Annotated in this window: 54 protein-coding genes (1 of these 54 running past the window's edge); 22 read left to right on the plus strand and 32 right to left on the minus strand. The window is 48.1% G+C overall.

Annotation, left to right across the window (positions count from 1 at the left end):
- Positions 1-95: 95 nt before the first annotated feature.
- Both JDW22_RS10570 and JDW22_RS10575 read left to right on the plus strand, forming a co-directional pair.
- Positions 96-368, plus strand: a complete 273-nt coding sequence (locus JDW22_RS10570) for a hypothetical protein (protein ID WP_200523048.1) — start codon at positions 96-98, stop codon at positions 366-368.
- Positions 365-1,129 (plus strand): hypothetical protein, encoded by a 765-nt coding sequence (locus JDW22_RS10575; protein ID WP_200523049.1) that lies wholly within the window; start codon positions 365-367, stop codon positions 1,127-1,129. The genes JDW22_RS10570 and JDW22_RS10575 overlap by 4 nt, the downstream gene beginning before the upstream one ends.
- A 241-nt stretch (positions 1,130-1,370) precedes the next feature.
- Here JDW22_RS10575 and JDW22_RS10580 read toward each other — a convergent pair whose 3' ends face one another.
- From JDW22_RS10580 to JDW22_RS10590, 3 genes are all read right to left on the minus strand, one after another.
- On the minus strand, positions 1,371-1,784 hold the full coding sequence (locus JDW22_RS10580) for a hypothetical protein (RefSeq protein WP_200523050.1): 414 nt from the start codon (positions 1,782-1,784) through the stop codon (positions 1,371-1,373).
- A 475-nt stretch (positions 1,785-2,259) separates the two neighbouring features.
- A complete protein-coding gene (locus tag JDW22_RS10585; RefSeq protein ID WP_200523051.1) occupies positions 2,260-2,658 on the minus strand; it encodes a DNA-binding protein in 399 nt (132 codons plus the stop codon).
- Between the two features lie 54 nt (positions 2,659-2,712).
- Positions 2,713-4,506 (minus strand): ShlB/FhaC/HecB family hemolysin secretion/activation protein, encoded by a 1,794-nt coding sequence (locus JDW22_RS10590; protein ID WP_200523052.1) that lies wholly within the window; start codon positions 4,504-4,506, stop codon positions 2,713-2,715.
- Positions 4,507-4,713: 207 nt separating this feature from the next.
- On the opposite strand from JDW22_RS10590, the gene JDW22_RS10595 reads away from it, so the two are divergent.
- The 8 genes from JDW22_RS10595 to JDW22_RS10630 all read left to right on the plus strand — a co-directional run bounded on the left by JDW22_RS10595 (position 4,714) and on the right by JDW22_RS10630 (position 17,489).
- Positions 4,714-12,555, plus strand: coding sequence for a two-partner secretion domain-containing protein (locus JDW22_RS10595; RefSeq protein WP_200523053.1), 7,842 nt, complete (start codon positions 4,714-4,716; stop codon positions 12,553-12,555).
- Positions 12,556-12,577: 22 nt separating this feature from the next.
- Entirely contained in the window at positions 12,578-13,099 is a 522-nt protein-coding gene (locus JDW22_RS10600) for a hypothetical protein (protein ID WP_200523054.1), read from the plus strand.
- 73 nt (positions 13,100-13,172) lie between these two features.
- Entirely contained in the window at positions 13,173-15,317 is a 2,145-nt protein-coding gene (locus JDW22_RS14220) for a hemagglutinin repeat-containing protein (RefSeq protein ID WP_235965490.1), read from the plus strand.
- A gap of 12 nt (positions 15,318-15,329) precedes the next feature.
- Complete coding sequence (locus JDW22_RS10610) at positions 15,330-15,725, plus strand: hypothetical protein (RefSeq protein ID WP_200523056.1); 396 nt, start codon at positions 15,330-15,332, stop codon at positions 15,723-15,725.
- Between the two features lie 63 nt (positions 15,726-15,788).
- Positions 15,789-16,187, plus strand: a complete 399-nt coding sequence (locus tag JDW22_RS13730) for a hypothetical protein (RefSeq protein WP_235965491.1) — start codon at positions 15,789-15,791, stop codon at positions 16,185-16,187.
- A gap of 1 nt (position 16,188) precedes the next feature.
- Positions 16,189-16,599 carry a hypothetical protein gene (locus JDW22_RS10620; protein ID WP_019272763.1) on the plus strand — a complete coding sequence of 137 codons (411 nt, stop codon included), beginning with the start codon at positions 16,189-16,191 and terminating at the stop codon, positions 16,597-16,599.
- A gap of 73 nt (positions 16,600-16,672) precedes the next feature.
- The gene (locus tag JDW22_RS10625; RefSeq protein WP_200523057.1) at positions 16,673-17,092 is read left to right on the plus strand and encodes a hypothetical protein; all 420 of its coding nucleotides are present in this window, start codon (positions 16,673-16,675) and stop codon (positions 17,090-17,092) included.
- A 55-nt stretch (positions 17,093-17,147) separates the two neighbouring features.
- The gene (locus JDW22_RS10630) at positions 17,148-17,489 is read left to right on the plus strand and encodes a hypothetical protein (RefSeq protein WP_003686448.1); all 342 of its coding nucleotides are present in this window, start codon (positions 17,148-17,150) and stop codon (positions 17,487-17,489) included.
- Positions 17,490-17,683: 194 nt separating this feature from the next.
- On the opposite strand, the gene JDW22_RS10635 is transcribed toward JDW22_RS10630, so the two are convergent.
- Together JDW22_RS10635 and JDW22_RS10640 are read right to left on the minus strand one after the other, a co-directional pair.
- The gene (locus JDW22_RS10635; RefSeq protein WP_200523058.1) at positions 17,684-18,634 is read right to left on the minus strand and encodes a replication initiator protein A; all 951 of its coding nucleotides are present in this window, start codon (positions 18,632-18,634) and stop codon (positions 17,684-17,686) included.
- A gap of 317 nt (positions 18,635-18,951) precedes the next feature.
- Positions 18,952-21,837, minus strand: coding sequence for a Tn3 family transposase (locus tag JDW22_RS10640; protein WP_001138082.1), 2,886 nt, complete (start codon positions 21,835-21,837; stop codon positions 18,952-18,954).
- Positions 21,838-21,962: 125 nt separating this feature from the next.
- Here JDW22_RS10640 and JDW22_RS10645 point away from each other — a divergent pair, with 125 nt between their 5' ends.
- Both JDW22_RS10645 and JDW22_RS10650 read left to right on the plus strand, forming a co-directional pair.
- Entirely contained in the window at positions 21,963-22,577 is a 615-nt protein-coding gene (locus JDW22_RS10645; protein ID WP_000904906.1) for a recombinase family protein, read from the plus strand.
- A 135-nt stretch (positions 22,578-22,712) separates the two neighbouring features.
- Entirely contained in the window at positions 22,713-23,921 is a 1,209-nt protein-coding gene (locus JDW22_RS10650; protein ID WP_001352368.1) for an IS4-like element ISVsa5 family transposase, read from the plus strand.
- A 9-nt stretch (positions 23,922-23,930) separates the two neighbouring features.
- On the opposite strand, the gene JDW22_RS14190 is transcribed toward JDW22_RS10650, so the two are convergent.
- Positions 23,931-24,056, minus strand: a complete 126-nt coding sequence (locus JDW22_RS14190; RefSeq protein WP_001303004.1) for a LysR family transcriptional regulator — start codon at positions 24,054-24,056, stop codon at positions 23,931-23,933.
- A 230-nt stretch (positions 24,057-24,286) separates the two neighbouring features.
- Entirely contained in the window at positions 24,287-25,492 is a 1,206-nt protein-coding gene (gene gltS, locus JDW22_RS10660) for a sodium/glutamate symporter (RefSeq protein WP_000599533.1), read from the minus strand.
- 443 nt (positions 25,493-25,935) lie between these two features.
- Here gltS and JDW22_RS10665 point away from each other — a divergent pair, with 443 nt between their 5' ends.
- The 3 genes from JDW22_RS10665 (at position 25,936) to JDW22_RS10675 (ending at position 27,329) form a co-directional block, all read left to right on the plus strand.
- Positions 25,936-26,256: an antibiotic biosynthesis monooxygenase family protein gene (locus JDW22_RS10665; protein ID WP_000562370.1), complete on the plus strand. Its 321-nt coding sequence runs from the start codon at positions 25,936-25,938 to the stop codon at positions 26,254-26,256.
- On the plus strand, positions 26,249-26,635 hold the full coding sequence (locus tag JDW22_RS10670; protein WP_000460651.1) for a hypothetical protein: 387 nt from the start codon (positions 26,249-26,251) through the stop codon (positions 26,633-26,635). Before JDW22_RS10665 ends, JDW22_RS10670 begins: the two co-directional genes overlap by 8 nt.
- A 70-nt stretch (positions 26,636-26,705) precedes the next feature.
- The gene (locus tag JDW22_RS10675; RefSeq protein WP_001280391.1) at positions 26,706-27,329 is read left to right on the plus strand and encodes an ArsR/SmtB family transcription factor; all 624 of its coding nucleotides are present in this window, start codon (positions 26,706-26,708) and stop codon (positions 27,327-27,329) included.
- Here the strand turns inward: JDW22_RS10675 and tetR(B) are convergent.
- Positions 27,307-27,930 (minus strand): tetracycline resistance transcriptional repressor TetR(B), encoded by a 624-nt coding sequence (gene tetR(B) / locus JDW22_RS10680; RefSeq protein ID WP_000088605.1) that lies wholly within the window; start codon positions 27,928-27,930, stop codon positions 27,307-27,309. The genes JDW22_RS10675 and tetR(B) overlap by 23 nt on opposite strands.
- Positions 27,931-28,011: 81 nt before the next feature.
- Between tetR(B) and tet(B) the strand changes: the two genes are divergently transcribed.
- A complete protein-coding gene (gene tet(B) / locus JDW22_RS10685; RefSeq protein ID WP_001089072.1) occupies positions 28,012-29,217 on the plus strand; it encodes a tetracycline efflux MFS transporter Tet(B) in 1,206 nt (401 codons plus the stop codon).
- Positions 29,218-29,329: 112 nt separating this feature from the next.
- Here the strand turns inward: tet(B) and tetC are convergent, their stop codons facing one another.
- A complete protein-coding gene (gene tetC, locus JDW22_RS10690; protein ID WP_000428546.1) occupies positions 29,330-29,923 on the minus strand; it encodes a tetracyline resistance-associated transcriptional repressor TetC in 594 nt (197 codons plus the stop codon).
- Between the two features lie 87 nt (positions 29,924-30,010).
- On the opposite strand from tetC, the gene JDW22_RS10695 reads away from it, so the two are divergent.
- Positions 30,011-30,427: a helix-turn-helix domain-containing protein gene (locus tag JDW22_RS10695; protein WP_000275180.1), complete on the plus strand. Its 417-nt coding sequence runs from the start codon at positions 30,011-30,013 to the stop codon at positions 30,425-30,427.
- 9 nt (positions 30,428-30,436) lie between these two features.
- On the opposite strand, the gene JDW22_RS10700 is transcribed toward JDW22_RS10695, so the two are convergent.
- Positions 30,437-31,645, minus strand: a complete 1,209-nt coding sequence (locus JDW22_RS10700) for an IS4-like element ISVsa5 family transposase (protein ID WP_001339197.1) — start codon at positions 31,643-31,645, stop codon at positions 30,437-30,439.
- A 153-nt stretch (positions 31,646-31,798) separates the two neighbouring features.
- On the opposite strand from JDW22_RS10700, the gene aph(3'')-Ib reads away from it, so the two are divergent.
- Positions 31,799-32,602 (plus strand): aminoglycoside O-phosphotransferase APH(3'')-Ib, encoded by an 804-nt coding sequence (aph(3'')-Ib, locus tag JDW22_RS10705; protein ID WP_001082319.1) that lies wholly within the window; start codon positions 31,799-31,801, stop codon positions 32,600-32,602.
- A complete protein-coding gene (locus tag JDW22_RS10710; RefSeq protein WP_000480968.1) occupies positions 32,602-33,438 on the plus strand; it encodes an aminoglycoside O-phosphotransferase APH(6)-Id in 837 nt (278 codons plus the stop codon). Before aph(3'')-Ib ends, JDW22_RS10710 begins: the two co-directional genes overlap by 1 nt.
- 110 nt (positions 33,439-33,548) lie before the next feature.
- Here the strand turns inward: JDW22_RS10710 and JDW22_RS10715 are convergent, their stop codons facing one another.
- From JDW22_RS10715 to JDW22_RS10765, 11 genes are all read right to left on the minus strand, one after another.
- Complete coding sequence (locus JDW22_RS10715) at positions 33,549-34,646, minus strand: relaxase/mobilization nuclease domain-containing protein (protein WP_200523059.1); 1,098 nt, start codon at positions 34,644-34,646, stop codon at positions 33,549-33,551.
- A 75-nt stretch (positions 34,647-34,721) separates the two neighbouring features.
- Positions 34,722-35,249, minus strand: a complete 528-nt coding sequence (gene mobC / locus JDW22_RS10720; RefSeq protein WP_200523060.1) for a plasmid mobilization relaxosome protein MobC — start codon at positions 35,247-35,249, stop codon at positions 34,722-34,724.
- Between the two features lie 82 nt (positions 35,250-35,331).
- The gene (locus JDW22_RS10725) at positions 35,332-39,666 is read right to left on the minus strand and encodes a MuF-C-terminal domain-containing protein (protein ID WP_200523061.1); all 4,335 of its coding nucleotides are present in this window, start codon (positions 39,664-39,666) and stop codon (positions 35,332-35,334) included.
- An 86-nt stretch (positions 39,667-39,752) separates the two neighbouring features.
- Positions 39,753-42,095 carry a type IV secretory system conjugative DNA transfer family protein gene (locus tag JDW22_RS10730; protein ID WP_003793609.1) on the minus strand — a complete coding sequence of 781 codons (2,343 nt, stop codon included), beginning with the start codon at positions 42,093-42,095 and terminating at the stop codon, positions 39,753-39,755.
- Between the two features lie 29 nt (positions 42,096-42,124).
- Positions 42,125-42,553: a single-stranded DNA-binding protein gene (locus JDW22_RS10735; RefSeq protein ID WP_003793606.1), complete on the minus strand. Its 429-nt coding sequence runs from the start codon at positions 42,551-42,553 to the stop codon at positions 42,125-42,127.
- Positions 42,554-42,642: 89 nt separating this feature from the next.
- Positions 42,643-43,215, minus strand: a complete 573-nt coding sequence (locus JDW22_RS10740; RefSeq protein WP_003793604.1) for an HNH endonuclease — start codon at positions 43,213-43,215, stop codon at positions 42,643-42,645.
- 81 nt (positions 43,216-43,296) lie between these two features.
- Positions 43,297-43,824, minus strand: coding sequence for a thermonuclease family protein (locus tag JDW22_RS10745; protein ID WP_003793602.1), 528 nt, complete (start codon positions 43,822-43,824; stop codon positions 43,297-43,299).
- 74 nt (positions 43,825-43,898) lie between these two features.
- The gene (locus tag JDW22_RS10750; RefSeq protein WP_200523062.1) at positions 43,899-45,065 is read right to left on the minus strand and encodes an ATPase, T2SS/T4P/T4SS family; all 1,167 of its coding nucleotides are present in this window, start codon (positions 45,063-45,065) and stop codon (positions 43,899-43,901) included.
- A 64-nt stretch (positions 45,066-45,129) separates the two neighbouring features.
- Positions 45,130-46,482 (minus strand): type IV secretion system protein VirB10, encoded by a 1,353-nt coding sequence (gene virB10 / locus JDW22_RS10755; RefSeq protein ID WP_003793598.1) that lies wholly within the window; start codon positions 46,480-46,482, stop codon positions 45,130-45,132.
- A gap of 23 nt (positions 46,483-46,505) precedes the next feature.
- Entirely contained in the window at positions 46,506-47,393 is an 888-nt protein-coding gene (locus JDW22_RS10760) for a TrbG/VirB9 family P-type conjugative transfer protein (RefSeq protein WP_200523063.1), read from the minus strand.
- Complete coding sequence (locus tag JDW22_RS10765) at positions 47,390-48,094, minus strand: virB8 family protein (protein WP_003793594.1); 705 nt, start codon at positions 48,092-48,094, stop codon at positions 47,390-47,392. The genes JDW22_RS10760 and JDW22_RS10765 overlap by 4 nt, the downstream gene beginning before the upstream one ends.
- Before the next feature lie 57 nt (positions 48,095-48,151).
- Here JDW22_RS10765 and JDW22_RS10770 point away from each other — a divergent pair, with 57 nt between their 5' ends.
- Complete coding sequence (locus JDW22_RS10770; RefSeq protein WP_003793592.1) at positions 48,152-48,343, plus strand: hypothetical protein; 192 nt, start codon at positions 48,152-48,154, stop codon at positions 48,341-48,343.
- Here the strand turns inward: JDW22_RS10770 and JDW22_RS10775 are convergent.
- The 11 genes from JDW22_RS10775 to rpsU all read right to left on the minus strand — a co-directional run bounded on the left by JDW22_RS10775 (position 48,326) and on the right by rpsU (position 56,727).
- Positions 48,326-48,736, minus strand: coding sequence for a hypothetical protein (locus tag JDW22_RS10775; protein ID WP_003793590.1), 411 nt, complete (start codon positions 48,734-48,736; stop codon positions 48,326-48,328). The genes JDW22_RS10770 and JDW22_RS10775 overlap by 18 nt on opposite strands.
- A 39-nt stretch (positions 48,737-48,775) precedes the next feature.
- Positions 48,776-49,753, minus strand: a complete 978-nt coding sequence (locus JDW22_RS10780; RefSeq protein ID WP_200523064.1) for a type IV secretion system protein — start codon at positions 49,751-49,753, stop codon at positions 48,776-48,778.
- A 47-nt stretch (positions 49,754-49,800) separates the two neighbouring features.
- Positions 49,801-50,445 carry a type IV secretion system protein gene (locus JDW22_RS10785; protein WP_081446071.1) on the minus strand — a complete coding sequence of 215 codons (645 nt, stop codon included), beginning with the start codon at positions 50,443-50,445 and terminating at the stop codon, positions 49,801-49,803.
- Between the two features lie 83 nt (positions 50,446-50,528).
- Positions 50,529-51,005 carry a hypothetical protein gene (locus JDW22_RS10790; protein ID WP_003793585.1) on the minus strand — a complete coding sequence of 159 codons (477 nt, stop codon included), beginning with the start codon at positions 51,003-51,005 and terminating at the stop codon, positions 50,529-50,531.
- Positions 51,006-51,107: 102 nt separating this feature from the next.
- On the minus strand, positions 51,108-53,504 hold the full coding sequence (locus JDW22_RS10795) for a VirB4 family type IV secretion/conjugal transfer ATPase (RefSeq protein ID WP_235965492.1): 2,397 nt from the start codon (positions 53,502-53,504) through the stop codon (positions 51,108-51,110).
- Positions 53,410-53,850 carry a VirB3 family type IV secretion system protein gene (locus JDW22_RS10800; protein WP_040558259.1) on the minus strand — a complete coding sequence of 147 codons (441 nt, stop codon included), beginning with the start codon at positions 53,848-53,850 and terminating at the stop codon, positions 53,410-53,412. The genes JDW22_RS10795 and JDW22_RS10800 overlap by 95 nt, the downstream gene beginning before the upstream one ends.
- A 73-nt stretch (positions 53,851-53,923) precedes the next feature.
- Positions 53,924-54,292, minus strand: a complete 369-nt coding sequence (locus JDW22_RS10805) for a TrbC/VirB2 family protein (RefSeq protein ID WP_003793579.1) — start codon at positions 54,290-54,292, stop codon at positions 53,924-53,926.
- Between the two features lie 228 nt (positions 54,293-54,520).
- The gene (locus tag JDW22_RS10810; protein ID WP_200523065.1) at positions 54,521-55,375 is read right to left on the minus strand and encodes a lytic transglycosylase domain-containing protein; all 855 of its coding nucleotides are present in this window, start codon (positions 55,373-55,375) and stop codon (positions 54,521-54,523) included.
- Between the two features lie 315 nt (positions 55,376-55,690).
- Positions 55,691-55,813 (minus strand): hypothetical protein, encoded by a 123-nt coding sequence (locus JDW22_RS14010; RefSeq protein ID WP_268884242.1) that lies wholly within the window; start codon positions 55,811-55,813, stop codon positions 55,691-55,693.
- A 134-nt stretch (positions 55,814-55,947) separates the two neighbouring features.
- Positions 55,948-56,391 (minus strand): GatB/YqeY domain-containing protein, encoded by a 444-nt coding sequence (locus JDW22_RS10815; protein WP_200523066.1) that lies wholly within the window; start codon positions 56,389-56,391, stop codon positions 55,948-55,950.
- Between the two features lie 123 nt (positions 56,392-56,514).
- Positions 56,515-56,727, minus strand: a complete 213-nt coding sequence (gene rpsU / locus JDW22_RS10820; RefSeq protein WP_003794050.1) for a 30S ribosomal protein S21 — start codon at positions 56,725-56,727, stop codon at positions 56,515-56,517.
- A gap of 294 nt (positions 56,728-57,021) precedes the next feature.
- On the opposite strand from rpsU, the gene JDW22_RS10825 reads away from it, so the two are divergent.
- Both JDW22_RS10825 and JDW22_RS10830 read left to right on the plus strand, forming a co-directional pair.
- Complete coding sequence (locus JDW22_RS10825) at positions 57,022-57,243, plus strand: zinc-finger domain-containing protein (RefSeq protein WP_200523067.1); 222 nt, start codon at positions 57,022-57,024, stop codon at positions 57,241-57,243.
- A gap of 2 nt (positions 57,244-57,245) precedes the next feature.
- A protein-coding gene (locus JDW22_RS10830; protein WP_200523068.1) for an epoxyqueuosine reductase QueH crosses the window boundary here: on the plus strand, positions 57,246-57,671 show its 5' portion. Its footprint extends 267 nt past the window's final position; only the first 426 of its 693 coding nucleotides appear in the window; it begins with the start codon at positions 57,246-57,248; the stop codon falls past the right edge of the window.

The raw sequence follows: 57,671 nt of genomic DNA on the forward strand, positions 1-57,671 counted from the left end.
CACAATGTACCGTTTTCCAACCTTGCCCCAAAGCCTGCCCCTATGCGTGGAAACATAGTGGGCATTTCTTTTAAACATTGTGAAAGGCATTCGCCATGAATCTCATCTCTTTGGGCTCATCTTGCCCGCATCATCCGCGCTGTTCTGTCGCGTATCTTGTTACAAAACCTGTTACAAAACCTATTTTGAGCGTTACGAAACTTGGCTTTTCTGTGATGAAACCGCATTACGAAATCCAAAAATTTGTTACGAAACTTGTTACGAAACCTCTGTTTTTCCGCCCCACCCTATTCAAAGCGTTACGAAACCGTTACGAAACCCCGCAAAATCCCATGTTTCGTAACAAAAGAGTGGAGGGCGTAGCATGAACACGATGGATTTATTGCCCGCCATCATCGCATTAGGCAGTATGGGCGGATTGTTGTATTTGGGCATTCGCAATCTGCAAAAAGACCAATCGCGCCAAGAAGTGCATTACTGGCAACGTGAGTGTATAGAATTGGAATACGAGAACCAGTTTTTGCATGAATTGAGTAATCGGCTCGTACCGCGTCTAGTCAGCCGATTAGGCGCACCGTTTCAAGATTATTTGATTGAGCGCGAAATACTGGGGCAATTGCCCGCTGAGCCGAATGAGCCAAACGAAATGCGCCAACCGATGCAGGTTTTCTTTGGCGGCAGTGGCAAAGGGATAGACATTACCGCCAGCAATTTTGCGGCAGAGACTTGGGATGATGAAGTGGATGAATACGAAGCTCGCTACGAAGTGAACGATGATGCCGACACCGCATACAGCGAACCACCACCCATTCGCCCATGCGCGCGCCCACAACGCCACAGACGCACTACTCGTCCTTTCCCTAGCCCAACCCCTGCCTTTGCCTACAATGCCCACTGGCAATCTCCGATACGCTCCAATCGGCTTATTTCGCCAACCATGTTTAGGCAGCCTGAAAACGATGATGTGATTGAGGCGGAATACACCGAAGTTTTGCCGAGCTTGCCCAACCGTAGCCAAAGGCAGCCTGAAACGCCCAAACCGCCCGCCACACGCAAGGGTGGCAGACCCAAGAAATACGCCAGCGCAGCGGAACGGCAAGCAGCATACCGCGCGAGAATGGCAGCCTGAAATTTCAAACCGCACAGGCGTAAAAAAGCCCAAACACCGCAGCTCTACTCTGCCGTGTTTGGGCTTTTTTTGTGTGGGATGGCGTGGTGAAACCTGAAAAAGTTGTTACGAAACGCTTGTTTGGCGTGTTATGAAACCCTGTTACGAAACTCATAAAACTGTTGTAAAACAATTTATTGGAGTTTCGTAACAGGGTTTTGTAACGTTACGATTGCTTGGATTTTCTTGTTTTCAAAGCAACTCAATACAACTTACTCAAATCAACCTCATCAGCGGTTGGCCAGCGGCGAATACCTGGACGTTCAGTATGCGACGCGGCGGAGCGCATAGGTTCATCTGATTTAGCCTGCTGTTTAATATCTGATTGATTTGTATCTATTTTTTCATTTTCAGCTTGTGAATTAACTTGATTGGAAGCAGGCGTTAATTCAAAAATAGACGCATTATTTTTAGCCATTTGCTTGCGAATAAAACGGTTAAGCGATTGTTGACTAATGGTTATTTTCTTCTTTTCTAATAAAAAATCCAAAATAACACGCTCGCTGTATCCGCGCGTTTTTAATTCCAAGATTTCAGCAACATAAGGCATCAAAATGGATTGTTTCCCTGTTTTTGCTGGCTCGCGCTCTTTTAAAAAATCATCTAGGTCTTGCATTTCACGCATCCTTTACAACTAAAAAACAGCTAATTACTCAAAAAACAGCCTAATACAATATTGATTACAGCAATCATACACACAGTTGCTCATTTTACCCTACATAACGCGAAAATCACAACTAATAAACGCAAAAAACAGCAATAATACACGTATTAAACGCTTATTTACTCCAATTATTACCGTCAAATACTGTTAATTACAATACTGTTACAACATTTATTACATCATAATACAGCTAAAAACAGGTTAAAAACAATCAAGATACTATTAAAAACATACTATTACTCAAAAATACAACGGCATATTCAGTTCTCACGAAATTCTTTTTTTCAAAACACTCATATCAAACACAACAAACCCTATAAAACTATGAACGCAGGATAGGCGGTCGCCGACAGAACAGTACCGTTAGGGGTGTTTTTGGCACCTGTTGCCTATCCTGCGTCTAGGTTTAAAGTGGGGCTTATTCTGTTTAATCCGCGCTTTTTTTAAAGAACTGCCACCATTTGCGTTGTTGGGTTGTTTCGGTGCTGGTTTGCTGCTCTTTATGTTCTAAGAGCAGCATGGCTTGTTTTAGGCTACCTAAATGGTCTTTGAGGGCAGCATTTTCGGCTTCCAATGCAGCTAAACGGATGCGCATTTCTGCGACATTAGGTGGAATATTGGGGGCGACATCCTGTGTCATGTGCGCATTCTTGTCCGCGTCATTTGGCGCGTTTAAAAGTGAGCCGTAAACTCGTATAAGCTCTGATGTGTCTAGCTTCTTGCCATTGTCGCATTTGCTTAATTTACCTGCGGCAATGTCGCGCTGTATGGTGCGACGGCTTTTGCCCACCAGTCGCGCGGCTTCGCTAACGGATACAATCGCCATGTCGTTTTCCTGTTTATCAATTGTTTGCTGTTTAGTTGCTATTTGCTTGGTTGTTTAGAACGTCCAGCTAACATTAAATCCATACACTTTGTTGGCAGTCTGGAAGTATTGGGGTTTGTGGACGGGCTTGGCGGCAAAAATATCGTAGTTCAATCCTTTTTGGAATTGCCCGCGTACGCCGATGGCGGCACCCATTAGGTTTTTGCCTACAAGGTATTGCGCAGATGCACCTGCGACGTGTCCTGCATCGAGGGCGGCATAGATTTGGTGTCCTGCACGGTATTGCCATGCCAGTTCGTTACGCCAATACCAACCGCGTTCGGCAGATAGACTCATCTCACCATCAAATCCGCGTACGGTGTAGCGTCCGCCAATGGCGAGGCGGTCTAATGGGGTTAAGGGGGTTTTATTCCATTGTCCGTGCCAACGGCTGTCTAACGTCCATTTGCCTTGTTTGCCTATGGGTAGGTTTAGCCCGATGTCTGCCGTCCAAATCTTCATACGGGAAGTACCTTCGTTAAACACCTCTTCGGGGGCGGGTAGTGCATCTTGCATACCTGTACCGCGTTTGTAATTGATTTGTGCGTCTAGTGTGGCTTTACCCCAATATTCTTTGTGGCTTAACGATGCCGCCCAGCCTGCGGTTTTACGGTGTTGCACTTCAATTTCGGCATCATCTATATAGCTGCTGTTCTCTCGTTGCCAGAGCTTAAAGCCCACATGGGTTTTACGTTTGGCATCACGGTACAGTAAGCGCGATACGCCCAAATCACTGCTGCGGCTTTTGCCATTGTAATCATAGACGGTGTAATTGCCTGCTACGGCTTGGTGATAACGGTAACTTTGGTGGTTCAACGACCATAACCAGTTACCAAAGGGGACGGAATAATGCAGCGCAAAGTTCTGGCTTGCGCCCTTCTCGGTGCGCTCATCTATGCCTTTTTGGCTGGGGACATGACCCAATGCGCGACCGTAGGAAATATAGAACAAATCACTTAACCCCAATGGGTTATCGGCAGAAAAGGTTACATTGCCTTGATAGCGTCCTGTGCTTTTGCTGCCCGAATCATCCGCCGATAGGGTTAAACGAAAAGGAACGGTGCGCTGTTGCCACGATACGACTATATCGCTTTCGCCCAATTGCTCGGTGGGCACAATTTGAATATCGGTTTGAGCAGTGGGGACACGTTTTAAATTCTCTAAACCCTGTTCAATCTTGCGTAAATTCAATAATTCGCCTGCACGAATGGGGAACTCATTGTGAAAGGCGGTAATGCGTTCGGTGTGCTCTTGCGCATCTTTTTGCTCAAAACGAACCGAGCGCACTTTGCCGGGTAAGACGGCTAAAACCAATGTGCCTTCACTTAGGTTCTGCGGTGCCGCGAGGATGCGGGTGGTGGTGTAGCCGCGACCAATCACGTCATTTTGCATGGTAACCATTAACTGATTGATGTGCTGCTCGCCCCAACAATTGCCGGCAATAAATCCCACCTGACGCAGTGCGCGGCGCAAAGCAGGTTGAAAGTGGGCAATATCGGCAGGTGAAACGGTGTCATTGATTCCTGTTAAGCGCACAGACTGGATAGCAAAACATTGCGTTTGGTCGGCATCAGCAGATTCGGTTGATGCCGTATCGGAAACAGCCGGGTTGGGCAAAGCAATGGACGGGTTCTCAATCCGTCCATCAGGTTGGGGCATACGTTGTTGTTGCCAAAATTGGTCGCGCTGTTGCTGTTGTTGGATAAGCTGCTCGTTGGGGGTTTGCGCTAAGGTGGTTGTAGGTAGCGATAGGGAGGCGGTGCATATCAGGGCAGATAATGTGCGATGGGTTTGAGTTTTATGGCGCATAGCGAACAATCAAGTAAGGTTAAGATGAGGTTGATTTGTTAAAACGAGTAAGGTTAGCGGTTGTGGTGTAAATCCGTCAATTATTCCCTGTGAAATTTGAATAAAGCGGTTATTTCTGTGGTGTTTAGCATGATTGTGTTACACTTTTGCCTGATTTGTTTTACTTAATTTGTTTGTTTTATTCTCTATTTTGCAGCAGGTTGCTTGATGTCATCCACTACCGTAAAAAAACATAAAAAACACCCACAACGCTTTATTCTTCGCCCCCTAGCCGTTTCGTTGCTAGGGTTTTTAGCGTCCGCGTCAGTGTGGTCGGACGGCATTGTGGCAGACCCGAATGCGCCGAGAGGGCAACAGCCTACGGTGTTGCAGAGCAACAATGGTTTGCCTGTGGTCAATATCCAAACGCCTACGCGCGCGGGGGTTTCGGTCAATCAGTATCGGCAGTTTGATGTAGGTGAAAAAGGGGCGGTGCTCAATAACAGCCACCGAAATGTGCAAACGCAGTTAGGTGGTTGGATTCAGGGGAATCCCTGGCTGGCTCGCGGTGAAGCACGGGTGATTGTGAATCAGGTCAATAGTGCTGACCCCAGCCGTTTGAATGGTTATGTGGAGATTGGTGGGCGACGCGCGGATTTGGTGATTGCCAACCCTGCGGGGATTAACGTCAATGGTGGCGGCTTTATCAATGCCAACCAAGTAACGCTGGGGGCGGGCAATGCGGTTATCCAAGATGGGCGTTATACAGGAATCGCGCAGGGAGTAGGCAGCCTGAATATTGCGGGCGGTGGTTTAGATGCTTCACGCAATGATTACACCAATTTGATTGCCAACGCGGTAAACGTGAATGGGGGCATTTGGGCAAACCGTTTAAGTGTTCAGGCAGGGGGTACATCAGCCGATACGGCAGCACAACCGAATACGTTTGCCATTGATACGGGCGCATTGGGCGGGATGTATGCAGGCACTATTCATTTGATGGTGAATGGCGCAGAGCAAAACAGCATTCGCAATGCGGGGCAAATCTTTGCCCGTGCGGGCGAGGTGCACCTTGATGCGGCGGGCAATGTGGTCAATAGCGGCAGTATCGTGGCGACTGGGGAAGCGGGTTCGGCAACACCATCGGCGGTACGCATTCAATCGCAACATTTAGACAACAGCGGCAGCATTGCCGCCAATCAATTGGCACTGAATCAAACCCGCATCACCAACAGCGGACATTTATTAAGCGCAGGAGAGGCGCAAATCCAAGCCAATACGCTGCATAACAGTGGGCAGATTAGCGGTGCACGATTAGCTGTTGATACGCCCTTTTTGCATAACAGCGGGACGCTGCAACAAACGGGTTTGCAAGGATTAGCCCTACATAGTGCACAGCTTAACAATAGTGGAAAAATCGGCTATCCCGAACCGGAATCATCAGATGCCACGGGCAATTCAGGCGGGCAAAACGGCAATGCGCAGATTTCGCCCGCGCCCAGTACGGCACAAGGTGGCGGCAGCGTTGCTACCCATGCTACTACGCCCATTGCGTTAGCCGAAGGCAAAATCAATGTTCAGCGACTGGACAATACGGGCAATATCACCGCCAACGGCGGCATAGACCTGAGCAATACCGCTCAGCTCAACAATCAAGGGCAGTTAAATCTCAAACAACTGACGGCAATGGGCGAGACGCTCAACAATGCCGGCGGCAAAATCAGCGCACAAAATGCCGCTGTTTCGGTAGCCCAATTCCACAACCGGCAAGGTCAAGTGGCGGCAGAGCAGATGCAGGTTCATAGCCAACGCTTAGACAATACGCACGGCAGCCTTGATGCGCAGGCATTACAACTTTCTGCTCATACGCTAGACAACAGCAACGGTGCGATTCGCAGCGACAAAAATACCCAACTGGCACTTTCAGGCAGCCTGAAAAACCAACAGGGGCAAATCAGCTCAGCGGGAGCGGTGTCGATTCAAGGACAAGCTACCGCATCTCCTACGCTCAATAATGACCAAGGCAGCATCTTGGCAGGTGAGCAACTCTCTATCCAAGCACAATCCCTAACGGGCAAAGGCGAAATCGCATCAGGCAAAGATGCCGAGATTGCCGTACGCAATGACTTCACCACGGAAAATAATCTTACTGCGGGGCGCAAATTAACGCTGCGTACCGAAGGCAATTTAACCAACCGCCATCAATTACACGCAGATGAGGCGGTTGTGGTTGCTGCCCGCCAAATAGATAACCAAGCAGGCGGGGTGATTCAATCAGGGCATTCCACCCAGCTGAGCGCGGACAACATTACCAACCGTGGGCTAATTAACAGCAACGGCTTAACCCATCTGAGCAGCCTGAACACCCTAACCAACACCGGAACAGGGCGGATTTATGGCGACCATGTTGCGCTGTCGGCGCAAGATGTGGTGAACAAAGAAGAGACGGCAAATGGAGAAACCAAAGCGGGTGTGATTGCGGCGCGGCAGCGGTTGGATATTGGGGCGAAGACTGTTACCAACCAAGAAGATGCTTTGCTGTTTAGCGATGGTGGATTGTTTATTGGCAGACAACTTAATGAACGGCACCAAGCAGAAGGTACCGCAGATGGGGTTCATAATGGCAGCGCAACCATAGAATCCATCGGCGATATGGTCATTGACTCCAAAAATCTAGCCAACCGCAACAACCATTTCAGCATTCGTCATGTCCCCATCAATGACCCAACTGCTGACATTCAATCATTCCAAGTTGGTACAGTAGAAAAGCATCACGAAATTGCAGCGAAAGGTGATCCACAACGTTTACCTTTCTCACGATTTAAGGAAGTTAAGTTCGGTCGCAAAGGCACTAAAGGCAAAGTCACTAAATTGGTAGATAAAGCTGCCAATGAATATAGCGATGCAGATTATGAATTGGGTAGAACGCCCATACCTGATAGCAAGATGGACTATTCGCCCAATAGCGAGCTATGGCGTTATTTTGGAATAGAACCACCCAAAGGCGGACCCAAAATTCCCAGTGTGGAAAAAGCCGAGAAACCCGCTGCCTTACCGGAAGGGACATGCGACAGTGCGCATGCTTCCTACAACGCTGCTGCCTGCCAATCCTATCAGCAAGCATGGCAGAAATACGAAACAGACAAAGCGGAAATTGAAGCGTATACGCAATGGGAAGATCAAAACGCCGCGCTTTTTAATGCGTTGAACGATAAAGTAGCTGCCTATAACAGCCAATTTCACCGAGAAATCAAAGACTACACAGATTTTGTTTTTGAGCGTCGTCGATACCGCGATCAAATCGCCAGTTCTAAACCCGGCAACATTCGCGTGGGTGGTAACGCTCAATTCACAGGAGAAATCACCAACGATCAAAGCAATATTTTGATTGGTAAACAATTGTTTGGTGGTTTGGAGCGCATTCACAATGTTTCAATGCCTGCATTTGAATACGTTAAAGACAATGGTACGCGGCAATATACCTATACACGCTGGCGTGGATGGATTAGGGGGCATAAACGATACTGGGACGATAAAGCTCCTTATAACCCACCTGCTGAACGTCATCAAATTAACCTAAATATCTCTGATGTACAGGAAAATATTGCGGTAACACCAAACAAACCTTCTGAGCTTCACGGTTCAGTGGGCGGTCAAGTGTCGCCATTAAATGTGCCTAACGCACGAAGCGACCAAAACCAAAATCACATTCAACTTCCCATTAACAGCCTCTACAGCACCCAACCCAATAATCCCAACTATCTCATCGAAACCGACCCCGCTTTTACCAACTACCGCCGCTGGCTCGGCAGCGATTACCTGTTGGCCGCTTTTGACCCGGTGAACAAGCACAAACGGCTGGGCGACGGTTACTACGAGCAAAAACTGGTCAATGAACAAATCGCCCGTTTAACGGGCTATCGCCGTTTGGACGGCTACGATAACGATGAAGACCAGTTGAAAGCCTTGATGGATGCAGGCATTACCTTTGCCCGCAGCCAACAACTGGTGCCAGGTGTCGCACTGAGTGCTGCGCAAGTGGCGCAATTGACCAGCGACATAGTTTGGCTAGAGAACCAAACCATCACCCTCAAAGATGGCAGCCAACAAACCGTATTGGTGCCCAAAGTTTATGTGGTGGCGCGTAAAGGCGATTTGAATAGCACAGGCAGCCTGATTAGTGCCAATGTGTTGCAACTGAATGCCGATGAGATTCGCAATGGTGGCACCATTGCGGGGCGCAAGGTAGTAGATTTGCGTGCGCAAAACATTGAGCACAGCGGACAAATTCGCGGTGAAAAAGTCTGGCTGGATGCACAAAACCAAATCAATTTGCAAGGTGGCGACATTGCCGCAGGCAAGTTGCTGAGCCTTTCTGCCGACCAAATCAATGCGAGCAGCACCACTGTGACATCGGGCGACAAGCAAAACGGCAATACAGTCGTTGATAAAGTGGCGCGTTTGTCGGTGGGCGAGGATGGCAGCGAAGGCGGCATACTCAGCATTCAATCCCAACATGACACTCATCTAAATGGCGCAGTCGTACGCAATACCAGCCAAGGCGGTAAAACCCAAATTATTTCCGAACACGGCAATGTGGACTTGGGTACGGTGGCAACCGAACGCCATGAAAGTTATGGCAGCCTGAACGATAAAAACCACCGTCATGTCCATCAAACCGCCGAAGTGGGTACCGATATTCAAAGCCAAGGCGATTTGTTAGTAAAAGCGGGCAATGACATCAAAATCCGTCAAGGAAATTTAGACAGTGAAAAAGGACTAACTGCTTTACAAGCAGGGCACGACATCCAAATCAGCGAAGGCAGAAGCACGTTGGATTTTGATGAGTCTGTGTATACCCAATCCAAAGGATTCCTGTCCAAACGCAGCCAGCTAGATACCTACCAACGGCAACATGATGAAGCGCAGGGCAGCAGTGTAACGGGCAAACTGGTTTACATGGATGCAGGGCACGACCTCAATGTGGTGGGCAGCGATATTGTTTCCGAGCAAAAAGCCCAACTGCACGCAGGACATAATACGCAACTGACCACGGCGCAAAGCTATTACAACGACCGAGAATCCCATCAAACGAAAAAATCAGGATTGATGGGAACGGACGGTATTGGCTTTACTGTTGGCAGCAAACAAGACCAATTCACGCAAACTTCACAAGTGGTGCAGCAGGTTGGTAGTACAGCAGGCAGCCTGAATGGTGATGCGCTTATTACCGCAGGCAATCAGTACAGCCAAATCGGCAGCACCGTTTCCACGCCCAAAGGACGCATCACCATTGATGCCGCCAAAATCAATATCGCCGATGCCAAAAACATCCAAATCGGCGAGAGTGAATACGTCCATCAACAAAAAGGGCTCACCATTGCGCTGAGCACACCGATTACCGATTTAGCGCAACAAGCCATTGATACCGCCAAAAATGCCAAACAAGTGGGGCAAAGCAAAAATGCCCGCGTTAATGCCATGGCAGCCGCTAACACTGCCATGCAAGCCTATCAAACAGGTCAAGCTATTAACAAAATTCAAAGTGGCAAAACCAGTGCAACCTCTGTTGGTGTTTCTATCACCTATGGCGAACAAAAAAATCGTCAAACCAGCAGCAGCTACCATACAGAAAGCCAAGCGAGCCAGCTTTTATCGGGAGCTGGTCCGGTGGTATTGATGGCAACAGGTCAAGGCAAAGACTCTCAAATCAACATCACAGGTTCCGATGTCATTGGTAAGGGCGGTACCCACCTTTACGCTGATGGTGGCATTAACATACAAGCAGCAAAAAACACCCACTCCGAGCACAGTCGCAACAGCAATAAAGGCTGGAATGCAGGGGTGAGCCTCAACTTTGGCAGCGGCATCTCATTGGGTATTACCGCAGGCGGCAATAAAGGCAAAGGCTATACCGATGCCGAACAAACCACCTACCGCCACAGCCATGTCGGCAGCAAAGAGGGACCCACAGTAGTCATGAGCGGTGGCGACACCAACATCAAAGGCGCACAAGTAACAGGCAAAGGCATCACCGTACGCGCCGCCAACCTCAACATAGAAAGCCTACAAGACACCGCCGATTACCACAGCCGCCAACAAAACATCAAAGGGCAAGTAACCGTAGGTTATGGCGCATCCGCATCAGGCGATTACAGCAAAAGCAAAATCAACGCCGAACACCGCAGCGTCAGCGAACAAAGCGGACTGTTTGCAGGCGAAGACGGCTTTGATGTCCAAGTAGGCGGACATACCCAACTCACAGGCGGCATCATTACATCCGCCCAAAGCGCAGAAGAGCAAGGCAAAAACCGCTTCCAAAGCGGCAGCATCAGCCAAACTGACCTGCACAACATCAGCAAATACGACGGCAGCAGTATCGGCTTTGGCACAAGTGTTGCCGTCAGCGGCAAATCACTGGGGCAAGAACAACAAGCAGGCAAAATCCAACTGAGCGACGTTGCCAGCCAAAACGCATCAGGATTCAGCAGCGGCTACGGGCGCGACAGCGACCACCAAGAGAGCACCACAAAAAGCGGCATAGGCACCCGCAACATTATCCTCACCGATGAGGCAGGACAGCTTGCTAAAACAGGCTACGGAACAGAGAAAGCCGCGCAACTGGCGTACACCGACATCCGCACCGAGGATGCCGGCCAACAATCAGGCAGCCTGAAAAACCGATTTGATGCGGACAAAGTGCAAAGTGAGTTGGATTTACAAAGAACCGTAAGCCAAGAGTTCAGCCAAACCAGCCAACAAGTCAATAAAGCCATCAACCAAAAAATAGATGCTATTAACAGCGAACTGGAAAAAGGCAACCTCAGCGACGCAGAAAAAACCAAACTGGAAACCCAAAGAGACAACTGGCAATACAGCAAAGTATTGCTCAACATGGTTGCCTCAGGACTGTCCGCACCCACCCAAAGCGGCGTAGGCATTGCTGCTGCCACCGCTGCCCCAGCCGTATCCTATGAAATCGGACAATACTTTAAAGCCCAAGGACAAGAAGGCAGCCTGAAACACATCGTAGCCCATGCCATTTTAGGCGCAGCCGTATCCGCAGCAGGCGACAATAACGCCCTAGCAGGAGCCCTAAGCGCAGGAGGCTCAGAGGCGGCTGCGCCCTTGATTAGCCAATGGCTGTACCAAGAAGCCGATGGCAGCAAATTAACGGCGGAGCAGAAAGACACCGTTAATGCCATCACCAGCGCACTGGGGGCGGCAACGGGTGCGGCAGTGGGTGGTACGGCAACCGATGTGGCGCAGGGCAGCCTGAATGCTCAGAATGCGGTGGAGAATAATTTTGGTGTAATACCTCTCCCTGCACCAAGTCCCGTTCTACCATTTCATAATTCATCATCAGGAATGACGCGAGAAGAGCAGTTGCTTTTGGGGCGTACTTCCTCTACTGATGCAAATGAAGAGGCAGCACGAGAATTAAGTAAAGCAGCTTCAAAAGCTGGGAGATTGATTAAAGCAACAGATGGTGTTGTTGTTGGAACAGTTATTTGTCTTTTTGATTCTCGCTGCCCCAGCGTTTCAGAAGCATCCCAAAGTATTTGGGATGATGTAATGGGAAATCAAAATAGTGGTAGTTCTACCGATGCTGAACAGAAATCAACTCAGGGAACTGCCCAATCTAACAGACAATCCCAAGCAGCGGCTGGTGCGCCTATGCCACCAAACCCTGATGATGATAAAAATAGAAGAAACCAACATCAACAGGAGCGTGAAAAACAAGTAAAGCAACAAATATCAGAAGAAATTTCAAAAGTTGAAGATATTGTAAGCTATAAAGGGAGAGAAGCCGCTAGTAATGGTGGACTGAGAAAAGCTCTTGAAGATTATGCAAAAACAGGGGAAAAAGTAGGGGTACGCAACCCATCTAATCATATACAAAAGGCTAGAGACAATCTTCGTACCCTAAGTAAACAAGAAAAAAGGATAAAGAATTCTACGCTAAATGAAAATGATAAGAATGAATTACTTAATAGAATAAAAGCGATAAGAGACGAAATTGAGCCAGCTTACAATAAAGCTATTTCAAGAGAAAATCATACAAAATAGCACAGAAAGAAAAAGAGGTTTTATGATTACAACATCTACAATAGAAGCTATGATAGCTGGTGAGATAGAATTTAAGTTTTATTTTCCAGAATTAATTGCAGATATATCCAAAAGAGAAATAATTAATTTCAATAGATTTAGATTTGAAAAAGAATCTAATGGGGTATATGAATACAACCATTTTTACGAAGAAAAAGATTTAACCTTATCCGAATATTATTTCTTCTCTCTAGGAAAAGATAATATTTGTTCATATAATGACTTTTTAATTCTTATAAAAAAAATGGTCGTTGAATATGAGAGTATTTCATTTGTTTCTTTTATTTCCAACGAAACAAGATATTTCAAATTAGGAGAATGCGACAATATTTTTTCATACTTATTTAATTTATTTATTTTTTGTAAAAGTAAAAACTCATTTTTTAATTTAAAAAGATACATTTTAAATATATTTGAAAACAATTATGAATGGAGTGATGGAATATTTAAATTAAGCATGCTAAATAATAATAATAGATATAAATTAAGCGTTTTAAATTTATAAATTAATGTAAAATTAATAACAAAATCTGCAATTGTCAAATTATTATTCATTTATGTTCGGGCAATTTTTAAAATTGCCAAGGCCCTACAAAAACGAAGGCTGGAACGCAGGGGTAGCCGTTTCTGCCGACAAAGGCGCATCACTGGGCTTTACCGCAGGCGGCAATAAAGGCAAAGGTTATACCGATGCCGAGCAAACCACCTACCGCCACAGCCATGTCGGTAGCAAAGAGGGGCCCACAGTAGTCATGAGCGGTGGCGACACCAACATTAAAGGTGCCCAAGTAACAGGCAAAGGCATCGCCGTACGCGCCGCCAACCTCAACATAGAAAGCCTACAAGACACCGCCGACTACCATAGCCGCCAACAAAACATCAAAGGGCAAGTAACCGTAGGTTATGGCGCATCTGCCTCAGGCGATTACAGTAAAAGCAAAATCAACGCCGAACACCGCAGCGTCAGCGAACAAAGCGGATTGTTTGCAGGTGATGATGGCTTTGATGTCCAAGTAGGCGGACATACCCAACTCACTGGCGGCATCATTACCGCCAGCCAAAGCGCAGAAGAGCAAGGCAAAAACCGCTTCCAAAGCGGCAGTATTAGCCAAATCGATCTACACAACATCAGCAAATACGACGGCAGCAGTATCGGCTTCGGTGCCAGCGTTGCCCTCAGTGGCGAAACGCTGGGTCAAGGCGCACAAAACAACAGCAAACTCACCACCGTTGCCGACAAAAACAGCCAAGGATTTAACGGCGTAGGCTACGGGCGCGACAGCGACCACCAAGAGAGCACTACCCATAGCGGCATAGGCACCCGCAACATCATCCTCACCGATGAGGCAGGACAGCTTGCTAAAACAGGCTACGGCACCGACAAAGCAGCGCAGTTGGCATACACCGACATCCGCACCGAGGATGCCCAAACACATTCAGGCAGCCTGAAAAACCGCTTTGATGCGGATAAAGTGCAAAGTGAGTTGGATTTACAGCGCGAAGTGTCGCAGCAATTTAGCCACAACGCAGACATCGTTCGCGCAGAGTTCAACAAAGACCTAGACGCGCTAAACGAAAAAATTAAAACCGAGAAAGACCCAGAGAAACAAAAAGAATACGAACAACAACGCGACAAACTACAACAACGCCAAGTCTTCTTTAATATGGTCGTTGCTGCCCTAAGCGCGCCCACCGACAGCGCAGCAGGTATTGCCGCCGCCACCGCTGCGCCCGCCATTTCCTACGGCATCGGGCAAGAATTCAAAAATAACAAACTTAAAAACGAGAAAGACGGGGGCAATCGACCAACAGAAGGCAGTGCTACCCACATTGCCAGCCACATGGCACTGGGCGCAGTCGTCTCTGCCCTAGGCGGCAATGACGCAGTAAGTGGCGCATTAGCCGCAGGAGGTGCAGAAGCATTAGTGCCCCTGTTCTCCAAAGCCATGTATGGCACCACAGACCCCGAGAAGCTCACGGCAGCGGACAAACAGAACCTGTCCAATATGGCACGGCTGTTTGGAGCTGCTGTGGGGGCGGCAACGGGCAATGGCACGGCAAATGGGTATGCGGATGTAGCGCAGGGTGGGATGAATGCGGGCAATGCGGTGGAGAATAATTTTGGTGTAATACCTCTCCCTGCACCAAGTCCCGTTCTACCATTTCATAATTCATCATCAGGAATGACGCGAGAAGAGCAGTTGCTTTTGGGGCGTACTTCTACTGATGCAAATGAAGAGGCAGCACGAGAATTAAGTAAAGCAGCTTCAAAAGCTGGGCGATTGATTAAAGCAACAGATGGTGTTGTTGTTGGAACAGTTATTTGTCTTTTTGATTCTCGCTGCCCCAGCGTTTCAGAAGCATCCCAAAGTATCTGGGATGATGCAATGGGAAATCAAAATAGTGGTAGTTCTACCGATGCTGAACAGAAATTAACTCAGGGAACTGCCCAATCTAACAGACAATCCCAAGCAGCGGCCGGTGCGCCTATGCCGCCTGATCCTGATGATGAGGGTAATGAAAAAAGAGGAGAAAAAGGTAAAACATTTAGGGGAGGAAGTAAGAAACAACGAGATAATTGGTATGGTTATAATGATAGGAAATTTCAAAATTGGTGGCATCGAGAAGGCAAAAGAGATTGGGGGAAAGATATTGATAATGCAGCAGAGGCGAAAGCAGCATGGGATGAATGGAATGCACTGGGGAAACCCAATCCGAAATAAAAAGGGAAATTTATGCAAAACAAATTAAACAGTATTTTGTTAAATAAACATTTATCTGATATTGATAAAAATAACTTAATTTTAGACTTAGCAGAAGCTCGAGATGTAAACTTATATGAGAATATTTTAGAATATTTGAGTAAAAGTCAAGAAAGTAAGTATAAGAGCGTACTTGTTTATGCTTTAACTTTTTATCCTCCTGAACCACTATTAGAAAAAGCTATAGCTTGGTTAATTACGGGGAATTTTGATGTGGCTCATAGTGCTTTTAATATCTTAAATAGTATTGAAGAAATAAGTGGCGAACAAGTAGATAAATCTTTTAATGATTTAACACTATCGTTAAAGGATATTCATGAAGAATGGCGAGTGGAATTAATTAATGAGATTTTAAGTATGTTTAATTAACCAGCGTTCCATGAGTTAGCCGTAGTAGGCATAAAAAGAAGCCAATACGGCAAAACCAATCCAATGCTTATCGTATTCAATCACTTACCAATCAAATCAGACGACTTGAGCCTGATTTTAAAGGCATACCAAGTTTGCGAGACCCAAACCGTCCTATTCCAAACGAAGATCGCAAATAATCCTTATATCCCTAAACCAGAAGGGAAATTTACAATAATGGATTATCTTCCTGAAGCAGCACGTATTACAAAAAAAGGGGGAGAAATTGTGATTAATGGCACATCAAACAATAAGTATTTAAGAGGAATTCCAAATGAGACAGAACTGGCCCGAATGGGATTAAGGTTAAAATATAATGGTCCGTTAAAGGAGGAGTTTAAACGACTGGAATTTCATAAGAGTACTGGAGCCAACTTGGACTCAAAAAATCTTAAAACCATTGTATTTGAAAAGGTAAAATAATATGACAACTTATACTATTCCAAGAAAAGATTATCAATTTCTGTATATATATGAGGGCACTCTATTAAACTATACTTTGAAAAACAATGAATTTCATATCATCGTCAATTGTGTGGATTATCCAGATTTACCTCAAGAAATCCCTATGCCTAATTATTCAGACTGGGTAAAAATTAAATTCAAGCAGTTCAGCTATCTGAAATTTATCTATGGATACGCTACAAAGAGCCAAGATAAAGATATCGATAATGTATTGGAGCTTGGAGAATTAAAGCAGGATGATGAAATCTTGGATTATGGAGGTACGCTGGAATTGATAGGCGGTAGATGTGATCTTCTAACTGGTTTTAGTATAGATATAGTTTGCCGGGAAATAGAGTTAGAATTTTTAGATCAGGAGAGTTTTAATTAAACAAGCCGTAGCATGGACTCGCTACCGGCAGGGAGTGCATGCTACCCAAGCAGCCTTTTAAAGGTAAAATAATGTGACAACTTATACTATTCCAAAAAAAGATTATCAATTTCTGTATATATATGAGGGCACTCTATTAAACTATACTTTGAAAAACGATGAATTTCATATCATCGTCAATTGTGTGGATTATCCGGACTTTCCTCAAGAAATTCCTACACCAAATTACACAGACTGGGTAAAAATTAAATTCAAGCAGTTCAGCTATCTGAAATTTATTTATGGATACGCTACGAAGAGCCAAGATATGAATATCGATAATACATTGGAGCTTGGAGAATTAAAGCAGGAGGATGAAATCTTGGATTATGGAGGTGCGCTGGAAGTGATAGGCGGTAGGTATGATCTTCCGACCGGTTTTAGCATATATATAGTTTGTCGGGAAATAGAGTTAGAATTTTTAGATCAGGAGAGTTTCAATCTAATATTATGACGATCCAAACAGATAAGTATGGTAATTTAATAACTACGACCCCAGGTAGAATACAATGAAGAATAATGTTAAAAATTGGACAACGAAAGAAGTCAAGCAATCATTAGATGAATTTAATGATGTTTTAATTAAAAATACTTTTCTTCTTCAGTATCTGAAAAAAGAGTTTTCAGCTTCAAGTGCTTATTGTTTGTCTATGCTGCCTGAAGAAGAAGATATATATGAAATATTGGTTAATGGGAATATTATTGTTGATTTAGAATTTAATAAACATACAAATGAAACAGTTGTTATTAATGTTACTGATGTTGATGAATACTTGAAAACTTTAACCAATGAGAGTGGTAGAGTATTTTTTACATTAGCAAAAGAAATCGGCAAACAGAAAAACATTTAACAAGAGCGAAATACAAATTAAAAACTCAATGGAGTGATGGCGTATTTAGGATAGATATTCTGAACGAAGAAAATAAATTTTGTTTTTTTCCTCATGTTTTGGGGAGTAATTACAAAATGAAATCGCTGACGTGATTATATCGGATGCTGTTCAAGCGACCTGAAAATAGAACTTTTTTCAGGCTGCCTTTGTGGTTAACGGAGAAATTTAGACAAATCCCGATTGCGCACTTTTAACACATCTTTCTTATCATCATAAGTCAGTCGGTAATCGGGCAAATCATTGCTGGCAACCAACTCCTTAATCGCTTGCCTAAAACGGCGCAGCGTTGCCATACTGCCCGATTTCCTATGCAGTATTTCTAGGGAAATGTGCCATTCTTTTTGCTTGCCGCAATGTTTGGCACATAGCTCATAAATGCGTCTATCTAGCGGTTTACGCAGCCTGAAATAATCTGCCGATATGGTTTTAACCTGTTTGGCTTCAATGGAGCGAAACAGCCAATCGGGCAGGGTTACTTCAATCGCAATAATCGGACTGTTTTCGTCTGTCTCGTCTTTGTAAATAATATCTACCTTATCCAAAAGACCAAAATTGCTTTCTAATCGGTAATTCCCTGTTTTTACGTTGGTTATAATTCTTGTACCCGCTAACCTAAACAATGCTTCGCGGAGCAGTTGATAGTATCTTCCGCTGGTATTTCGGTTTGTGGAAACAAGAAAATCATAAGCCGTAAAACGCACAACACGGTTAATTGGTTCGTTATTATTTTGAGCATTTATCAAAGCAGAAATGCAGTAAATCCAAACATCTTTATCGTAAATCGTGGCGCAACCAAATGAGCTTGGCATAATGGTAATTGTGTTTCCATTATGTTCGTAAAACCTATTCCGAGTATCACCATTTTTCAGCGCAAAAATGGGATGCTCCATACTGGCTAAATCATCTTTGAGTGAAGCATCAAATACATCAATCACAAAGAAATCAGCATTAGGATGGCGTTTGGGCGATAAGTGGGATTGAACAACAGCCGTACCTTGTTTGGCGTTTTCAGGCTGCCTTTGGGTATTGTTGGGATTCTTTTTGGCAATCTCTGCCATGCGTGCTGCTAGAATATCTTGGGCACTTTGTTTAGAATGTGTCATTGTGGTTAGCCTAGGTCAGTAGGTTAATCATACGCCCCCTTGTTGATGTTCACGCATTACTTGGGGGCACTTTTGTTGATGGAAAATCACATTGTAATATCGTCATTTCAGGTACGCAAATTTATCGTCATTCTAGGTACAAAACTATCGGCATTTTAGGTACATGGCACGTCATTTCAGGTACATTTTCGGCATTTTGGCACGTCATTTCAGGTACACCAAACTCGTCATTTCAGGTACACGAACCATACTGTATCTCTTTATCCATGCGCCCTGCGCAAACCGGGGTCGTTTGCGGGAGGGGGCGGAATCCTACGCTAAGGCTTTGGCCAGCGATATTCTCCGGTGAGATTGATGTGTTCCCATCCGAGCGGCGAAACATGGGCCAAGAGATCGGGCGATAGCAGCTTTCCATCGCGTTTCTGGTTTGCAACGACCTCGCCGAGCTTCATGGTGTTCCAGAAGATGATGATGGCGGCGAGCAGATTCATGCCGGCGATGCGGTAATGCTGGCCTTCGGCGGAACGGTCGCGGATTTCACCGCGGCGGTGGAAGCTGATTGCCCGCTTCAGCGCATGATGAGCTTCGCCTTTGTTGAGCCCGATCTGGGCACGCCGTTGGAGTTCGGCATCCAGAATCCAGTCGATCATGAACAGGGTGCGCTCGACGCGACCGACTTCCCGCAGGGCTGTCGCGAGCTCGTTCTGCCGCGGATAGGAGGCGAGTTTCCGCAGAATCTGGCTTGGCGCGACGGTCCCGGCAGCAATGGTGGCGGCGATGCGCAGGATGTCGGGCCAATTGCGCTCGATCATGGCTTGGTTGACCTTTCCGCCGATCAACGCTCGCAGGTGCGCCGGGGCGGCCGACGGATTGAACGCGTAGAGCCGTTTGGATGGCAGGTCGCGGATGCGCGGAGCGAACCGGTAGCCGAGAATGGCACATGCGGCAAAGACGTGATCGGTGAAGCCGCCCGTGTCGGTGAACTGCTCGCGGATATGGCGTCCAGCATCGTTCATCAGCAGGCCATCGAGGATGTAAGGCGCTTCGCTTGCCGTTGCAGGAATCACCTGGGTTGCGAACGGCGCATATTGGTCGGAGACGTGGCTATAGGCTTTCAGGCCCGGGGTATTGCCATATTTCGCGTTGACCAGGTTCATGGCCTCACCTTGCTCTGTAGCGACGAAGAACTGTCCGTCGCTCGAAGCCGACGTGCCCATGCCCCAGAACCGGGCCATGGGTAACGCTGCCTGTGCCTCGACCACCATGGCCAGCGCCCGGTCATAGGCTTCGCCCTCGACATGCCACCGTCCAATGCGGATCAATTCCCAGAAGGTGTGGGTGTTTGTCGCATCCGCCATTTTGCGCAAGCCGAGGTTGATCCCTTCCGCCAAGATAACGTTCATTAGCCCGATCCGGTCAGCGCAGGGTGCTCCTGTGCGCAGATGGGTGAACGCTTCGGTGAAGCCGGTCGCCGCATCCACCTCCAGCAGGAGATCGGTGATGCGCGTGGGCGGGATCTGCTTGTAGAGATCGAGCACCAGATCTTCGGCGCCTGTCGGCGCGGCGGCTTCGAGTTTCTCGATATGCAGAACGCCGTTTTCAATCGACCCGCCCGGGATCGTGCCTGCGCGAGCGGCACGGCCAAGCTCGCGCAACCGCATGTCGAGGCGAGCTTGCCGGTCTGCCAGCCATTCCTCCGGCCGCAATGGCACAGCGAGACGACCGCCTTCCGCGATGGATTGTGCCGGAACGAGTGCGTGTTTCAGATCGCCATAGCGCCGGGACCTAGTAAGCCAGACATCTCCGGAGCGGAACGCATCGCGCAGATGGAACAGCACCGCGATCTCCCATAGGCGAGCGTCGCCAGCCCTCTGGGCCCGAAGGTGGCGATGCCATTTCGAGCTGGGCCGCAAGAAGCTGGTCATCGCGGCATCGTTCAAACCGGTACGAAGGGCCGTCACCGCTTCCAGAAGCGGCAGTGCAACGGGCGCAGCTCGCAGATCGAGCAGGCGCAACATGCGTGGAGCGTATCGGCGGAAGCGGTGATAACCGTCGAGCACATGATTGAGCGGATCGTCGGCCATGGTGGCGGTCAGCCTGGTTGCCATTGCAACAAGGGTTTTTAAGCCGTCCCACCCTGACCCACTCGCGATGACATCGCCCAGCGGCTGGCCATCATCCTGTGCATCGACCAGGGCGCCCCCGATCTCGGCGAAGGATTTCAGGGTGTCACGCACCACCCCCGCTTCGTCTGCGACCTTTGCATGGCAAATACGCTCCGAAGCACGGTAGAGACGGCCGACGATCCGGTCGTGGGTTTCGACCACTGCGTCGGCCAACATCGCCTGCCATTCCGAGACGCAAACAGCCAAGATCGCAAGCCGCCTGTCCTCCGGGAGATCGCGCATGCCGTCGGCATAATACCGTTCACCCTGCCTGCGCAGACGAGTCACCCGATGGGCAGGAACGCCGGCAAGCAGATCCTCGGGGAGATCGATGCGTTGCAGATATTCGAGCCGGTCGAGCAGCCGGTTGGCCGACGAAGAGTTCGAGCCAGGCTCGAACTGGCGCAGCCACACAAAACGGGTCACCCGATCATCAGCCGTCTCCTCGAGCAATGCCAGCAACTGTTCTCGGATCGACATAGGCAGCCGACTGGCGATCCTCGTCTCGATGCGTCGCTCGGCATCGACGAGAGCCGCGGCACAAAGCCGCTCGATCGTGGATGTCGCGGGAAGGACAGTGCGGGTGCGTCGGCACTCGGCTACGAAGCGACGGGCGATATCCTCGTTCGACACCGCCATCTCGGCTTCTCGGAACAACCATTCCTTCAGCTCGCTCGCACCACGTCCGGAGAAGGTGCGGAAGCCGTAGAGCCCCCGTAACTCGGCAAGATGCTCGTGCCGTGTTTCCTCGCGGGCAGCATAGTCTACGAGATCGTCGGCACCCAGGCCAAGCTGCGCTCCGATAAATTCGATGACCTCTGCAGGGATCAGTTCGCCTGGAGCCAGCACCCGGCCGGGATAGCGCAGGACACACAATTGCAGGGCGAAGCCGAACCTGTTGTGAGCGCGCCGACGCAGCCTGATATGCCCAAGGTCTTCATCACTCAGCGTATAGTGCTTGAGCAAATCCGTCTGTGAAGTCGGCAAGCGCAACAGCGCGTCTTTCTGCCGATCGGTTAGAGTGACGCGACGCGGCATACATGTTCCTTTTTCAAAATCTGATAGCGTTCAAGACGCTTTGTTTATGAAGCTGGTTGAGATACATTTCCAGAGGTCAATGCAATCGTGGCCGAAGCGCCGCCTCAAACCAACGTTTGTGATACATGCTGATCGGATATGCCCGCGTCTCCAAAGCCGATGGCTCGCAGTCTCTCGACCTGCAGCACGACGCCTTGCGCGCCGCAGGTGTCGAACGGGACAATATCTATGATGATCTTGCTTCCGGCGGTCGTGATGATCGCCCTGGCTTGACTGCCTGCCTCAAGTCATTGCGTGACGGCGATGTGCTGGTGGTCTGGAAGCTCGATCGCCTCGGACGATCGCTTGCCCATCTGGTCAACACGGTGAAGGAGCTGTCAGACCGCAAGATCGGCCTGCGGGTTCTGACTGGAAAGGGCGCTCAGATCGACACCACGACTGCGTCCGGTCGCATGGTGTTCGGAATCTTCGCCACCTTGGCCGAGTTCGAGCGGGATCTGATCCGAGAGCGCACCATGGCGGGTCTCGCCTCCGCGAGAGCGCGCGGTCGCAAGGGCGGACGAAAATTCGCGCTCACCAAAGCTCAGGTGCGTCTCGCGCAAGCCGCCATGGCCCAGCGCGATACTTCAGTTTCCGATCTCTGCAAGGAACTCGGCATCGAGCGCGTCACTCTCTACCGATATGTCGGTCCCAAAGGCGAGCTCAGAGACCATGGAAAGCATGTTCTCGGACTTACGTAGCAACTCGTTTCTTTTCGCAGGTTGAGCCCTGATGAATCCCCTAATGATTTTTATCAAAATCATTAAGTTAAGGTAGATACACATCTTGTCATATGATCAAATGGTTTCGCCAAAAATCAATAATCAGACAACAAAATGTGCGAACTCGATATTTTACACGACTCTCTTTACCAATTCTGCCCCGAATTACACTTAAAACGACTCAACAGCTTAACGTTGGCTTGCCACGCCTTACTTGACTGTAAAACTCTCACTCTTACCGAACTTGGCCGTAACCTGCCAACCAAAGCGAGAACAAAACATAACATCAAACGAATCGACCGATTGTTAGGTAATCGTCACCTCCACAAAGAGCGACTCGCTGTATACCGTTGGCATGCTAGCTTTATCTGTTCGGGCAATACGATGCCCATTGTACTTGTTGACTGGTCTGATATCCGTGAGCAAAAACGGCTTATGGTATTGCGAGCTTCAGTCGCACTACACGGTCGTTCTGTTACTCTTTATGAGAAAGCGTTCCCGCTTTCAGAGCAATGTTCAAAGAAAGCTCATGACCAATTTCTAGCCGACCTTGCGAGCATTCTACCGAGTAACACCACACCGCTCATTGTCAGTGATGCTGGCTTTAAAGTGCCATGGTATAAATCCGTTGAGAAGCTGGGTTGGTACTGGTTAAGTCGAGTAAGAGGAAAAGTACAATATGCAGACCTAGGAGCGGAAAACTGGAAACCTATCAGCAACTTACATGATATGTCATCTAGTCACTCAAAGACTTTAGGCTATAAGAGGCTGACTAAAAGCAATCCAATCTCATGCCAAATTCTATTGTATAAATCTCGCTCTAAAGGCCGAAAAAATCAGCGCTCGACACGGACTCATTGTCACCACCCGTCACCTAAAATCTACTCAGCGTCGGCAAAGGAGCCATGGATTCTAGCAACTAACTTACCTGTTGAAATTCGAACACCCAAACAACTTGTTAATATCTATTCGAAGCGAATGCAGATTGAAGAAACCTTCCGAGACTTGAAAAGTCCTGCCTACGGACTAGGCCTACGCCATAGCCGAACGAGCAGCTCAGAGCGTTTTGATATCATGCTGCTAATCGCCCTGATGCTTCAACTAACATGTTGGCTTGCGGGCGTTCATGCTCAGAAACAAGGTTGGGACAAGCACTTCCAGGCTAACACAGTCAGAAATCGAAACGTACTCTCAACAGTTCGCTTAGGCATGGAAGTTTTGCGGCATTCTGGCTACACAATAACAAGGGAAGACTCACTCGTGGCTGCAACCCTGCTTACTCAAAATCTATTCACACATGGTTACGTTTTGGGGAAATTATGAGGGGATCTCTCAGTGCTCAGCATGTTTGAGTGCTTTACTCGCCGCGGGTTGAGAAATATGTAAAACTTCAGCCGCACGCGTTAAGGAACCACAAGTCATTACAGCATAAAAGATATCGAGATGTCTTAATTTCATTCCATGTAGCCTACTGATTATTTATTTCTACGGACTATTCTAACGAATAAAGTATAAATAATCAGATATACTCGTCATAATTCAAATTTTGGTTTAGTTGTCACGAGAATTAATTCGTAAACGTGCAAGCTAAATAGATTGACTAGGGGAATATACGGGGTAAGAAAGCGGCTCGGCATACTGCCCTATAATAAATTGTTAGGAGAAGTACGCCGAGTAGTGTGTAGCTATTAGGTAAAGTATGTACCAATTTCAATAAATATTTTAATTAAGATACTGTTTGAAATATCAACAATAAAGGCACCGACCATAGGAACGACAAGGAAAGCTTTATGTGATGGTCCAAATGCTTTTGTGACTGTTTGCATATTCGCAATTGCTGTTGGTGTTGCTCCCATACCAAAGCCACAGTGACCCGCGCTGATCACGACAGCATCATAATCTTTGCCCATCATTTTGAAGGTGACAAAGCAGGCAAATAGCACCATGACAACAGTTTGTACAGCAATGATAATTAATACTGGCCCTGCCATGCTTGCCAATTGACCAAATTTTAATGACATTAACGCCATTGCCAAGAAAAGCGATAAAGCAACGCTACCTAATACATCGACGGTCGGCTCAAACACTTCGTGTTTAAATACATGAGTCAGTGTATTACGGATAATAATACCGACAAATAAACACCAGACAAAAGTAGGCAGTTGCAGAAAAGTATCTTTAAACAATGCACTGATATAGCCACCAACAACAATACAGATAATCAGCATTGAAATGGTTTCAATAACGTTATTTGCATTGATTTTTCTTTTGACGCTTGGTTGCTCAAAAGCTTCAACGATAGTGTCGCGCTCTTGCTCGGTTGTTTTAGGAATAGAGACCTTTTTCAAAAGATGACGGGCAACAGGGCCGCCAACTAAACCACCCAACACTAATCCAAGTGTTGCACAAGCCATCGCTAATTCAACGGCGCCTGTTACACCATATTTATCAGCGAGAATAGGGCCCCATGCTCCGGCATTACCATGACCACCTGTTAGAGTAATTGAACCTGCAATTAAGCCAATAAATGGACTTTCATTCATCATGACAGCCATACTCATGCCGACAGTATTTTGAATGGCGATTAGGATCGTTACTGCAATAGTTAATAGAACTAACGGCTTTCCTCCTTTAATCAGTCGAGAAAAGTCAGAACTTAGCCCGATAGAGGAAAAGAATGTGAGCATTAATAAACTTTGCAATGAAGCATCAAAAGTAAACGAATAACCTGATGTTTTATCAATAATTAACAGAACAATTGCAACAATAAAGCCACCAACGACGGCTTCTGGTATGTGGTTTTTTTGTAGGAACGGGGTAAATTTTACGACAAACATTCCTATGAGTAGCGCGATACATGCGACTAATAATGTATAACTGGCATCTAGGATCATTTTTTTACCTCTATTAGTTTACCAGAATTTTCACTATAACAATTTAACAATAGTGAAAAATGAAGTTACTTTGGTTAACTAATCTTTAACAATGAGTTTTATTAGGGTATCCATAACTTTTAGTTAATAGGGTCATAATTTTAGTGTGATCTTAATCATGAAATATTAAAAAGATTAAAATAACAACAATGGTATTTAATGATGGGTAAACCTAAATACCATGCGGGATCCGCACTATTTTCGGTGATAGCAAAAAATAAAAAAGTATAAATAATAAACAAAATTATAAGAGAAGGAGAACATGATAAGCGCAGGCCGAGCAATTTAAAGAAGTGTGATATACAACATAAAACAGCAGCATGACCTTTCTATATTTCGTTGCTTATCGAAGTGTTAATTTTCGGGTGGATTACTCTGTTTGTTGATTAATAACGGAGAAAAATATGATTGCTGTAATATTTGAGGTGCAAATACAACCCGACCAACAAACTCGCTATTTGACTTTAGCTGAGGAGTTAAGACCACTATTAAGTCATGTAGCTGGTTTTATTTCAATTGAACGTTTTCAAAGTCTAGCTACAGAAGGAAAAATGTTATCGCTATCTTGGTGGGAAAACGAATACGCAGTTCTGCAATGGAAAAATCATGTTTTACATGCGAAAGCTCAACAAGAAGGGCGAGAGTCAATATTTGATTTTTACAAAATTAGTATTGCTCATATTACTCGCGAATATTCATTTAAAAAGGACAAGGATAATGTTTGATGTTCACGTTGTTTTAGATAATCAAATAGGACAATTAGCATTACTAGGAAAAACATTAGGTAATAAAGGTATTGGATTGGAAGGGGGAGGGATATTTACGGTTGGTGATGAATGCCATGCTCATTTTCTTGTTGAACAAGGAAAGGAAGCTAAAATAGCGCTAGAGCAAGCTGGACTGTTAGTACTTGCGATCCGGACACCATTAATTCGTAAGTTAAAACAGGAAAAACCGGGGGAACTTGGCGAAATAGCACGAGTATTGGCGGAGAATAACATTAATATTTTAGTGCAATACAGTGACCATGCTAACCAACTGATATTAATAACGGACAATGATAGTATGGCTGCATCTGTTACGCTCCCTTGGGCAATAAAGTGAACTTGCGATGGCTAATTTAATACGAAAAGAGGTTACCTTTGAGTCCTCAATAGCCGCGATAGGGGCGGCTATGTCTGACATTTCACGAGTTAAAATACTCAGTGCTTTGATGGATGGGCGAGCTTGGACGGCCACTGAGCTAAGTTCTGTGGCGAATATATCAGCTTCAACGGCGAGCAGTCATTTATCTAAATTATTAGATTGCCAGCTAATCACAGTAGTAGCTCAAGGCAAGCATCGTTATTTTCGGCTAGCAGGAAAAGATATTGCTGAATTGATGGAAAGTATGATGGGGATCTCCTTAAACCATGGCGTACATGCCAAAGTTTCCACGCCAGTGCATTTACGAAAAGCACGTACTTGCTATGATCATTTAGCTGGCGAAGTTGCCGTTAAGATCTATGATTCCCTTTGTCAACAGCAATGGATCACTGAAAATGGTTCAATGATCACATTAAGTGGTATTCAATATTTTCATGAAATGGGAATTGACGTTCCTTCCAAACATTCACGTAAAATCTGTTGTGCGTGTTTAGATTGGAGTGAACGCCGTTTCCATTTAGGTGGGTACGTTGGAGCCGCATTATTTTCGCTTTATGAATCTAAAGGGTGGTTAACTCGACATCTTGGTTACCGTGAAGTTACCATCACGGAAAAAGGTTATGCTGCTTTTAAGACCCACTTTCACATTTAAGTTGTTTTTCTAATCCGCATATGATCAATTCAAGGCCGAATAAGAAGGCTGGCTCTGCACCTTGGTGATCAAATAATTCGATAGCTTGTCGTAATAATGGCGGCATACTATCAGTAGTAGGTGTTTCCCTTTCTTCTTTAGCGACTTGATGCTCTTGATCTTCCAATACGCAACCTAAAGTAAAATGCCCCACAGCGCTGAGTGCATATAATGCATTCTCTAGTGAAAAACCTTGTTGGCATAAAAAGGCTAATTGATTTTCGAGAGTTTCATACTGTTTTTCTGTAGGCCGTGTACCTAAATGTACTTTTGCTCCATCGCGATGACTTAGTAAAGCACATCTAAAACTTTTAGCGTTATTACGTAAAAAATCTTGCCAGCTTTCCCCTTCTAAAGGGCAAAAGTGAGTATGGTGCCTATCTAACATCTCAATGGCTAAGGCGTCGAGCAAAGCCCGCTTATTTTTTACATGCCAATACAATGTAGGCTGCTCTACACCTAGCTTCTGGGCGAGTTTACGGGTTGTTAAACCTTCGATTCCGACCTCATTAAGCAGCTCTAATGCGCTGTTAATCACTTTACTTTTATCTAATCTAGACATCATTAATTCCTAATTTTTGTTGACACTCTATCATTGATAGAGTTATTTTACCACTCCCTATCAGTAATAGAGAAAAGTGAAATGAATAGTTCGACAAAGATCGCATTGGTAATTACGTTACTCGATGCCATGGGGATTGGCCTTATCATGCCAGTCTTGCCAACGTTATTACGTGAATTTATTGCTTCGGAAGATATCGCTAACCACTTTGGCGTATTGCTTGCACTTTATGCGTTAATGCAGGTTATCTTTGCTCCTTGGCTTGGAAAAATGTCTGACCGATTTGGTCGGCGCCCAGTGCTGTTGTTGTCATTAATAGGCGCATCGCTGGATTACTTATTGCTGGCTTTTTCAAGTGCGCTTTGGATGCTGTATTTAGGCCGTTTGCTTTCAGGGATCACAGGAGCTACTGGGGCTGTCGCGGCATCGGTCATTGCCGATACCACCTCAGCTTCTCAACGCGTGAAGTGGTTCGGTTGGTTAGGGGCAAGTTTTGGGCTTGGTTTAATAGCGGGGCCTATTATTGGTGGTTTTGCAGGAGAGATTTCACCGCATAGTCCCTTTTTTATCGCTGCGTTGCTAAATATTGTCACTTTCCTTGTGGTTATGTTTTGGTTCCGTGAAACCAAAAATACACGTGATAATACAGATACCGAAGTAGGGGTTGAGACGCAATCGAATTCGGTATACATCACTTTATTTAAAACGATGCCCATTTTGTTGATTATTTATTTTTCAGCGCAATTGATAGGCCAAATTCCCGCAACGGTGTGGGTGCTATTTACCGAAAATCGTTTTGGATGGAATAGCATGATGGTTGGCTTTTCATTAGCGGGTCTTGGTCTTTTACACTCAGTATTCCAAGCCTTTGTGGCAGGAAGAATAGCCACTAAATGGGGCGAAAAAACGGCAGTACTGCTCGGATTTATTGCAGATAGTAGTGCATTTGCCTTTTTAGCGTTTATATCTGAAGGTTGGTTAGTTTTCCCTGTTTTAATTTTATTGGCTGGTGGTGGGATCGCTTTACCTGCATTACAGGGAGTGATGTCTATCCAAACAAAGAGTCATCAGCAAGGTGCTTTACAGGGATTATTGGTGAGCCTTACCAATGCAACCGGTGTTATTGGCCCATTACTGTTTGCTGTTATTTATAATCATTCACTACCAATTTGGGATGGCTGGATTTGGATTATTGGTTTAGCGTTTTACTGTATTATTATCCTGCTATCGATGACCTTCATGTTAACCCCTCAAGCTCAGGGGAGTAAACAGGAGACAAGTGCTTAGTTATTTCGTCACCAAATGATGTTATTCCGCGAAATATAATGACCCTCTTGATAACCCAAGAGGGCATTTTTTACGATAAAGAAGATTTAGCTTCAAATAAAACCTATCTATTTTATTTATCTTTCAAGCTCAATAAAAAGCCGCGGTAAATAGCAATAAATTGGCCTTTTTTATCGGCAAGCTCTTTTAGGTTTTTCGCATGTATTGCGATATGCATAAACCAGCCATTGAGTAAGTTTTTAAGCACATCATCATCATAAGCTTTAAGTTGGTTCTCTTGGATCAATTTGCTGACAATGGCGTTTACCTTACCAGTAATGTATTCAAGGCTAATTTTTTCAAGTTCATTCCAACCAATGATAGGCATCACTTCTTGGATAGGGATAAGGTTTTTATTATTATCAATAATATAATCAAGATAATGTTCAAATATACTTTCTAAGGCAGACCAACCATTTGTTAAATCAGTTTTTGTTGTGATGTAGGCATCAATCATAATTAATTGCTGCTTATAACAGGCACTGAGTAATTGTTTTTTATTTTTAAAGTGATGATAAAAGGCACCTTTGGTCACCAACGCTTTTCCCGAGATCTCATCTATTGAAACAGCTTGATAGCCTTTTTCAACAAACAATATTCGTGCTGAGTTAACCAGTGATTGATAGGTACTCTTAAAATTTTCTTGTTGATGATTTTTATTTTCCATGATAGATTTAAAATAACATACCGTCAGTATGTTTATGGTATCATGATGATGTGGTCGTGACAATCTTAAGAACATTTAGGTTATTTTATGTATATTGAACAGCATTCTCGCTATCAAAATAAAGCTAATAACATCCAATTAAGATATGATGATAAGCAGTTTCATACAACGGTTATCAAAGATGTTCTATTATGGATTGAACATAATTTAGATCAGTCTTTACTGCTTGATGATGTGGCGAATAAAGCGGGTTATACCAAGTGGTATTTTCAGCGGCTGTTCAAAAAAGTAACAGGGGTCACACTGGCTAGCTATATTCGTGCTCGTCGTTTGACGAAAGCGGCTGTTGAGTTGAGGTTGACGAAAAAAACTATCCTTGAGATCGCATTAAAATATCAATTTGATTCCCAACAATCTTTTACACGTCGATTTAAGTACATTTTTAAGGTTACACCAAGTTATTATCGGCGTAATAAATTATGGGAATTGGAGGCAATGCACTGAGAGATCCCCTCATAATTTCCCCAAAGCGTAACCATGTGTGAATAAATTTTGAGCTAGTAGGGTTGCAGCCACGAGTAAGTCTTCCCTTGTTATTGTGTAGCCAGAATGCCGCAAAACTTCCATGCCTAAGCGAACTGTTGAGAGTACGTTTCGATTTCTGACTGTGTTAGCCTGGAAGTGCTTGTCCCAACCTTGTTTCTGAGCATGAACGCCCGCAAGCCAACATGTTAGTTGAAGCATCAGGGCGATTAGCAGCATGATATCAAAACGCTCTGAGCTGCTCGTTCGGCTATGGCGTAGGCCTAGTCCGTAGGCAGGACTTTTCAAGTCTCGGAAGGTTTCTTCAATCTGCATTCGCTTCGAATAGATATTAACAAGTTGTTTGGGTGTTCGAATTTCAACAGGTAAGTTAGTTGCTAGAACCCATGGCTCCTTTGCCGACGCTGAGTAGATTTTAGGTGACGGGTGGTGACAATGAGTCCGTGTCGAGCGCTGATTTTTTCGGCCTTTAGAGCGAGATTTATACAATAGAATTTGGCATGAGATTGGATTGCTTTTAGTCAGCCTCTTATAGCCTAAAGTCTTTGAGTGACTAGATGACATATCATGTAAGTTGCTGATAGGTTTCCAGTTTTCCGCTCCTAGGTCTGCATATTGTACTTTTCCTCTTACTCGACTTAACCAGTACCAACCCAGCTTCTCAACGGATTTATACCATGGCACTTTAAAGCCAGCATCACTGACAATGAGCGGTGTGGTGTTACTCGGTAGAATGCTCGCAAGGTCGGCTAGAAATTGGTCATGAGCTTTCTTTGAACATTGCTCTGAAAGCGGGAACGCTTTCTCATAAAGAGTAACAGAACGACCGTGTAGTGCGACTGAAGCTCGCAATACCATAAGTCGTTTTTGCTCACGAATATCAGACCAGTCAACAAGTACAATGGGCATCGTATTGCCCGAACAGATAAAGCTAGCATGCCAACGGTATACAGCGAGTCGCTCTTTGTGGAGGTGACGATTACCTAACAATCGGTCGATTCGTTTGATGTTATGTTTTGTTCTCGCTTTGGTTGGCAGGTTACGGCCAAGTTCGGTAAGAGTGAGAGTTTTACAGTCAAGTAATGCGTGGCAAGCCAACGTTAAGCTGTTGAGTCGTTTTAAGTGTAATTCGGGGCAGAATTGGTAAAGAGAGTCGTGTAAAATATCGAGTTCGCACATCTTGTTGTCTGATTATTGATTTTTCGCGAAACCATTTGATCATATGACAAGATGTGTATCCACCTTAACTTAATGATTTTTACCAAAATCATTAGGGGATTCATCAGGGTTGAGCCACCTCCGCGCTTCATCAGAAAACTGAAGGAACCTCCATTGAATCGAACTAATATTTTTTTTGGTGAATCGCATTCTGACTGGTTGCCTGTCAGAGGCGGAGAATCTGGTGATTTTGTTTTTCGACGTGGTGACGGGCATGCCTTCGCGAAAATCGCACCTGCTTCCCGCCGCGGTGAGCTCGCTGGAGAGCGTGACCGCCTCATTTGGCTCAAAGGTCGAGGTGTGGCTTGCCCCGAGGTGATCAACTGGCAGGAGGAACAGGAGGGTGCATGCTTGGTGATAACGGCAATTCCGGGAGTACCGGCGGCTGATCTGTCTGGAGCGGATTTGCTCAAAGCGTGGCCGTCAATGGGGCAGCAACTTGGCGCTGTTCACAGCCTATCGGTTGATCAATGTCCGTTTGAGCGCAGGCTGTCGCGAATGTTCGGACGCGCCGTTGATGTGGTGTCCCGCAATGCCGTCAATCCCGACTTCTTACCGGACGAGGACAAGAGTACGCCGCAGCTCGATCTTTTGGCTCGTGTCGAACGAGAGCTACCGGTGCGGCTCGACCAAGAGCGCACCGATATGGTTGTTTGCCATGGTGATCCCTGCATGCCGAACTTCATGGTGGACCCTAAAACTCTTCAATGCACGGGTCTGATCGACCTTGGGCGGCTCGGAACAGCAGATCGCTATGCCGATTTGGCACTCATGATTGCTAACGCCGAAGAGAACTGGGCAGCGCCAGATGAAGCAGAGCGCGCCTTCGCTGTCCTATTCAATGTATTGGGGATCGAAGCCCCCGACCGCGAACGCCTTGCCTTCTATCTGCGATTGGACCCTCTGACTTGGGGTTGATGTTCATGCCGCCTGTTTTTCCTGCTCATTGGCACGTTTCGCAACCTGTTCTCATTGCGGACACCTTTTCCAGCCTCGTTTGGAAAGTTTCATTGCCAGACGGGACTCCTGCAATCGTCAAGGGATTGAAACCTATAGAAGACATTGCTGATGAACTGCGCGGGGCCGACTATCTGGTATGGCGCAATGGGAGGGGAGCAGTCCGGTTGCTCGGTCGTGAGAACAATCTGATGTTGCTCGAATATGCCGGGGAGCGAATGCTCTCTCACATCGTTGCCGAGCACGGCGACTACCAGGCGACCGAAATTGCAGCGGAACTAATGGCGAAGCTGTATGCCGCATCTGAGGAACCCCTGCCTTCTGCCCTTCTCCCGATCCGGGATCGCTTTGCAGCTTTGTTTCAGCGGGCGCGCGATGATCAAAACGCAGGTTGTCAAACTGACTACGTCCACGCGGCGATTATAGCCGATCAAATGATGAGCAATGCCTCGGAACTGCGTGGGCTACATGGCGATCTGCATCATGAAAACATCATGTTCTCCAGTCGCGGCTGGCTGGTGATAGATCCCGTCGGTCTGGTCGGTGAAGTGGGCTTTGGCGCCGCCAATATGTTCTACGATCCGGCTGACAGAGACGACCTTTGTCTCGATCCTAGACGCATTGCACAGATGGCGGACGCATTCTCTCGTGCGCTGGACGTCGATCCGCGTCGCCTGCTCGACCAGGCGTACGCTTATGGGTGCCTTTCCGCAGCTTGGAACGCGGATGGAGAAGAGGAGCAACGCGATCTAGCTATCGCGGCCGCGATCAAGCAGGTGCGACAGACGTCATACTAGATATCAAGCGACTTCTCCTATCCCCTGGGAACACATCAATCTTACCGGAGAATATCGTTGGCCAAAGCCTTAGCGTAGGATTTCGCCCTCTCCCGCAAACGACCCCTAAGTTACCGCTCCATTCCGTCATCGCGTGTTTGGGTTTTCTTGCGCTTGGGTTGGGTGGTGGTATTTTGTTGTTTAGGTTGTTGCTGCGCCATGGTTTGCTTGCGTTGCTGTTCCAGTTGCGCACGGATTTGGTCATACATTTTTTGCGCCCGGGTATCGTATCCTGCTTGGGCGACTTGCTGGGCAAGTTTGGCGATGTCTCGCGCTTCGGTTTTCATACCGTTCAAGTAGAGTTGCTTGGCCAGCGATTGATAGCGTTTGAGTAGTGCGCTCCTTGTTTCTTGGCTGCGTGTTTGGTAAGGATTGTGCGGGCGTTGTTGGGTTTCTAGGGCGGTTTTTAGGCTGCCTTGTTGCTCAGCGGTGATGCGTGATGTTTGCCGCGCGGGGGCTAATCGCTCATCAATAGCGCGGACAATGCCGTTTTCTCCTTTGATGCTTTTGCCGCGATGCTGGCGGCGGGTGGCAGCGCATTGCACGCCTTCGTCGCGTAACTTTTCGGCGAAACGAACGCGCCATTCAAATAGGTCGTTTTTGCGTGGATTGATGCGTTGCCCTAGATTGTCGCGCATCAGCACCGCTAGATGGACATGGGGATGGGGTGGCTCGCCTTCACGGTCGGATTCATGGTGAAGCGCGAAGACGTATTCATGGTTGGAAAATTGTTCAGCGGCAAATTCTCGGGCGGCATTTAACACGGCTTGGGGCGGCGTGCCTGCGGGCATGGATAGGACAATGTTTAATGCTTCTCTGTGCGCGGTGTCGTCAGCAATGCCAAAACGGTTTTGCCAATTTTCCAAGTGTTGTCGCACGGCTTTTTTGCTTTGAATTTGCTCACCATTTTGGTTTTCTAAAACGACTTCACCGTTGCGTGAAATGTAGTCCAAATGGTTACGGATGCCTTTCATGCCTTTGGAGTTTTGGCTGTGGCGTTTGGGGATTTTAACCATCACTTCGGGGTGCTTGCGGGCGGCAGCTTGGAGATTGGTTAGAGCGGTGTTGTTTTTGAGTGGTTTGTGCGATGTGCCGCTGCGTATTTTCTTTTGTTTGCCGTGTACGGCATGGGTGCGGTATTGGAGAAACCAGTCATCTAGGTTTTTCATGGGTATCTTTCGGATGCAAAAAAAGCAGCCTGAAAACGCTGTTTATGGTTTTCAGGCTGCCTTACAGGAGGAAAATTAGTTTTCTTGGCGCGTGCGGTGTTCTTGAATGATGATGCCAACACGTTTAACGTGTTCGGTAATGATTTGTTCAAGCTCGGCAAGTTGGCGTTGTGTAAGCGATGCGCCCTCGCCTGTGTTTAAGTGGCGTGCGATTTGGTTAATGTTGCGCCCGATTGCGCCAAGTTGAACGTTGGATTGATAGAGCGCGGTAATTTCGTTATCCGTGAGTATGGGGTGTTGTTCTATGTATTCTGCCAAAATGTAGAGTGCGCGACGGTTGGGCGACATTTTGCCTTGTTGCGCGGCGGTATGGATGTACTCGGCGATATGGGGTGGCAGTTTGAGTTCTAATCGTGTTTTGGCTTCGGTGGTCGTGGAGTGTGTGGGTGGTTCGGCAGTAGGGGATTGTTTAGCAAGTTCTGCGAGCAGTAAATCACGAGCAAGTAGAGAGATGTTGGTTTTGCCGTATCGCTGTTTGGATAAGGCGGCAAGGTGGGCGCAAGTTTCTTGGGATAAACCATAAACTTTGATGTAGTTACTCATCATCACATCCTTTTAACATATTGAAAACAATTAAATAACATCAAAAGGCAGCCTGAAAGCTATTTTTCAGGCTGCCTCTCGCTTAATCACTCATGCTCATGCCGTTGTCTTTGCCTTTTTGCTTGCCTTTGGCAGCTAATGTTTGTTGCTGTGTTTGCTGCTGTTGTGAGGGTTCAAGCGTGGGCAGGTTGATTCTGTTGCCTTGAATCATGTTAGACAATGTTTGGTAAACACTACGGCGCATAAATTCACGCTCATCAGGGGTTTTGTGCGGCATTTTTTCCAATATTTGCAAATACGCAACTTCAACCTTACGCATCATCGCCATATCGTCTTTGGACAAACGGTTGAGCTTTTTGTGATAGTCATTCATCAAACCATTGGTTTTGTCTGGCGATACGGTTTCCGATGCCGTGCGCTGTTCTGCGCTAGGCTGCTCTGCTTTTGCTGCGCCAGCCGTAACCTGTTCTTGGATTTGGGTGGCGTGCAATTTCTGCTCGGTCGTTTGCGCTTGCGTAACCTGCTTGTCGGCTTCGGAGCGCAGCGGGGTGAAGTCGGGCGATGCCGTTCGCTCGATGATTTGGATTTCAAACGAATTGCGTTTGCCATCTTTGCCTTTGTCTATCAATTCCACCTTGTCGCCCACTTGCGCACCGCTTTCTTTCATAGCACGTTCTAAATCCATGCCCCAGCGTTCCCATTGTTTGTCATCTTTTTCCAGCAAGACGAAATAACTCATGCCTTTGTCGGGATTATGGTTGTAATGGTCTTTGCCATGGGCAACGAGGCGCGCGCCCAATTCTTTACTTGGGGTTTCTCGCGCGGGTTTGTTTGGCTCGGGGGCTAGGGGTTGATGCTCAATGCTGTTGCGACTGCGGTTTTCGCGCTGGTTGGCCAGTAATGCTAAATCTTCTTTGCTGGGTTTGTAGCCAGAGGTGGCAATGCCGCGCAAATTAGCTTCTAACCACATTTGCTGTTTAAATTCTGCGCCGCCCGAGATTTTGATGCTGCCCCAGTTTTTGGCTTGGGCAACGTCCAACATATCGCTGATGGTTTGCGCATCGTTTTTGGGCGTGGAAAGTTTGTTGCCTTTGTCTTGAAACACAACGGTGTTATGGCTGTTGATGTCTGAATAATTCAAATGCCCCAACAATCCGCTGTTGGTTTGAATGTAGCGTGATTGAATGTTGCTAGGCACGCTGTAATGGTGGTCAAGAATAGGCTGGGGCTTGCTGATTTCAGGCTGCTTTTCTGTGTTTTCAGCATCACGCTCGGGTTTTTGCATTGAATTTTGCTGTAAAACACGTTCGGCAGCGGCATCACCCGCAAAGCCTGCGGCAACGCTAGCGGCAGTTTTTGCCATGCTACTACCTGGAATGGCAGCGTCTAACGCAGTATCTGCAGCTATGCCTATTGCTGCACCAACGGCGGCTTCTTGGGTAAATTGCTGTGCCGACTCAATCCGCTCTTTTTCCTTGGCACGCCGTAGGTTCTCTTGCACTTCGGCGGCGGAAATGGTTTCAAGCTGGGGTTGGGCTTCGGTGGGTTGCGTTGGGCTTTGAGTCTGTTCTTGCGTGATGCCGCCGAACTCAATGCTGTTTTCTACTGTTTGAGCTTCGAATGCCGGGGCTTCGGATGGGGTCATATTGGTGTCCTGTTGGTTTGAACTTGGCAATGGTTCGCCTTGTGTGTTTTCAGGCTGCCCAACAACTTGCGTTTCCGATGGCTCAGAAACAGCAACAGCCGCGTTATCGGCGGCTGTGGGTTGGGATGGTTCGGGTGGTTGGGCTGTTTCAGGCTGCCTTTGCGGCTGCACGGCGGTTGGCTCTTGATGCAGTTTGTGTTCATGTTCCGCTGCTTGGCGCATTTGGAAGGTCATTTCGCGTATCAGAGTGGATAGATTGTCTAAATGGATAGGTTTGCCGCCCAGTATGTTTTCAGACACTGCAACATAACCACCGCCTTTGTCTGCTTCAATTTTGTCCACCATCAATTCCCCTCCGTAGTCTGCCAAATGGATGCGGGCGATTTCTCGTCCGTTGGGCAGGACTTGGTATTCAAAGGAAAAATCGGCAGGGAGGTTAAGGGCGGATAGTTCGTCGGCAAAGGTGGGAGACGCAGCATTTTCAGGCTGCCCACTTTGGCTTTGCGGAAACTCACCATGTTCATTTTCAGGCTGCTGTGGCATTTCTGCCGCACGTTCAGCCAAAATCTTGTTTACTGCGCCGCGCACATAAATACCTTGTTCTGCCATTTCGCTCATCATGGCTTCGCGCTCGGCGGCATCGGCGATTTGGGCAACGTTTTGGGCGTGGCGTTGGATGTCTTCGGGGGTGGGGGATTGTGCCATTTGGGCTTCCTTTTTAGGTTGGGTTAAATTTTGACTTGGCAATGGATTTTCAGGCTGCCTATGGGCATTTTGCCATTGCGCCAAATCGCTTTCTGTTTTAATATGGCGGTAAGAAAGTTCAGTCTCAGACGTAATATCCCAATGCAATTGAAGCGGATGGGTAGTCAAAAATTCCTGAACTTTCTTTTTGTTTGCATATAGCAAATCATCTTGAAACGCGCGTTCCAGCTGCGTATCGCTTCTGCCATACACGCTCACCACATCAATCAAATCTGCCCCGTGTTTGCCTTTGCCTTTACTCAAATGCACTGCCGCAATGACGGGTTTTTCTTTATCGTTTTCACGTTCATGCAACCGGGTTAAAACCACAAGTGAATTGCTTTGGGTGGCGGATTTGAATACCGCTATCGGGTCGTTCATTTCGCCGGGCAACAGCTTTAAGTCATCGGGATTTACCGCATGGCGGTTTTTGTCGTAGGCGTTTTGGCGGTTGAGGTAATCGGCGACGGCTTTTTCAATCGTGCCTCCTGCAATGCGGACTTTGCCTTGCGGCACACCCAGTATTTGCAATACATCAGGCGTTGTGCCCAGCTGGATGTAGCCTGCGGGGACTTTGCCCGTCACCACGTTATCTACTGCTTGCGTGAAGGGGGTGTTCTCGCTCGTTGGTGATGGCTTTGCCGTTTCAGGCTGCGGTTGCGGGGCTGCCTTGCGTTCCTCAAGAATACCGTTCACCGCGCCGCGAATATCTACCCCGCGCTGCGCCAACTCGGCAATCAGCGCATTGCGGTGTTTCTCGTTGCGCTCACCGCCAAATTTTTCCAGTACATATTCCGCGCGAAAGCGTAATCCCGCTTCGTCCGGCGGCAGAGTTTCGGGGCTTTCCTGCGGGCTTTCGGGGGCTTTGTTTTGTATGTGCGCGATTTGACGGGCAATTTCAGGCTGCATGGCGGCGACCTGGGCAGTGCGCTCTGCCGACAAGGGTGTGCCGAGTGCCTCTTTGACAGCATCCATGCCGTGAATTTCCGCCAAGTCGTTAAAGTCGCTGGGGAACTGTTCTTTGCCGTCTGCGTCCAATTGTCCGTGCCGTTGTTGCCATACGGTGATGTCGCGGGCATCAAATTCGGGCAGCCTGATTTGGGCGCGCCCGCCCAAGATGGCAGCGGCTTCGGCGGCTTTGGTTAAACCTTTTTGGCTCGCGCGGTCGTTGTCGGCGGCAAGGTAAATAGGGGTGTCGGCGGGCAGATTGCCGCGCCCGATGATGCGGGCGGCAACGACGGGCAGATTGCCCGCGTCAAAAGCAATCACCACGGGCTTGCCCGTTGCCAAGTGGACGCTGGCGGCGGTGGCGTAACCTTCGGCGAGGTAAAAACCTTGTGCCATATCGGCGTGCGTGCCATTGAGGATGGCGTAGCCGCCGCTTTTTTGTCCGCCTGCCAAAAAGCGTTTTTGTCCGCTTTCTTCAATCTGTTGCAGATTGACCAGCTCGGTGTTGCCTGTTTGCCCGTTGCGCGAGTAAATCGGGATGACCAGTTTGTTCTGCCCTTTGTAACGATTGATGCGGATGCCTGCCACGGCGGTTACTTCTTGGATGCCTTTGCTTTGCAGATAGGGATGCGCCAAATCGGCAGCGGTGAGGGCTTTGGCATTGCGCCAAATGGCATGCGCCAGTCGGGCGGCGGATTGATGGCGCACATGGTTATACGCCGCCCAAATTTCGTCTTGCGTGGCGCGTTCCCGGGCGATTAGGGCGCGCTGCTCCGGGTTGGGGGCGACGTAGGGCTTTTCGGGGCGGTAACCGTTGTCGCGAGCTTGCTTAAACAACGTGGCAACGGTGATGCCGCCTGCTTTAGACTTGGCGGATTTCCAAGTGGCTTCGGCAACACTAGCCTTGTAGTTGTCGCCTTGTCTTGACCAGTCGTGCCATAAGTCTTTGCCGTTTTCGCCGAGTGCGTCTTTGATGGCGTATGCCATCGGATACCAGTCGGCATAACTGGACGGGGTGGGGATGTAGGATAAGGCGGTGCGCACTTCGTCATAAGTGGGTGGGGCGTAGTCGGTAGGCATGGGAGGCTCCTTTGTCGGATGGGAATGGGGAAAAAGGCAGCCTGAAACGTTGTGATGCGTTTCAGGCTGCCTTTTATGTGTGATGTTTACCCGCTTTGCCAATCATCATCTTGCGAATAATCCTGCGCTTCCCACTCGTCATCGTCATCAGCGGAACTGGCGGGAATGGCATCAATCATAGCTTCCAGGCTTTGGGATGGATTCTTCATGCCGCTTGCCAGCACGCTCATGCACGTTGGCATATCGTCAAGCCGCCACAGGTTTTGGATACCAGTGGCAAACTGACCGAGTTTTTCATTGCCGTCCACATTGGGGAAATCGGCAAGGTTTTGGCTCATGCCTAAGGCAAGTTCATTGACTAGGTGTTGGGCAAACGGGTCTTTATTGTTTGCTGTTTCAATCTGAATTTCATGCTGTTTGAGTGGTTTGGCTTTTTTCTCCTTCTTGGGGACGACATAACGCACTTTGCTCAAAGTGGGCTCCACGATTGGGATAGTGGGCGGTGGAATTTTGGCACGCTCTTTGAATAGCGGGTCATCGTAATAGCGGATTTTGTCGGCATAAATCGGGGGCATGGCGGCCATATCCAAAATGCACTTATCCATCGGCATTTGCTTGATTTCCGTGTCGTACATCAAGGCGCGTTTTTGCTCGCTGATGCTTTGGCTGTGGCTCGTGCCTCTGCCTGTACTGCGGCTTTTGGATTTGGCTTTCACGGTTTCGTTGCCCAAAATCTCGCTGTATTCCTTGGCTTCGGTTTGGTCGCGCGGGGTAAACATCACGCGGCAGGCGAAGTTGGTAAAAAACGTACGGGCGTTTTCGCGCCCGTAAACGGCTTCAATTTGCGCGGGCGATTGCACGATTATCATCAGCCGCAGCCCATAGCCTGCCACATACGACACGCCATCCATAATAGCGGGCACGTTGCCCAACGCGGTGAACTCATCCATCAGCAAAAGGCATTGATGGGGCAGCGTGGTTTTGCCTGTTGCAGGGTTGAGGTTGTTTTCAGGCAGCCCTTGTTCTACGTTCACGTTGATTAACTGGCTGAAAAATAGGTTGGTTAAGCGGGCAAACGTGCCTGTTTCGGTGGGTTTGATGCCAAGGTAGACGGTCATGCGGCAGCGGCGGATGTCGTCCAAACGGAAATCATCGTCAGAGGTTACGGCTTCCACAATTGGGTCTAAAAAGATGCCCAAAGGCTGCGTAAACGTCGAGATGATGTCGGCGTTGGTTTTGGCATTGCCGTTGGCAAAATCGGCTAGCAGGGTATGGCAGGCATCGCTTAATGGCGCTTCGGACTGGGCGCGGTAATCCAGTTCAGATTTGAGCCATGCTTGTAGATTGTTGCTGGTTTCCTCATTGCTATCACTTTCTTGTTGGTTGGACGAGTGGGATACGCTATGGGTTTGGGTGGCTAAACGGTAGAGATAGCCTAGTGAACTGCGCTGTTTGTAATCCGCATCGCGTGTGGGGCGTTCGGCTTCGGTTTCAATCATGTAAAGCGACAAACCCACAAACAGTTTGCGCGCGCTTTCTATCCAAAAGGCATTGCCGTTTTTACCACCGCCGTCCATGGGATACATAATGGCGGCCATATTGGATAAATCGCGGTAGGTAAACAGCGGATTGCGTGAAATGTAGGTAAACGGATTCCAGCGGTGGCTGCAAATGTTTTGGCTTAATTTTTCGGCTTGTTGCGCCAGTTGGGCAACATGGTCGGCATCGCTCACGATATTGCCGTGCTCATCGCGCTCTTCAAACGCGGCTTTGCTGATGCCGGGCATTAAACCGCCCGGATTGAACAGGAACACTTTTTGCCCTGCTTGGGCACGAAAGCCTGCGGTGAGCAGGAAGTTTTCAAATTTAGGGTCGTAAACCACCATGCTGTCGCGGTAGTTGAGGCAGTTGGGCACAATAATGGATACGCCTTTACCTGCGCGGGTACGGGCGGCAACCAACACAAATCCGTTGTCCATCCAGCGCAATAATTGCCCTTTGTATTTGCCCAATAGCAATGCGGGATATTCGGCTTGGTCGGTTTGTTTTTGGTTTCTCTTATCGGCAGGCTTTCCAATCTTGGGTTTGTTCAGCAAACCTGCCTGGAATATTTCGGCACGGTTGGCAAATCGCGCCGAGCCGTGTAACTCGCGTTTGGGTTTCATGAACGTGGCAACCAGTATCATCAGCGCGGGCGCAAGCGTGATAATGCCTGCCAAGGCACATGATGCGATAAACGCGGTGTGCATGGTGGGCGACATTTGATGGGTGTGGGCAAAATAGCGGGGCAATACGCCTAGGCTGGCGGGTGTTTTTAACGCTTGCCAACGAGTAAACAGCATGGCGCCCAAAAACAAACCGCCCAAGGCAGCGGGCGGCGTGAGAATAATGCCCAGTATCACTAGGGGCTTTTTGGAAGGTTCGGACATGGTAGGCAGCCTGAAAATAAGTGGGACGGTTAGAGGTATTGGTGCATGGTTTCGTCAATATCATCATCGGCGGGTGGCGGGTTTTCAGGCTGCGTTGAGGCGTTCTCATTCTTTTTGGCTTTATTTTTACTTTCTATGGTTTTGATGCTTTTGCCTTTCACTTCATAACCACGTTTCACTTCGCCTGTTTGCGTGTTGATGTATTCATAAGACCAAACGCTGCCCCATATTTCCACACAATCGCCTTGTTTGAGAAATGAAGCAGCAAATTGAGCAGGCTGCCCAACCAGCTTCACAGCAAACCATTCTGTGTGTTCAATGGGGTTGCCGTTTTTATCTTTACGTTTGTCTTGGCAGGAAACGGATAATTTGGCGTGGGCGGTGCCGTCTTGAAAAAAGCCGATTTTGGGGTCTTGCCCAAGGTAACCAATAAGGTGGAAGGTGTTGTCGTAGGGCATGGGGGTGTCCTTTCGGGGAGTGGATGAAAATGGGGTGTAGGTAGTTGTATAGAGATGAAGAAAGACAGCCTGAAACGGTGGGTAGAGTTTCAGGCTGCCTTATTATTTGCCAGCAGCTTTTCGGTCTCTTTACGCCAATGCACGGCAATCGCATCCAGCTCGCTGGCAGTGGGTTTGGTTTGCGGTTGGTTTTTCAGTTCAATCAGTGCATCAATGGCTTCACGCCTAATTTTGCTTTCCAACCAACGGGCAGCTTCGGGCACGTCTTTGCTGTACCAAAAGTTATGGCAATGGTGGCAAAGGGCGGCGGCGTTGTCGGGATGAAAACGAATTGCCCAATGGCGACGGCTAAAATGATGGCTACACTGCAAACCCGTAGATTGTGCGGTGTAGCTTGTGCCGCAATGTTCGCATTGATAGTTGGCGCGGGCGCGGATGTAGTCGCTAAATGCGGCATCGGCTGCATTGCGGGTAAAGGTTTCAAAGTGGGCTTTGCCTGTGTCTTTGAGGGCTTTATCTAGGGCTTTGATGGTGGCGATGGCTTCGCTCAATGCGTCATAGAGTGCGGGCTGATTGCATTCTTTGGCGGTGCGTCGCCATGTTTGCAAGCTAATCAGCGTGTTGGCGGTGTCGTCTCGGTCTTTGAGGGTGATAATGGTCATGGGGTGTCCTGCGAAAAAGGCAGCCTGAAACGGTGGAATGGGTTTCAGGCTGCCTTGTAGTTTGAAGGGTGTGGAATGGCGTTATTTATTCATTCTGCGCCACTGGCTCGGCTCAATCGGATTCGCATCGCGCCACAATCCTAATTTAGCTGCGCGTGCATTCTTTTCTTCTTGTGCGTACTGTGTACCACCATAACGGCGATATGCCCATGCAAAGCCGTCTTTCACCATCTGCTGATTGACGTTCAGGCTGCCCAGTTGAATATCGGCAACGGTGCGCCCGTAGCGGTCGGTATCCGTGATATTGAGGGTAACGGTTTGGTTGTACACCAAATCGGATAGATGCTTTTTCGCCTGCTGCCCAAAGGATTGTTGCTTTTCGGGGGCATCAATCGCATGGAGGCGGACTTTAATTGGTTGCTTGGCGGCGGTGAGACAAGTGAGCGTATCGCCATCGGCAATGCCTACCACGCGACAGGTGGTGGGTTGAGCGGTGGTTGGGGTGCTGTTGGCAAATGATGGGCGGTGGCTAGTGGCATAAGCAAGGGCTGCGCTGGCGAGGGTGGTTAGGATGGCTAGCGTGGGTTTATGTTTGAGTGGGTTGAGCATGGTGATAATTCTTTGGTTTAGTAAAGGCAGCCTGAAACGCAAAAAATGGTTTTCAGGCTGCCTTGTTGTATTCCCTACACCCGCCCACGCAGCGCGTAATACGTCGCCACTGGGTCATAATACAATTCGGTCATGTAGGTATGTTTGAAGAAACACACCACGTCAATCGTGGCGCGCACGGTGTTGAGAATGTACTCATACGGCATGGATTTACCTGCGGCGGATTCCATGGCGAGCTGGGCGATGCGGTAATGCACGCTGCGCGCATCGTTGGCGTGGACGGAAGTAAGACCGCCGGGGTGGCCGGTGTTGAGCGCGGAGAGATAATCCCACGCTTCGTCGCCGCGCAGCTCGGTCAGCAGGATGCGGTCGGGTTTTAAGCGCATACAGGCAGCGATGATTTGCTTGGCCGTAATATGTTCTTTGTAGAACAAATGGGCATGATTGGGGTGGTTAGGCGTGTCTAGCTCGTGGGTGTCTTCAATGGTAATTAGGCGGGTATCGCTGGGGATTAAATCCACTAGCGATTTGGTAAACGTGGTTTTGCCCGAACCGGTGCCGCCTACCATGCAGATGTTGAGTTTGCGGTCGATAGCGATTTGAAAAAAGGTGTTTAAGTCGCGGTTGGCTTTGGCTTCGAGCATTTGGTACTGCCAGTCGGCCAAGGGCACGTCGTGTGGCAGCTTCATTTGGTCGGCGATGTCGGCGAAGTGGTGGCTGTTTTGGTGTAGGGCTTCTTGGGTGGTTTCGGAGGCGGCTTCGGCGGGGTTTTCAGGCTGCTTTTGATGCTGCCTGAAATCTTCTGCTTTGCCGTGTTCGGAATAGTCCACGAAGGCTTGTAGGCGATTGGTTTTAATGTAATCGCCTAGGCTGAATCGGCTGGTGGAAGGTTTGCGAATGGCGAATACGGCGGTTTTGTCTTCGCAGCTTGGTGGGAACATGATGTGTCCGCGCTCGCCGTCGGGGAGGGTTACGGAGTGGATAGGGTTGGCGGCGTTAATATGCTTGCTGTTGAAGTTGGCTAGCGCGTTAGCCAACTGGTGAAGCTGGTCTAGGCTGAGGTTAGGGGTTTCTATACGCTCCACACCGAAGCTGCCTTCGATGAATAATTCATGCGGACGGTTAATCATGATTTCGGTCAAACCGTCGCGGGCGAGCAGTTCGCTGATACCGAGATTGTCCAGAAAATTGCGGGCGGCAGCATCGGATTGGATAAGAGGTTTGGTTAGGGTGGATTGCATGGGTTTTTCCAAAAAAAATTAGGCAGCCTGAAAGCGGAACCCGCTGTTTCAGTCTGCCTTTGCGTTACTGGCGAATCTTGGCATCTCCTGCATCCAATGTAAGCAGATGCGGATTGACGCGCTCATACACGCCGCCAAAGTCCACATCGCGCGCCACAATGATGTTGATGAAGCTGCCTTGGTTCACATAGCCCGTGGGCGGGATGTTGATGCTGTTTTTCAGGGCTTCGGTTGCCATGTCCTGTGCCGATTGTGAGGTGTTGTCAAAATTGAAGGTTTGACCGTTGCCATTACTGTTCTTGCGATTGCCGGCATAGTTGCCCAAGTCGCCAATCAGGCTAATCATGATTGCGCCGCCGAAGCGTTGCCAAAAGTGGTATTTCACGTTTGCGCCGATGCCTGCTTCGCCCAGTTGTCCTGCCGAGGGGCTGGCAAGATTCACTCGCACACCGTAAGGCGTTTCCACTTCGTTCCATAGGGCAAAAATACGAGCCTGCCCTTGCAACAATGCAGCGGTTTGCTCGCCGGTGATTTTGCTGCCGCGTTCCAGCAACAGCACTTTGCCGTTGGCGGAATACACGTCCTTATTGACAATGCAACGGGTAAAACCTGCTTGGGTGGTAACAATCCGCGTTTGCAACGTACAAGGAATGTTTGTGCCTTTGGCAAGGAGATAATCGCTGTTGGCTCGGCGCATGGCGCGAACACCGGCGGTTTGAGTCGGATTAAGTTGAGCAGCGAAACGGTTACCGCTGGATGCCGGGTTACTGTCGTCGCTTTGCAAACCGCTCATTTCGCTTTCGCTGATGGGCGGGATGCCTTCACTGTTGTTGCCGGCAAGCAGTTTGGCTTGGGCGGCGGCATCATTCGTTGCGCTTTCTGTGCCTATGCTGCCTGTGCCACCATCGTTGCCCACCAATATTTCGCCCAGCAAACGGCGGTCTTTGGGTGGCGGTTCGGAGGCGGCAACGGTTTCCGCTTGGACGTATGCCACGCTTGGCGTGCTGGCTACGTCTGGCGTGATGCCTTCGGGCGCGGATGCTTCAACTTCGGCTTCTTGTTGCGCATCTAACTCGCGTTTGATTTTAGCTTGTTCAGCAGCAAAATCGTATTGTCGGTCATTGCTTACTTCGGGCTTTTTCTCCTCAGCGGGCGGTTCGGTCGGAGTGCGGTTTACCCACATCATCATAAAGGCAATCGCCAAACCTGTGCCCAACAAGGCGACGCCGCCCAATATCATTTTTTGCGGGCTGGAACTTTTGCCGCCCATGCTTTCTACATCGGCAACACCGCCTTCAATATTGATGTCGCCCACTTTGTCGTGCATGGTGGGTTGGTCGGCCGGTTGAACGGCGATTTCAGGCTGCCTGAAATCACCATCACTTTGTTTTTTGCGGAAACGGTTCAATAATCCCATCGGGGTATTCCTTTCTGTATTGGCTATTTCACGAGCCGCACGCTTTCGCCATCGTCTGTACCGTGGCGGTTGAACGTGCCCGTGGCGTTGTAGCTGCGGTTTTCAATGCCGAGCACCGATTTACCCGAACGCAAGATAAATTTGGCAGCGGTTTCATGCACCACGATGGTATCGCCTTCGGTATGGCTATCGGTCAGGCTTTCGCTGCCGTCTGCATTGATGCGGTAAATCACAGGCAAGGTGCGCCCGTTGTTAAAGCGGAAATAAGTAAAGCGTCCGTTGTCCCACATGGTGGTAGGCGCAAGGGTTTTGTCGCCATAACCCCAGTAATTGCGGTTATCACCCATCGCTTGAACGCCCCCTGATTGTTGCAAGGCTTGCTCGGCAGCATGGCGTTTGGCGGCTTTGGCGGCACGCGCTTGGCGAATCTCTTCGGGGTAACGAAAGCGCAAAATGTAGGTAGGCGGTTGCTTATTGCTGGCCAGCTTCAAATCAAAGGCGTAGGTACGTTTGTTGGAAACCACAATCAGGTTGGTAACGGGTTTTTCCTCCACGGGCTTGAAAATGATGTTGTTGCCACGCACCGCCAATTTCCAAGCCAGTGCGTCACCCATGCCTGTTAGCGAGGATTGCGTATCTAAAAACTCGCCATCAGCCAGTTGCACCATCGCCGCGCGTCCCACTTGCGCGTAAATCGGATAAACCTTTTGATTGGAATAATCCTCGGTGCGGATGCGCGGGTCGGCAAAGGCAAGCGTGGGCAACAAAAAAGCCGCTAGGGTTAAGCGGCGGATGATGGGTTGAAATGTGTGTGGTGCGTTTGGTTTGTACCAAAACTTTAATCCGTTTTGGCTACGCCCAAATGCGCTGCGCTTGTTTTCAGGCTGCCTGAAATGGATGGGTGGCATCATTGCACGGTCTCCTTATCGGTGCGCCAACTGGTTACTGTAAAGCCCAATGGGTTGATTAGGCGGGCTTCGTCTGATAGCGCCTCATCGCGGTATTCGTAGGTGATGGTGGCAACGTAGCGTTGTGGTTCAATCACTTGCTTATCGGCCGTGAGCGGAATCATGGTTTTTTCATAACGCACTTGCGCGGTTTTGCCAATGAAACTAATGGATAGAATTTTGATGTTGATGCGGAATTTGTCGGCTAAAACTTTATGTGGCGCGTTGGGGCTGTCTTTGTAGAGCCGAACCAACTCGGTTTGCAATGCACCATCCGACATCAATGCCGTTGCATCAAACGTATCTTGTACCGAATACCAATCATAGCCTTCACGGTATTTTACATACGCCGATAAGTTGGCTTTATCAATGACTTCGCCATAGCTTTGCTGCTGATTTTTAATCATGGTTACAATATCGGTTGCGCCTGTGTTGTTGTCCACGCGCACCAAAAAGGGCACAACGGTTTTAAGCGGCGTCAAACCCGCCACCGCGCCTACGGCGATGCCTGTAATCAGCAAACACACACCGCAGATACGCCAAGCAATCTTGGCGTTTTTGCGCACGCGCTCGATTTCGGATGATTCAAAAATACGCGCCGCTTCAATGAATTTGAGCGGCGTTTTAAATTTGGTTTGAGTGTTGGAAGGAGAAGTTTGGCTCATGATGATTATTCTGCGGTTGAGGTTGAATGAGATGCGGATTGAGAAGCAGGCACGTTAATGGGAAAAGGCGTGCCATACGGTTTGGGCGGGTTATGGGAACAGGCAGATAACCAAAAAACCGCCGCAAGGGCAGCAAAACAATATTTGAAACGTTTGGGCATAATTTTTCTTTCAAAAATAAAACGCCTTGTGGTGAAACAAGGCGTTGGGTTTAAAACAAACGGAAGCACTCTATCGGCGACTAAATAACGCCATCAAAAAGGTAACGGTGGCAATAAGCATCATCATCAATAATGTAACCGGCCATGCAAACCACCAAAAAATAATATGGCACAAGAAAAAGCCGCCCACATTTTCCAAGGTGTCATGGAAGGGATGAAATTCCATATTCAAGCCTTCGGTAAAATAGGCGGTAATCAACAAGCCTGTAATAAATTGAACAATCGTAGCCGAAAGCAAAAAAGCCGCGAAAGCAACATCGGCCGGATGGTCAATCCAACGATTAAGCACATGATAGCGCAGATATTCCGAAACAAAATAAGTCGTTCCCCACGATAAGGCGAAGGCAGCAATCAATACAATCCAGCACCACCAAAACGCCAAATTTCCTTCTGAATCTCTAACCAGTCTTCCTAAATCCATGTTGCGCTCCTTGATTGATGATGTGTCATTTTAACCGATTTAGCCTTTTATTGAACCGCCACGCCCCCGCAATCGTCTCCACACACCGGCAGCACCTTTACCTGCCATTCTCATAGAGGATTTTGCCGCACCGGCCGCTTGGCGACCCGCCAAACCCGGTAAGCCCGCCCCTGCACCTTCTAGGCTTGCGCCGCCTGTTAATGCGGTTGCCATCGCTGGAACTTTCCATGCGGCCAAGACAAACAAAATCGTCATCGCCGTAAAGAGAATGATTAAGCCCAAAGCCACACCGATTGCTTCCATATTGCTTGCCTGTGTGATGGCCATTTTGGCATTGTCTATGTGTTCTTTGAATGTTTGGATTTCAATGCCCGCTAAAACGGACAACAAGCCTATGGTTAGAATGCTGTTTAGGCATTGGCCAATCCAGTTCATGCCATATTGCCGCGTGCCGGGAAACAGCATCGCACCGATAAACATCGGACCGACCATCAAATTGAGTGCCAATACAATTTTGGCAATCACCCAATAAGCAAATACGACTGAAAGCAAAACGTTGGTGCAAAAACGCAACCAGCCCTCAATAGCCCATAAGGCTAGGATATTGCCCGCATCCGTTATATCTAAATCCATGCGTGCCAGGTTTAATTGCGCACCAATCACATCCATGGCGAGAGCGGCACTATCAAACATTTTTATATCCACACTTTTACCAAAGGCTTGGGACAGGGTTTCAGGCATATTGTAGATAATTTGGGCGAGCGAGTTATATTGAGACGCATTAAAGGCAAAGGCGATAATGATTAACCAACCCATCATGCGCTTACTCAAATCCACAACGTTTTCATCTAATCCCCTGTTGTATGCGTCTAGCGCGATAATGACAATGTACAAGCAAAAACCTGATGCAAACAAAGGGGAAACATTGGAAATGAACGTACCGACATTGTTAAACAACTCGGTGCCAAATTTCACCACAAAGGTATCAGTTAAATCTTGAAAAACAGAAGAAACCATGGGTTGCCTTTCTTGCAGAAAAGCCCCGTTTGCACGGGGCTGTATTTTTAGCAGCCGTGCGCGTCCACACCTGCTTGTTTGGCAATGCCGCAGTGCATCGCATTGCGCGCCTGCTCGCGTTGCGCTTCTTTTTGCATTTCTACCATCTTCAACATATTGGTTACGTTGGCTTGGTTTTGCGCGATGATGCCGTTTTCAATCGCAATGCGGTTCGCCAAATCTGCGGCTGCTTTGGCATCTTTGGTTTTATTCACTTCGCCTATCATTCTTTCAAGATTATCAAGGCGGTTTTTAGAGTCTTTCGCCGCTTTGCTCATCATCTCAAACTGCTGCTCCATGGTTTTTTTGAAATTATTGGGGTCGTAACTCTTGGCAGAAGTGAGGTTTTTGAGGTCTTGCTTGGCAAAATCTGAATAAAACTCTTTCCATTCGCCATCAAACGCATCTTTAACTTGGGCTTTGATGCCGCCATAGTTGTTTTGGCTGGTAAGGGCTTTAACTTGATTTTTAAGTTGCTTGATGGATTCAGCCAGTTTTTCAACTTGCTGTCTGCCGTGCTCTACCTGTTGAAGGGCTTGCGTCAACACGGGAATATCGGTGGTAGGAATGCCGCCTGCCCATGCGCTGCCGCTCATCAGGCAGCCTGAAATCAAAGCGGCGCAAAGGGTTTTACGGATTAAGTTTGGTTTCATGGTAATACTCCAAAAAATGCCGCAGATGCGGCGAACAAAAAAACCGCCTCAATCAACAAGGCGGCGGTGGTGGAAAAGGTGGTTTAGAGACGGCTGGTTTTGAGTTCCAGCTTGGACGCATCGTATTTTTCAGCGCAAGAGGGGATGGTGGTTAGGGCTATCCACTCATCAGGGCCAATCATCGTAAAGTTGCCAATACTGCCCGCGCGTGCGCCGCTCTTGGTGTAGGTGGGGATGCTGTAAATAAAAGTGAAACTTTTGTTGGTTTTATTACGCACTTCGCCTGTTAAGCTCACCATGTCGCCGCCACTGGGTCGGCAACCATCTTTGTACACTTCTAGCTGCATATTGCGGGTTTCAAATTGCGCGGTGCTTTTGTTGGCAAGGGCAATGGTGGTTTTATCACCCGAATGGTTGTTGGCGGTGCTGCTGGTACTGCTTGTTGCGCCATTGAGCGTGCCGAGTGCTTGGTTGGCACTTTCTAACGCCGTGTTGAGTTCGGCACAGGATGCGGTAAGCAGCGTGGCGAGCAGTAATGGGATAAGGTTTTTTGATTTCATGGGATGCTTTCGGTTAAGGTTGAATAAGATTTTCAGGCTGCCTCATACGACGTAGGCAGCCTGAAAATCATTTGCGGATTGAAAAACAACTTGGATAAGCGGCTAGAACACTGCGCGCCCCTTGGTTGCTGCCATGATGAAGGGTTGATACCAATCGCGCACATCATCGCCATGCTCTGCCATGGTACGGTGCAAGAGTTCCACGTTGGCGGTATTGCCTGATAGCACGGCGATGGCTTCGTGCATACCGTGCAAATCCAGCTTGGCAAAGGCGGATTGCTTGGATTGTTTCACCAAGAAGGTGCGGCTTTCCAAGGGTAGTTTCACCAACTCTTCGTATTCCTTGCGTGAGATGCCACAGCGTTTGTAGCTGTTTTCATATTCCGCATCAGGGTTAGGCAGAAAGATTTTGGTGGGCGTTTGCTGCACAATCGCAGGGAAAATACGGCTGTTAATCGCATCTTCTGGCGATTGTGAAACCAAAATCAACCAGCCTTTGCGTTTGCGGTCGGTTTTGAGGATTTTGAGCATCAATTCCTCGGTTTGGCTAAACCGCAGCGGCCACCAAAACTCTTCAACAATGCTGGCCAAAAGCCCGTCTTGCTCCGCCACTTTATCCATCATCATATTGCGCAAATGGAACATATACGCCAATACAGGTGCGGTAGGCGGGTAGTCGTCTTTGAGAATATCGGTCAAATCAAAACCAACACGCCAAAAGTCGTTCGGGTCAAACAGGTTTGCCGGATTGTCCAAGCACCATGCAAAGCGTCCGTTTTCCGATTCACACCATTTAGCCAAGCGGTAATACAGGCAGTTATCATCGGCTAGCTTGGGTATCATTTGCAGCAGATGGCTGAACCGGCGCATTGACCAATCTAAATTCATGGTTGCATCCACCGCGTCTTGGATTTGTTTCTCTTCCGACGCGCTCAACCTGCCTGCTTCGTTTTGCCCGCAGATGCCCACCAGTGAATAAAGGAACTCACGGTTACTGGGTGTATCGGGCAATTGGAACGGATTAAGCCCTGTGGGCATCCCTGCTTCCAAGGCAAAGTAACTGCCGCCGATGGCGCGCATAAAGATTTCCATCCCCCTATCCAAATCCAACGCAAAAATATGCGGATTGAAACGTTCGGCAAAGGCAACCAAAGCACATTGCAACGTGGTTTTACCTGCGCCCGTTGCACCTAAAAGCAGGGTATGCCCTGCGATTAAGTCGCCGATGTTGTCTTCTTTGGGGTTGGAAAAATGGAAGTTGAAGTCGTACACGGTTTTTGAAACCGTCTGTAAAGGAATGATGGCAGAACCATCACCCAAAGGATTGCCTGATTTTTTGCCGTGTGAATAGTTATGGATGCCAAACGTGCACGCTAGGTTTTCCGTGGTCTTGGGAAAGGAGCGCGGACGGTCTTTGCTGCCCAACACTTGGCTAAACCATGTGGACGGCGCGGAATAACCTGCTTTCATAAAGCGATAAGCACCCGAGTTCAAAAAAGTAGAATAGGCGCGCGCACCGTTTTCAGCCGCTTTGGCAGGTGTATCGCCAAATACAACCAACGAGGCGGAATAGTCGCCAAACATAATGTCGCCCGAGGTCAAACGCCCCATGCCATCCACCAACTCTTCTTGCTGGCCGGTGGCGTGGTCATCCACCGATTGAAAGTTATGCAACTGGCGTTCTATTTTCTTTTGCATATCATAAGGGTTGATGAAAATCATGCTTTGCGTAAAGGTGAACTCACAAGGCAGGGTGAGAATGCTGGTGAGAATTTTGGGTTTAGATAAGCCAAAATCGCGCAAGTCATACAACAAGGCGTATTTCTTGCCACCACTTTCGGGGCGAATCTCGCAAATATCCGTGCCAAAGTGTAGGTTGGCAGCAGGAATGGTTTTGTAGGCAGATTGCGGTGTCAGCGGGATGTTTTCAGATTTGCCGCTGATTAAGCTACTTAAAAAACGATACACATCAGAAAACGGCATTTCGTTTTGATTTTGCCACGCGCTCAACACTTCGGGTTCATACGGGGCAAGAGCGCGAAGCAGGATTTGGATGTACTCTTCACATTCTTTGATGCCCGTGTCCATATCGCTGCTTTTGATGAGGAGCGATAGGTAGAAATAGTTTTCGTAATAATCCTCTTCACGAAAACGGCGCAGATAGTCTTGGCTAAACCGCTGGCAAAAAGCGGTATTGAAGTGGTATTCACGGTCAAAATTGATGCGCTCGCGTTTAAGCGTTGTCCATACTGCACCACGATTGCCGAGGCTTTTGCCTAGGCTGGTTAAAACGGCGCGCAGGTTGGCAAAATGGCTAAATAAATGGGTATCGTCCACACCGTCAAAGGGGATGCCATCCATGCGAATCACAAAGCCATAATGCCCTGTTTCGTAGAACACTACTTCATTGGTAACGTGTTGGCAGATTTTTGGCATGAAGTCGGCGGAGCTTGCCGTTTGATTGAGTGTTTTGCTCCAATAGTCGCTGGTAATTTTCATAGTCTTCTCTGTGTCGTCCGTATTTGCCTGCGTGTAGAGTGAAAGTGCCTAAACGTGCGCCCGATAAAATTCTGCGTAAAAGCCACTTGGCTTCTAAGGCGTAGATTCTGATGGCTTGGTCGTCGTTTTCGCTGATGGTTTTTAAGCCGAAGTAGATTGGAAGAATCAACCCCACAATGAGCAAGGCAGAACTGCCTATAAATTGCTGGGCTATCATGCCGATAAACATCAAGATGAAAAAACAAATGATGAGCGGCATAAGCGGCGCGCCTGCCAGCATGGCGGGGCGATTCATCCCGTTGTAAGTGGGATATTCAGTGTGAATGTCTTCTTGGTAGTCTGGCATGGTTTTCATCCTTGTTTTCAGGCTGCTTTATCCTGTAAACGAATAGGCAGCCTGAAAAGTATTTCAGGGTTAATTAACTGAATTTCATTTTGCCGCCTTCGGTGAACAAATAAGTGCCAAAGGCTATGGCCGCACCCGCGCCAAGAATCCACAAGCAAGTACCCAACACATCCATCCAGTCTTTTTTACGACTCGCACCTTGCACCATTTGCCAAATCAGTAGAACCGTACACACGATGCCTACTATGGTGTAAATACCATCGCGGATGTTTTCTACAATCTTGTTGGCTTGGTCAAAACCACCTGCCGCCATCGCTGCTTGTGCACCAAACACCAAAACAGCAGCCAACGCCACTTGTTTCATGTTGATGCGTGCCCATTGTTGCTTTGCTTCTTGCTGGCTATTGAGGCACATCAACATCAGCCGTTCTTTTAAATTCATGTTACAAACTCCAAAAAATAAACAAAAAAAATGCCACCCTTTCACTACTAGGGCAGCCTGAAAACGGCTTCACATCGCGCGAACAACCAACAATGCAAAACCGACCAAAGCCATACCCCGTTGATTTCAAAACATATCATCGGGGGCATGACATTTAGTTACGAAAAAAGCCACATTAGTTAGGGCTAACGTGGCTTTTGAATGGTTGAAAAAGAAAGGAAAACGAGACTAGAACTCGCCGAATACGTCCCATGCGGCGCGTGGTTTGGCAGGCTGGGTTTCTACGTTTGGTTGTGCGGGGGCATCATCGTATGACGGGATTTCAGGCTGCCGCAGTTCTGGCTGATAGGCAACAGCGCGAACCGCTTTGACTGCCTGTGCGTTGGCAGGTGGCGTGCGGTTAAAGTAAACCGACGGGGTAACGGGAACAGAATTGGTTTTGCCGGTTCTGCCGGGCGCAGCCAATGGCACAGCGGGGTTCACCGCTGGCACGTTGTATGCCAACAGTTGATGCTGGTTGTTTTCACGGGCGGCATTAAGAATTTTGACCACATAGGGCGGTTGCCCTTTGAAATCTGCTTTAAAGCCCGTACCAAAATTTCCGCTGTAATAACAGCTAAACGCTTTTTGCAGATGAGCCTGTGTTGCCCCACCCGCGCGCTTAAAGCACTCTTGCAAAATGGCTGCCCCAGTGGCGACGTTTTTGCAGGGATGGAACACGGTTTCATAGTTCAAACCAAAATGTGCCAAGTTTTTCTTGTTGATTTGCATCAGCCCCATGCTGAAATTGCGTCCTTCCCGATGCAGCTTGTTGGCGACGGCAATGGCTTCGCCCAACGTTTCAGGCTGCTTTTTAAGCGCGCCGCCGACTACACCAATTACAAAAGGGTTAAACTTGCTCTCCACCCGCGCCACCGCTTGCAAGGTATCGGGATGTACCGTGCTGCCGCATTGCTCGGCTAGCTGGTTAAACGAAACCCGCTGCGATGAGGCAGCGGGTTTGAGTGAGCGGGGTGTTTGAGCAGCCATCGTTTGAAAAGGCAAAGCGGTTGCCAGCAAAAGGGCAATGTTTTTTTTAAACATAATGAATCCTCGCAAAAAACAAAAACGAAAAAATCCACAAAAATCCGTGTAGATGTTTGCGTTTTGGCTCTTTTGCGCGTGTGTCCAATTTGTGCCTGAATGTGGCTGAATTAGACTGTTTTAGACTGTATTGTGCAGGTATTGACTCTTTAATAATCAATTAGTTAAAAATATAGTTCGGGACTGTTAATCCGCAGGTCGCTGGTTCGAGCCCAGCTCGGGGAGCTAAAAAAGCCAAGTTTTTCGAAACTTGGCTTTTTGCTGTTTGGATATTCAGATTCGGGCAACGGCTTGGGCAGCCTGAAACGCAACCGTTTACTTCGCCGCTTCCACACCGCCTTTAAGCTCGCCATAGGCTTGCGTATTGCCAGAACCCGCCGTGTTGGCGCAAGCTGCCAGCATCAGCGCTGCCCATGTCAAAACCAAAATATTCTTCATCACGATTCCTTCCGTCAAAAATACCGTTGATTAAAATAAATGAGACGGCGATTTTCATCAACCATACATTTTCAGGCTGCCTTCCGGCAAGCGCATCGGCAGTCTGAAACCCGTTATCGCGCAGCAAAACCCGCTTACGACAACTCCGCTTTCAACGCCTTGTTCACTTCCCCCATATCCGCCTTGCCTGCCAAGCGCGTTTTCAGCAGCCCCATCACCTTGCCCATGTCCGCCATGCCGCTCGCGCCCGTTTCGGCAACCGCTTTGGCGACTTCCGCCGCAATCGCTTCCGCCGACAGCATTTCGGGCAGATAGCCTTGCAGTACCGCAATTTCCGCGTTTTCCTTATCCGCCAAATCGGCGCGACCCGCATCGGCATAGATTTTCGCGCTGTCTTTGCGCTGCTTAATCATTTTGCCGATGATGGCCTGCACTTTGGCATCGTCCGCCTCGGTGCGCTCGTCCACTTCAAACTGCTTAATCGCCGCGTTCACCAAACGGATGGTGGACAGCGTGGCGCTGTCTTTGGCTTTCATGGCGGCTTTCATGTCTTCGGTTAATTTTGCTTTTAAAGTCATGCTGTTCTTCCTTGTAAACAAAAACACCGCAAACTCAAACGCTTGCGGTGTCGGTTAAAAATCATGGCGCGGCGGCAATCCTGCTGTGTATGTTTTCAGGCTGCCGAATGCGCGGGCGCAAAATCAGTACAATTTTGGCGGCAACTGTTGGCTGCGCAGGCGTTTTTGCAAGCGTTTAGCGGCTGCGGCTTTTTTGCGTTTGCGCTCGGTGGTCGGTTTTTCGTAGGCTTCGCGCGCGCGCAGTTCGGTCAAAAGACCGGTTTTTTCAATCGCGCGTTTAAAGCGGCGCATCGCAACTTCAAAGGGTTCGTTTTCTTTTACTTTAATAGAAGGCATTGTTTTTCATCCTTAAAAATGGGTTTAAATCAAAATAATTGTATCCAAGGTTTTCAGGCTGCCTGAAAGGGCGAGATACTGCGCCCTGATGATGCAAACATCACCTCCAAACTCAATCGGCATCGCGCTTGGCGCATACCGCAAAAAATTAAGCCGTCTAAACAACGGCATATCAAATCAAAACTGGGCGCGATTATCGCAGCGCGGCTGGCTTTTGTCAATGTTTGGGCAGCCTGAAACCGAGTTTTGCGCTAAAATGTACGTTTTTCAAAAATCAACACAAGGCACACAACCATGACCCACGCCACCACGCCACCCATTCAAATCACGCCGCAAGACTTGCCACTGCATTGCGATGGCTCAACCGCCACGCATCACGCATGGAACGGGCATCCGCGCGTATTCCTGCCCATTCAAGCCAACAGCAGCATAGAATGCCCCTACTGCGGCACCATCTATCAGCTCAACGGCGAATTGCCGCATCACCACGCCCCCACTCTTTCAGGCGGGCACTAACCATGAACACCCCGCGCGTAACCCCCATAGACCGCCCCAAGCTGGTGCTGCCCAACGGCGCAGACAAACTCCTGCTGCATTCGTGCTGCGCCCCCTGCTCGGGCGAAGTGATGGAAGCCCTGCTTGCCAGCGGCATTGACTACACCATTTATTTTTACAACCCCAACATCCATCCGCTCAAAGAATACGAAATCCGCAAAAACGAAAACATCCGCTTTGCCGAGCAACACGGCGTGCCGTTTATTGATGCCGATTACGACACCGAAAACTGGTTTGCTCGCGCCAAAGGCATGGAATACGAGCCCGAGCGCGGCATCCGCTGCACCATGTGTTTTGACATGCGCTTTGAACGCACCGCGCTGTATGCGCATGAACACGGCTTCAACGTGATTAGCAGCAGCCTAGGCATTTCTCGCTGGAAAAACATG

Source organism: Kingella bonacorsii (genome assembly GCF_016623605.1).
Classification (GTDB): domain Bacteria; phylum Pseudomonadota; class Gammaproteobacteria; order Burkholderiales; family Neisseriaceae; genus Kingella_B; species Kingella_B oralis.

Coding starts and splice junctions, on each gene's coding strand:
- JDW22_RS14190 (WP_001303004.1), bottom strand. CDS start 24,056: ATGAAATTAAGACATCTCGATATCTTTTATGCTGTAATGACTTGTGGT.
- JDW22_RS10725 (WP_200523061.1), bottom strand. CDS start 39,666: ATGCCTACCGACTACGCCCCACCCACTTATGACGAAGTGCGCACCGCC.
- mobC (WP_200523060.1), bottom strand. CDS start 35,249: ATGAGTAACTACATCAAAGTTTATGGTTTATCCCAAGAAACTTGCGCC.
- JDW22_RS10665 (WP_000562370.1), top strand. CDS start 25,936: ATGATTGCTGTAATATTTGAGGTGCAAATACAACCCGACCAACAAACT.
- JDW22_RS10745 (WP_003793602.1), bottom strand. CDS start 43,824: ATGCTCAACCCACTCAAACATAAACCCACGCTAGCCATCCTAACCACC.
- JDW22_RS10710 (WP_000480968.1), top strand. CDS start 32,602: ATGTTCATGCCGCCTGTTTTTCCTGCTCATTGGCACGTTTCGCAACCT.
- JDW22_RS10740 (WP_003793604.1), bottom strand. CDS start 43,215: ATGACCATTATCACCCTCAAAGACCGAGACGACACCGCCAACACGCTG.
- JDW22_RS10715 (WP_200523059.1), bottom strand. CDS start 34,646: ATGAAAAACCTAGATGACTGGTTTCTCCAATACCGCACCCATGCCGTA.
- JDW22_RS10575 (WP_200523049.1), top strand. CDS start 365: ATGAACACGATGGATTTATTGCCCGCCATCATCGCATTAGGCAGTATG.
- JDW22_RS10825 (WP_200523067.1), top strand. CDS start 57,022: ATGACCCACGCCACCACGCCACCCATTCAAATCACGCCGCAAGACTTG.
- JDW22_RS10810 (WP_200523065.1), bottom strand. CDS start 55,375: ATGTTTAAAAAAAACATTGCCCTTTTGCTGGCAACCGCTTTGCCTTTT.
- gltS (WP_000599533.1), bottom strand. CDS start 25,492: ATGATCCTAGATGCCAGTTATACATTATTAGTCGCATGTATCGCGCTA.
- JDW22_RS10760 (WP_200523063.1), bottom strand. CDS start 47,393: ATGATGCCACCCATCCATTTCAGGCAGCCTGAAAACAAGCGCAGCGCA.
- JDW22_RS10640 (WP_001138082.1), bottom strand. CDS start 21,837: ATGCCGCGTCGCGTCACTCTAACCGATCGGCAGAAAGACGCGCTGTTG.
- JDW22_RS10635 (WP_200523058.1), bottom strand. CDS start 18,634: ATGACACATTCTAAACAAAGTGCCCAAGATATTCTAGCAGCACGCATG.
- JDW22_RS10785 (WP_081446071.1), bottom strand. CDS start 50,445: ATGAAACCAAACTTAATCCGTAAAACCCTTTGCGCCGCTTTGATTTCA.
- JDW22_RS10815 (WP_200523066.1), bottom strand. CDS start 56,391: ATGACTTTAAAAGCAAAATTAACCGAAGACATGAAAGCCGCCATGAAA.
- JDW22_RS10770 (WP_003793592.1), top strand. CDS start 48,152: ATGGGAAAAGGCGTGCCATACGGTTTGGGCGGGTTATGGGAACAGGCA.
- JDW22_RS10585 (WP_200523051.1), bottom strand. CDS start 2,658: ATGGCGATTGTATCCGTTAGCGAAGCCGCGCGACTGGTGGGCAAAAGC.
- JDW22_RS10765 (WP_003793594.1), bottom strand. CDS start 48,094: ATGAGCCAAACTTCTCCTTCCAACACTCAAACCAAATTTAAAACGCCG.
- JDW22_RS10750 (WP_200523062.1), bottom strand. CDS start 45,065: ATGCAATCCACCCTAACCAAACCTCTTATCCAATCCGATGCTGCCGCC.
- JDW22_RS10590 (WP_200523052.1), bottom strand. CDS start 4,506: ATGCGCCATAAAACTCAAACCCATCGCACATTATCTGCCCTGATATGC.
- JDW22_RS10780 (WP_200523064.1), bottom strand. CDS start 49,753: ATGGTTTCTTCTGTTTTTCAAGATTTAACTGATACCTTTGTGGTGAAA.
- JDW22_RS10570 (WP_200523048.1), top strand. CDS start 96: ATGAATCTCATCTCTTTGGGCTCATCTTGCCCGCATCATCCGCGCTGT.
- JDW22_RS10730 (WP_003793609.1), bottom strand. CDS start 42,095: ATGTCCGAACCTTCCAAAAAGCCCCTAGTGATACTGGGCATTATTCTC.
- JDW22_RS10735 (WP_003793606.1), bottom strand. CDS start 42,553: ATGCCCTACGACAACACCTTCCACCTTATTGGTTACCTTGGGCAAGAC.
- JDW22_RS10675 (WP_001280391.1), top strand. CDS start 26,706: ATGTCTGACATTTCACGAGTTAAAATACTCAGTGCTTTGATGGATGGG.
- JDW22_RS10670 (WP_000460651.1), top strand. CDS start 26,249: ATGTTTGATGTTCACGTTGTTTTAGATAATCAAATAGGACAATTAGCA.
- JDW22_RS10645 (WP_000904906.1), top strand. CDS start 21,963: ATGCTGATCGGATATGCCCGCGTCTCCAAAGCCGATGGCTCGCAGTCT.
- JDW22_RS10620 (WP_019272763.1), top strand. CDS start 16,189: ATGACAACTTATACTATTCCAAGAAAAGATTATCAATTTCTGTATATA.
- JDW22_RS10790 (WP_003793585.1), bottom strand. CDS start 51,005: ATGAAATCAAAAAACCTTATCCCATTACTGCTCGCCACGCTGCTTACC.
- JDW22_RS10775 (WP_003793590.1), bottom strand. CDS start 48,736: ATGGATTTAGGAAGACTGGTTAGAGATTCAGAAGGAAATTTGGCGTTT.
- JDW22_RS10805 (WP_003793579.1), bottom strand. CDS start 54,292: ATGAATTTAAAAGAACGGCTGATGTTGATGTGCCTCAATAGCCAGCAA.
- JDW22_RS10695 (WP_000275180.1), top strand. CDS start 30,011: ATGTATATTGAACAGCATTCTCGCTATCAAAATAAAGCTAATAACATC.
- JDW22_RS14010 (WP_268884242.1), bottom strand. CDS start 55,813: ATGAAGAATATTTTGGTTTTGACATGGGCAGCGCTGATGCTGGCAGCT.
- JDW22_RS13730 (WP_235965491.1), top strand. CDS start 15,789: ATGCTTATCGTATTCAATCACTTACCAATCAAATCAGACGACTTGAGC.
- JDW22_RS10595 (WP_200523053.1), top strand. CDS start 4,714: ATGTCATCCACTACCGTAAAAAAACATAAAAAACACCCACAACGCTTT.
- JDW22_RS10600 (WP_200523054.1), top strand. CDS start 12,578: ATGATTACAACATCTACAATAGAAGCTATGATAGCTGGTGAGATAGAA.
- JDW22_RS10800 (WP_040558259.1), bottom strand. CDS start 53,850: ATGCCAGACTACCAAGAAGACATTCACACTGAATATCCCACTTACAAC.
- rpsU (WP_003794050.1), bottom strand. CDS start 56,727: ATGCCTTCTATTAAAGTAAAAGAAAACGAACCCTTTGAAGTTGCGATG.
- JDW22_RS10630 (WP_003686448.1), top strand. CDS start 17,148: ATGAAGAATAATGTTAAAAATTGGACAACGAAAGAAGTCAAGCAATCA.
- JDW22_RS10610 (WP_200523056.1), top strand. CDS start 15,330: ATGCAAAACAAATTAAACAGTATTTTGTTAAATAAACATTTATCTGAT.
- JDW22_RS10580 (WP_200523050.1), bottom strand. CDS start 1,784: ATGCAAGACCTAGATGATTTTTTAAAAGAGCGCGAGCCAGCAAAAACA.
- JDW22_RS10795 (WP_235965492.1), bottom strand. CDS start 53,504: ATGAAAATTACCAGCGACTATTGGAGCAAAACACTCAATCAAACGGCA.
- tetC (WP_000428546.1), bottom strand. CDS start 29,923: ATGGAAAATAAAAATCATCAACAAGAAAATTTTAAGAGTACCTATCAA.
- JDW22_RS10700 (WP_001339197.1), bottom strand. CDS start 31,645: ATGTGCGAACTCGATATTTTACACGACTCTCTTTACCAATTCTGCCCC.
- virB10 (WP_003793598.1), bottom strand. CDS start 46,482: ATGGGATTATTGAACCGTTTCCGCAAAAAACAAAGTGATGGTGATTTC.
- JDW22_RS10650 (WP_001352368.1), top strand. CDS start 22,713: ATGTGCGAACTCGATATTTTACACGACTCTCTTTACCAATTCTGCCCC.